This is a genomic window from Capnocytophaga sp. oral taxon 902 (genome assembly GCF_013394735.1).
Lineage (GTDB): Bacteria > Bacteroidota > Bacteroidia > Flavobacteriales > Flavobacteriaceae > Capnocytophaga > Capnocytophaga ochracea.
In genome coordinates this window covers 57672-115342 of the sequence record NZ_CP058261.1, presented here as the reverse complement: position 1 = coordinate 115342, position 57671 = coordinate 57672, and the positions used below count along the sequence as shown (strand labels likewise).

General features: G+C 38.3%; 43 protein-coding genes, 1 tRNA gene and 1 pseudogene (1 of these 45 only partly in view). 11 read left to right on the top strand and 34 right to left on the bottom strand.

Annotation, left to right across the window (positions count from 1 at the left end; genetic code table 11):
• Nucleotides 1-219 carry the final stretch of a glucosaminidase domain-containing protein gene (locus HW278_RS00445; protein WP_034554454.1) on the top strand. 816 nt of this gene lie to the left of the window's left edge, so the window shows 219 of its 1035 coding nt (coding positions 817-1035); its start codon lies beyond the left edge, outside the window; the stop codon is at nucleotides 217-219.
• Nucleotides 219-1064, top strand: coding sequence for a peptide chain release factor N(5)-glutamine methyltransferase (prmC, locus tag HW278_RS00440; RefSeq protein ID WP_009418378.1), 846 nt, complete (start codon nucleotides 219-221; stop codon nucleotides 1062-1064). The genes HW278_RS00445 and prmC overlap by 1 nt, the downstream gene beginning before the upstream one ends.
• A 101-nt stretch (nucleotides 1065-1165) precedes the next feature.
• Here the strand turns inward: prmC and HW278_RS00435 are convergent, their stop codons facing one another.
• From HW278_RS00435 to ffh, 5 genes are read right to left on the bottom strand one after another with little or no spacing between them, the layout of a single operon-like run.
• Nucleotides 1166-2254, bottom strand: coding sequence for a CapA family protein (locus tag HW278_RS00435; RefSeq protein WP_015782830.1), 1089 nt, complete (start codon nucleotides 2252-2254; stop codon nucleotides 1166-1168).
• The gene (locus HW278_RS00430; RefSeq protein ID WP_009418397.1) at nucleotides 2255-3394 is read right to left on the bottom strand and encodes an AAA family ATPase; all 1140 of its coding nucleotides are present in this window, start codon (nucleotides 3392-3394) and stop codon (nucleotides 2255-2257) included.
• A complete protein-coding gene (folD, locus tag HW278_RS00425; RefSeq protein WP_178976592.1) occupies nucleotides 3391-4266 on the bottom strand; it encodes a bifunctional methylenetetrahydrofolate dehydrogenase/methenyltetrahydrofolate cyclohydrolase FolD in 876 nt (291 codons plus the stop codon). The genes HW278_RS00430 and folD overlap by 4 nt, the downstream gene beginning before the upstream one ends.
• Before the next feature lie 21 nt (nucleotides 4267-4287).
• A complete protein-coding gene (locus tag HW278_RS00420; protein WP_048747129.1) occupies nucleotides 4288-4743 on the bottom strand; it encodes a DUF2750 domain-containing protein in 456 nt (151 codons plus the stop codon).
• 29 nt (nucleotides 4744-4772) lie between these two features.
• Nucleotides 4773-6104 (bottom strand): signal recognition particle protein, encoded by a 1332-nt coding sequence (ffh, locus tag HW278_RS00415; protein ID WP_178976591.1) that lies wholly within the window; start codon nucleotides 6102-6104, stop codon nucleotides 4773-4775.
• A gap of 631 nt (nucleotides 6105-6735) precedes the next feature.
• On the opposite strand from ffh, the gene HW278_RS00410 reads away from it, so the two are divergent.
• Complete coding sequence (locus tag HW278_RS00410) at nucleotides 6736-8451, top strand: murein L,D-transpeptidase (RefSeq protein WP_178976590.1); 1716 nt, start codon at nucleotides 6736-6738, stop codon at nucleotides 8449-8451.
• 43 nt (nucleotides 8452-8494) lie between these two features.
• Here the strand turns inward: HW278_RS00410 and dapA are convergent, their stop codons facing one another.
• Together dapA and HW278_RS00400 are read right to left on the bottom strand one after the other, a co-directional pair.
• On the bottom strand, nucleotides 8495-9367 hold the full coding sequence (gene dapA / locus HW278_RS00405; protein WP_178976589.1) for a 4-hydroxy-tetrahydrodipicolinate synthase: 873 nt from the start codon (nucleotides 9365-9367) through the stop codon (nucleotides 8495-8497).
• Nucleotides 9368-9374: 7 nt separating this feature from the next.
• Nucleotides 9375-9893: a DUF6913 domain-containing protein gene (locus HW278_RS00400; protein ID WP_002675764.1), complete on the bottom strand. Its 519-nt coding sequence runs from the start codon at nucleotides 9891-9893 to the stop codon at nucleotides 9375-9377.
• 64 nt (nucleotides 9894-9957) lie between these two features.
• Here HW278_RS00400 and HW278_RS00395 point away from each other — a divergent pair, with 64 nt between their 5' ends.
• From HW278_RS00395 to HW278_RS00385, 3 genes are all read left to right on the top strand, one after another.
• The gene (locus tag HW278_RS00395; RefSeq protein WP_178976588.1) at nucleotides 9958-10743 is read left to right on the top strand and encodes a 5'-nucleotidase C-terminal domain-containing protein; all 786 of its coding nucleotides are present in this window, start codon (nucleotides 9958-9960) and stop codon (nucleotides 10741-10743) included.
• A 7-nt stretch (nucleotides 10744-10750) separates the two neighbouring features.
• A complete protein-coding gene (locus HW278_RS00390; protein WP_015782835.1) occupies nucleotides 10751-11659 on the top strand; it encodes a bifunctional metallophosphatase/5'-nucleotidase in 909 nt (302 codons plus the stop codon).
• An 87-nt stretch (nucleotides 11660-11746) separates the two neighbouring features.
• Nucleotides 11747-11826: transfer RNA gene (locus tag HW278_RS00385), tRNA-Leu, on the top strand.
• Nucleotides 11827-11954: 128 nt separating this feature from the next.
• Here the strand turns inward: HW278_RS00385 and HW278_RS00380 are convergent.
• The 12 genes and pseudogenes from HW278_RS00380 to HW278_RS00325 form a co-directional block, all read right to left on the bottom strand.
• Entirely contained in the window at nucleotides 11955-12713 is a 759-nt protein-coding gene (locus HW278_RS00380) for a hypothetical protein (RefSeq protein WP_178976587.1), read from the bottom strand.
• Nucleotides 12710-15097: a YfhO family protein gene (locus HW278_RS00375; RefSeq protein ID WP_178976586.1), complete on the bottom strand. Its 2388-nt coding sequence runs from the start codon at nucleotides 15095-15097 to the stop codon at nucleotides 12710-12712. Before HW278_RS00375 ends, HW278_RS00380 begins: the two co-directional genes overlap by 4 nt.
• 34 nt (nucleotides 15098-15131) lie before the next feature.
• Nucleotides 15132-15440: a DUF4834 family protein gene (locus HW278_RS00370; protein ID WP_009411402.1), complete on the bottom strand. Its 309-nt coding sequence runs from the start codon at nucleotides 15438-15440 to the stop codon at nucleotides 15132-15134.
• A gap of 483 nt (nucleotides 15441-15923) precedes the next feature.
• Nucleotides 15924-17866: pseudogene (locus HW278_RS00365) on the bottom strand (TonB-dependent receptor plug domain-containing protein).
• 75 nt (nucleotides 17867-17941) lie between these two features.
• Nucleotides 17942-18574, bottom strand: a complete 633-nt coding sequence (locus HW278_RS00360; protein WP_009418443.1) for an HmuY family protein — start codon at nucleotides 18572-18574, stop codon at nucleotides 17942-17944.
• Nucleotides 18575-18582: 8 nt separating this feature from the next.
• The gene (locus HW278_RS00355; RefSeq protein ID WP_178976585.1) at nucleotides 18583-19782 is read right to left on the bottom strand and encodes an HmuY family protein; all 1200 of its coding nucleotides are present in this window, start codon (nucleotides 19780-19782) and stop codon (nucleotides 18583-18585) included.
• 122 nt (nucleotides 19783-19904) lie between these two features.
• Nucleotides 19905-20492, bottom strand: a complete 588-nt coding sequence (locus HW278_RS00350) for a 5-formyltetrahydrofolate cyclo-ligase (RefSeq protein ID WP_178976584.1) — start codon at nucleotides 20490-20492, stop codon at nucleotides 19905-19907.
• A gap of 1 nt (nucleotide 20493) precedes the next feature.
• Nucleotides 20494-21354 carry a glycoside hydrolase family 25 protein gene (locus HW278_RS00345; protein WP_178976583.1) on the bottom strand — a complete coding sequence of 287 codons (861 nt, stop codon included), beginning with the start codon at nucleotides 21352-21354 and terminating at the stop codon, nucleotides 20494-20496.
• Between the two features lie 464 nt (nucleotides 21355-21818).
• Nucleotides 21819-22400, bottom strand: a complete 582-nt coding sequence (locus HW278_RS00340) for a hypothetical protein (RefSeq protein ID WP_178976582.1) — start codon at nucleotides 22398-22400, stop codon at nucleotides 21819-21821.
• On the bottom strand, nucleotides 22384-23484 hold the full coding sequence (locus HW278_RS00335; protein WP_178976581.1) for a methylmalonyl-CoA mutase family protein: 1101 nt from the start codon (nucleotides 23482-23484) through the stop codon (nucleotides 22384-22386). Before HW278_RS00335 ends, HW278_RS00340 begins: the two co-directional genes overlap by 17 nt.
• A gap of 152 nt (nucleotides 23485-23636) precedes the next feature.
• Nucleotides 23637-24911, bottom strand: a complete 1275-nt coding sequence (locus tag HW278_RS00330; protein ID WP_178976580.1) for an NAD(P)/FAD-dependent oxidoreductase — start codon at nucleotides 24909-24911, stop codon at nucleotides 23637-23639.
• Between the two features lie 59 nt (nucleotides 24912-24970).
• Nucleotides 24971-27385 (bottom strand): efflux RND transporter permease subunit, encoded by a 2415-nt coding sequence (locus tag HW278_RS00325; protein WP_009421129.1) that lies wholly within the window; start codon nucleotides 27383-27385, stop codon nucleotides 24971-24973.
• Nucleotides 27386-28108: 723 nt separating this feature from the next.
• Between HW278_RS00325 and HW278_RS00320 the strand changes: the two genes are divergently transcribed.
• Nucleotides 28109-30847 (top strand): sialidase family protein, encoded by a 2739-nt coding sequence (locus tag HW278_RS00320; RefSeq protein WP_178976579.1) that lies wholly within the window; start codon nucleotides 28109-28111, stop codon nucleotides 30845-30847.
• A gap of 92 nt (nucleotides 30848-30939) precedes the next feature.
• Here the strand turns inward: HW278_RS00320 and HW278_RS00315 are convergent, their stop codons facing one another.
• The 7 genes from HW278_RS00315 to HW278_RS00285 form a co-directional block, all read right to left on the bottom strand.
• Nucleotides 30940-34047 (bottom strand): glycoside hydrolase family 2 TIM barrel-domain containing protein, encoded by a 3108-nt coding sequence (locus HW278_RS00315; RefSeq protein WP_178976578.1) that lies wholly within the window; start codon nucleotides 34045-34047, stop codon nucleotides 30940-30942.
• 46 nt (nucleotides 34048-34093) lie between these two features.
• Nucleotides 34094-35629 (bottom strand): sulfatase, encoded by a 1536-nt coding sequence (locus tag HW278_RS00310; protein WP_178976577.1) that lies wholly within the window; start codon nucleotides 35627-35629, stop codon nucleotides 34094-34096.
• Between the two features lie 519 nt (nucleotides 35630-36148).
• On the bottom strand, nucleotides 36149-36772 hold the full coding sequence (locus tag HW278_RS00305) for a WbqC family protein (protein WP_178976576.1): 624 nt from the start codon (nucleotides 36770-36772) through the stop codon (nucleotides 36149-36151).
• A 1-nt stretch (nucleotide 36773) separates the two neighbouring features.
• Nucleotides 36774-38327, bottom strand: coding sequence for a signal peptidase I (gene lepB, locus HW278_RS00300; protein ID WP_178976575.1), 1554 nt, complete (start codon nucleotides 38325-38327; stop codon nucleotides 36774-36776).
• Between the two features lie 19 nt (nucleotides 38328-38346).
• Nucleotides 38347-39177, bottom strand: a complete 831-nt coding sequence (locus HW278_RS00295) for an HAD family hydrolase (protein WP_178976574.1) — start codon at nucleotides 39175-39177, stop codon at nucleotides 38347-38349.
• A gap of 99 nt (nucleotides 39178-39276) precedes the next feature.
• Entirely contained in the window at nucleotides 39277-39978 is a 702-nt protein-coding gene (gene dapB / locus HW278_RS00290; RefSeq protein ID WP_178976573.1) for a 4-hydroxy-tetrahydrodipicolinate reductase, read from the bottom strand.
• A 271-nt stretch (nucleotides 39979-40249) separates the two neighbouring features.
• Nucleotides 40250-41026 carry a C40 family peptidase gene (locus HW278_RS00285; protein ID WP_178976572.1) on the bottom strand — a complete coding sequence of 259 codons (777 nt, stop codon included), beginning with the start codon at nucleotides 41024-41026 and terminating at the stop codon, nucleotides 40250-40252.
• A 109-nt stretch (nucleotides 41027-41135) separates the two neighbouring features.
• Here HW278_RS00285 and HW278_RS00280 point away from each other — a divergent pair, with 109 nt between their 5' ends.
• A complete protein-coding gene (locus tag HW278_RS00280) occupies nucleotides 41136-42050 on the top strand; it encodes an NTF2 fold immunity protein (protein ID WP_178976571.1) in 915 nt (304 codons plus the stop codon).
• Nucleotides 42051-42071: 21 nt separating this feature from the next.
• Entirely contained in the window at nucleotides 42072-42815 is a 744-nt protein-coding gene (locus HW278_RS00275; RefSeq protein ID WP_178976570.1) for a class I SAM-dependent methyltransferase, read from the top strand.
• 103 nt (nucleotides 42816-42918) lie between these two features.
• Here the strand turns inward: HW278_RS00275 and HW278_RS00270 are convergent, their stop codons facing one another.
• From HW278_RS00270 to HW278_RS00250, 5 genes are all read right to left on the bottom strand, one after another.
• A complete protein-coding gene (locus HW278_RS00270) occupies nucleotides 42919-43518 on the bottom strand; it encodes a 50S ribosomal protein L25/general stress protein Ctc (protein WP_009418740.1) in 600 nt (199 codons plus the stop codon).
• Nucleotides 43519-43615: 97 nt separating this feature from the next.
• On the bottom strand, nucleotides 43616-44560 hold the full coding sequence (locus HW278_RS00265; protein WP_015782855.1) for a ribose-phosphate pyrophosphokinase: 945 nt from the start codon (nucleotides 44558-44560) through the stop codon (nucleotides 43616-43618).
• Nucleotides 44561-45199: 639 nt separating this feature from the next.
• Nucleotides 45200-46708 (bottom strand): DUF6850 family outer membrane beta-barrel protein, encoded by a 1509-nt coding sequence (locus HW278_RS00260; RefSeq protein ID WP_255493656.1) that lies wholly within the window; start codon nucleotides 46706-46708, stop codon nucleotides 45200-45202.
• Between the two features lie 101 nt (nucleotides 46709-46809).
• Complete coding sequence (locus HW278_RS00255; protein ID WP_178976569.1) at nucleotides 46810-48018, bottom strand: DUF4876 domain-containing protein; 1209 nt, start codon at nucleotides 48016-48018, stop codon at nucleotides 46810-46812.
• A 22-nt stretch (nucleotides 48019-48040) separates the two neighbouring features.
• Nucleotides 48041-50674 carry a TonB-dependent receptor plug domain-containing protein gene (locus HW278_RS00250; protein ID WP_178976568.1) on the bottom strand — a complete coding sequence of 878 codons (2634 nt, stop codon included), beginning with the start codon at nucleotides 50672-50674 and terminating at the stop codon, nucleotides 48041-48043.
• Nucleotides 50675-51500: 826 nt separating this feature from the next.
• Here HW278_RS00250 and HW278_RS00245 point away from each other — a divergent pair.
• A complete protein-coding gene (locus HW278_RS00245; RefSeq protein ID WP_009420883.1) occupies nucleotides 51501-52343 on the top strand; it encodes a serine O-acetyltransferase in 843 nt (280 codons plus the stop codon).
• A gap of 85 nt (nucleotides 52344-52428) precedes the next feature.
• The gene (gene cysK / locus HW278_RS00240; protein WP_178976567.1) at nucleotides 52429-53337 is read left to right on the top strand and encodes a cysteine synthase A; all 909 of its coding nucleotides are present in this window, start codon (nucleotides 52429-52431) and stop codon (nucleotides 53335-53337) included.
• 47 nt (nucleotides 53338-53384) lie between these two features.
• Here the strand turns inward: cysK and HW278_RS00235 are convergent, their stop codons facing one another.
• The 3 genes from HW278_RS00235 to HW278_RS00225 form a co-directional block, all read right to left on the bottom strand.
• Nucleotides 53385-55286: a S9 family peptidase gene (locus tag HW278_RS00235; protein WP_178976566.1), complete on the bottom strand. Its 1902-nt coding sequence runs from the start codon at nucleotides 55284-55286 to the stop codon at nucleotides 53385-53387.
• Nucleotides 55283-56422: a heparan-alpha-glucosaminide N-acetyltransferase domain-containing protein gene (locus HW278_RS00230; RefSeq protein ID WP_048746723.1), complete on the bottom strand. Its 1140-nt coding sequence runs from the start codon at nucleotides 56420-56422 to the stop codon at nucleotides 55283-55285. The genes HW278_RS00235 and HW278_RS00230 overlap by 4 nt, the downstream gene beginning before the upstream one ends.
• 422 nt (nucleotides 56423-56844) lie before the next feature.
• Nucleotides 56845-57396, bottom strand: coding sequence for a DUF4199 domain-containing protein (locus tag HW278_RS00225; protein WP_002671731.1), 552 nt, complete (start codon nucleotides 57394-57396; stop codon nucleotides 56845-56847).
• Between the last annotated feature and the right edge of the window lie 275 nt (nucleotides 57397-57671).

The following is a 57671-nucleotide window of genomic DNA, read 5'->3' as shown; positions in this document are numbered from 1 at the left end:
GTAACAAAAACAATCGTTAAACCTACTAATACTATTGATACCACTACCATTGAAAAAGAGGCTATTGCTGAAGTCTATTATCAAGTACAAACAGGTGACACTCTTTATAAAATAGCACGGGAGCAACAAGTACCTGTACAACAATTGATGAAGCTTAATAATTTTGATGATGTGACTAGTAGTAACCTAAAAGTAGGACAACAAATTCGTGTGAACTAATGACTTTTAGTGAGCTAAGAGAGTATGTACATCATAAATTAGAAATACTTTATCCTAAGAGTGAAATAAATGCGTTTTACTTTATTCTTTTAGAGCATTATGGGAAGTACAGTAAAGCTACAATATTAGCAAATTCTGATACTTTACTTACTGAAGATATAGCACAACCTATTTTGCAAGCGATTAGAGAATTACAAACAGCGAAACCCATACAGTATATTTTGGGTGAAACTGAGTTCTTCTCTAATCGTTTTTTCGTAAATGAAAATGTATTGATACCTCGACCAGAAACAGAAGAGCTAGTGGATTGGGTACTTCAAGAATATCCTGACAAAAGCGAGAAAATCAAAATATTAGATGTAGGGACAGGCAGTGGCTGTATTGCTATTTCACTTGCTAAAGCTCTTCCTAATGCCGTAGTAACAGCTATAGATGTCTCGGAAGAAGCTTTGAAAGTAGCTAAGCGTAATGCTGAATTAAACAGTGTAGTTACTCATTTTTTACAACAAGATATCTTGCGAATAGAAACTCTTTCTGATAAATATGATATCATTATCTCTAATCCGCCCTACGTACGTGAGTTAGAAAAAAAAGAGATACACCATAATGTTTTAGAATATGAGCCTCATTTAGCACTCTTTGTCCCTGATAATAATCCATTATTATTTTACGATAAAATAGCTACTCTTGCTCAGCAGAGTTTAAATCCTAATGGGAGTCTTTTCTTTGAAATTAATCAGTATTTAGGGCAAGAAATGCAAACATTATTAGAACAAAAGCATTTTACTGAGATAACTTTACGTCAAGACCTTTTTGGAAATGATCGTATGATAAAAGCTAAGTAGCTATAAAAGTAATATAGAAGAAAAGGCTATCTAAATAATGATCATTAGAAAGTCTTTATTTATTTTCTAAAGCTGATACATAAAAGAAATGTTGTAATAAGCTATAGTTTCTCTTTAACTAAAATATTAGATTTGAATAACTTTCGGGAGTTGTTTATGAAGATACTCATACTATCCTTAACGCTCTCAGTAAGGTCTTTGTAGTGAGTAGTTTCGTATTCTTTGCAAGGTAATATTTCAAAAAGATATTTCTTATTAGTTTTTGGAGTGCGATTTACCCAAACTAAATAATATCCTTTATCAAGGATACGAGTGCCATAAGCATCTTTGAAGAGAGTCAGCTCTACCATCGCACCTCCGTCTGTTGAGCTTTTGCGCTGGTTAGATACAAAATTACCCAGTGAATAAACTACCATCTGTTCCTTATGAAGTCCCGTTTGCGGATAGTAATACATAGGTTGTAAGACGTGTGGGTGACCTCCTATAATAATGTCTACTCCGTTGTCAAAAAGAAATTGTGCTACTTCTTCCTGTTTTTTGTTTTGCTTTTGCTGGTATTCTATCCCCCAGTGTATCACTACTATCAGTTTATCGAGATTTACTTTTTTAGCTTTCTCAATATCCTGCTTCATTAGGTTGAGATTTATTTTATTTACGATGGTAGGTTCAGGCACAGGTAAACCATTAGTACCATAAGTATAGTTGAGTATTCCCACTGAAATCCCATTTTTGGAAAGCACCAATAAATTATGTTTCTCAAAGTCTGCTTTGTTGCGAAAGGTTCCTGTATGAGCTATTTTTAAAGAGTCGAGTACGTCTAAAGTACGAATAATTCCCTTTTTGCCTCTATCGCAAGTGTGATTATTGGCAGTTACCAATACATCTATTCCGCTATCTCTACAAGCAACTGCTAAAGCATCAGGCGACGAAAACTGGGGGTAACCTGTATAAGGTTCTCCTGCCAAAGTTACTTCCAAATTAGCAATAGCAAAATCTACCTGCGCAAACTTATGTTTGATTTTGTCAAATACAGGCATATAATTGTATTGCTTCGTCTCAATATCGTAAGCTCCTTCTATTTGTGGCACGTGCCCCATTATATCCCCCATAAAAAGCAATGACATTCGGTTACCTGTTTCTTGGGCAAAAGTTATCGAGACGAAGAGAAAAGTCAGAAATATACGTATCATTTATTTGAAACCTATTTTAGTTTGCTTGTCTTGTTCTTTGAGTTCCTTTATGTCTATATTGGTCAGTTCTGCTAATGAGTAAGGCTTATCTACTCTAAAATCTCTATCGGTAGATTGCAAATACTTATTGCACTTCTCAACAGTTAGCTCTTTAAACTTATACTCGGCTATCAATCTGCCTTTGCGCAATAATGCCGAGTCTATCTTAGAAATATCGGAGTTAAACGTGCATATCAGCTGGCATTCTAATACATCAGAAAGCATACCGTCAGCTATATTGAGGATAGACGATACCACATCGGTATTACTGTTGAAGGCAGTGCGTTCAGCTATATAGTTCTCACAATCTTCGAGTACCAATACAGAGTTCTTATTGCCTATGAGCAGACTAATAAAAGCAGGATCGGTGAGCGACCCTATCATTGTAGTAGGTACAAAGATAAATTTTTTATTCGGGATTTGACTCGTAAGCCATTTGATGTAGTTTGTCTTCCCCGAACCAGCAATCCCGTGAAATAGTACCACGCCCTTGTTGTCATTCGTTAACGCATTTTTCACTCGAGTATGTACTTCGAAGAAATCATTGTTGTACATCGTTTCAAAATCTATGCGGTAAGGCTTGATGCTATGAGTTTTGATTTCTAATCCTATTTGCGTTTTTAGTAGTATAGAAACCTTAGATTCTTTAGAGATATACTTTTCTATATATTCTGAAAACAAGGTGTTGAGGTGTTCCTTAGCCTTTGGATTGTCGTTTTGGTAGTATACTGAGTTTACTTTGTATAATCCGTCTTCAAAAATCTGGTTATCGTACTCGTTGGAGAGATTTTTGTCTATTACCAAAAAGATTTCGAGCTCTGGGTGAAAATAGCATTCTTCCGATTCGTATAGCTCATTTTGTTTGGAGGCGTATTCTATGGTGTAATAGTCAGTACATTTCACAAAGTGTTTCAGTTTGTCTCGTTGGATAACCAAATCCTCTCCTCCTATATAAATTCTTGCCATCAAGTCGTCTAACAAACAACGGTACGGGTTGCTGAAAGTCAGAAGTTTGTATTTATCGTACACCTCTACGTGGTCATCGGAGTCTATCTGCAAGAGGTTTACAGGGTGATAATATTTAGATTCTTTTATTTTCATCGATACCATTTATAAGCTAATAACGTATTTTTCAAGAGCATTGCTATGGTCATAGGACCTACGCCCCCTGGTACAGGGGTAATGTAACTCGCTTTTTCTTTTACTTCATCGAAAGCTACATCGCCTACAATGCGATAACCTTTATGGGTACTATCGTCTTTTAGGCGTGTAATTCCTACGTCTATCACGGTTACGCCTTCTTTTACCATATCGCCTTTTAGAAATTCTGGAATACCTAATGCCATTACCACAATATCTGCCTGACGCGTAAGCTCAGCGAGGTTAGGGGTATGACTGTGAGTAAGTGTAACGGTAGCATTGCCTTGTGCTCCCTTTTGGCTGAGCAATATGCTGATGGGGCGACCTACGATGTGTGAACGTCCTACTACTACCACGTGTTTGCCTTTGGTAGGCACTTCGTAGCGTTTCAGCAACTCCATAATACCGAAAGGTGTAGCAGGAATAAAAGCCTCCATATCCAGTGCCATTCTACCGAAGTTAGCAGGGTGAAAGCCGTCTACATCTTTTGTAGGGTCTATGGCTAAAAGTATTTTCTGCTCGTCGATGTGTTTAGGTAGTGGTAATTGTACTATATAGCCGTCAATTTCAGAATTAGCGTTTAACTTTTCAATTTCTCGCAGTAACGCCTCTTCACTGATGTTAGTAGGGAGTTTTACTAAAGTAGACTCAAAACCTACTTGTTCGCAAGCTTTCACCTTACTCCCCACGTAGGTAAGACTTGCCCCATCGTCGCCTACCAATACGGCAGCCAAATGTGGTACTTTCTTTCCCTCAGCTTTTAGTTGCTTTACTTCCTCAGCAATTTCTTGTTTGAGGGCTTCTGAAGTCTTTTTTCCGTCTAAGATAGTCATTACTGATTGTGTTTTTAGTGGTTAAAGAGCTTTTTCATCGGTGATGTCAAGCTCTATTTGGTTCAAAAGTTGTTTTACTTGGGCTAATGATTCGAACGAGTCACTAAAAGTAACCGCAGTTTTCGTTCTGTCAATTTCTTTTATCAATGCTTTTATCAAATCAACAGGTACGAGTTCTTCTCCTCCTGATAAATCAGCGTTGAACCCAATACCCACTGCCATTGTTTCTACTTGCATTCCAAAGCATATCTCAATAAACTCTTCTAAGGTAGCCGATTTTACAATTCCCTTAGCCCATTCGTCCGCTTTACAAGCTACTGCTTTCTCTTCGTCTTCCCAAAAGAGGGCTACAGGAATAGCTTCTTTGGTTTCCTCAATGTAGAAGGCTTGCGAACCACACATAGCAAACGATTCGTCTACTTCTAGGTAAAACACTTCTTTGTTCTTTACTACAGTTTCAATGAATTCTTGTAACATATTTGTATTCTTTACCTTTTACCTTTTATCTAACCTCTCATTCCCTGCATCATCTGCATCATCTTTCTGCTACCGCCACCTTGCATCATTTTCATCATCTTACTCATTTGCTCAAACTGTTTCATTAGTTGGTTTACCTCTTGAATATCTCGACCGCTACCTTTGGCAATTCGTTTTTTTCGGTTTAAATCTATGATAGCAGGCGTATTGCGCTCTTTTGGAGTCATCGAATGGATAATTGCTTCGATATGCTTGAAAGCGTCGTCTTTGATATCGAGGTCTTTCACTGCTTTGCCCACACCGGGAAGCATACCAAGGAGGTCTTTCATACTACCCATACGCTTAATTTGCTGTATTTGTTCAAGAAAGTCGTCAAACCCAAATTGGTTTTTTGCAATTTTCTTTTGCAATTTGCGCGCTTGCTCTTCGTCAAACTGCTCTTGAGCGCGTTCTACTAATGATACCACGTCCCCCATACCGAGGATACGGTCAGCCATACGGTCGGGATAAAACACATCAATAGCGTCCATTTTCTCGCCCGTACCTACGAATTTGATAGGTTTATTCACTACCGATTTAATAGTGATAGCCGCCCCACCGCGGGTGTCCCCGTCGAGTTTGGTAAGGATAACCCCATCGAAGTTGAGCACATCGTTGAAGGCTTTAGCCGTGTTTACAGCATCTTGCCCCGTCATCGCATCTACTACAAAAAGGGTTTCTTGTGGGTTCAGTGCTTTGTGGATATTCGATATTTCGGTCATCATTTGCTCGTCTACTGCCAACCGACCTGCGGTATCCACAATCACCACGTTCAAGTGGTTTTCTTTGGCGTATTGCACCCCTTTTTTGGCAATATCCACAGGGTTATTGTTCCCTTTATCCGAAAAAACAGGTACCCCCACCTGTTCTCCTACAATATGTAATTGGTCTATCGCAGCAGGACGATACACGTCACACGCTACGAGCAATGGTTTTTTATTTCTTTTATTTTTGAGGTAGTTAGCCAATTTTCCTGAGAAAGTAGTCTTACCAGAACCTTGTAACCCCGACATCAATATAATAGTAGGATTCCCCGATAGGTTCACTCCAGCAGCATCACCTCCCATTAGCTGGGTGAGCTCATCTTTTACAATCTTCACCATTAACTGCCCTGGTTGTAGGGTAGTGAGCACTTGTTGTCCTAAGGCTTTTTCTTTTACGTTATTGGTAAAATCTTTGGCTATCTTATAATTTACGTCGGCATCAAGCAAAGCGCGACGCACTTCTTTCAGTGTTTCAGCTACGTTTATTTCGGTAATTTTACCGTGTCCCTTTAAGTTATGTAGGGCTTTCTCTAATTTATCACTTAAATTATCAAACATTTTTGTCTATTTTAAAAAGTTGTGCAAAGGTACTGAAAAAAAGTGGAAACTAAAAACTAAACAGCTAAAAAAGTGTATTGATACGGTTAATAAGGTGTTTTTCTATAATATAACTTCTTATTTTATAGAAGTTTAAAAGGCTGTTCTATAATAATCGTACAAGATTCCGTACAAGATTCCTATAAGCTAAGCATATTTTTCCTTCGAGTTTTTTAGAGTTCCTCCATATTTCTCTAATACCTCACCTTACCTTTTCTTTCGCCTCGTAACCCCGTTTTTAGCATTTTTTGCGTTGTTGTATCGTATTATTAATCAATCACTTATATACCCTTTCTATACCAATCGTCCAAGATTCGTATAAGCTTCCTATAAGCTTCCTATAAGCTAAGCATACCCTCCTAAGAGCCTTTTCTCTTCAAAATTACTCTCAGTGTACTTCTGATATTTTTCGTTTCCTTCCGAAAGTGCCACCTCCCTCCGACTAATCAAATAACTATTTTAATCTCTCCCCATCATTTCCTAATTTCCAAATGTGCTAATCTGCTAATTTTCACATTTACTAATTTCCTAATTTCCACATTTGCTAATTCCCTAATTATCCTTATCTTTGCACCCAAAATATGTCTTTAATATGATTCATATTGATTTAAAGATAAAAATTGTAGTTTTAATAGCTATTTTTATCACCTTACAAAGCTGTAGAAAAACTACTCCCACTACTTCTCACCCCAATTCTTCATTAAATGAGGCTGGTAAAGAGGTTTATACTGAGGCTCTTACTATTGCAGTAGATACCTCTGTAACTTCATTTGAAAATCTTACAGTTCTTGATGCTACTTATAAAAAAGGAATACAGTCCGAAACCCATAGTTATTATACAGAAAATGGTGGGAAAACTCGTTGGCTCTTCGAAGATATCCCTTCTCGCATCTTTTCACAATATATAGAAGCTTTAAAATGTATTGAAGAAGATGGTCTAAACCCCGAAACTTATAGGCGTTCTGCTTTGAAAAAAGTGGTAGATAGTGCCTATAAATATAAACTCCCTAATGATTATAAGGCTTATTTAGATAAACAAATTACCGCCTCTTTTTTGCTTTTTACCAAGCACCTTACCTCTGGTCGCTTTTCTAAAAGAGCCTATGGAAAACATACGTGGATAAAGCCAAAGTATAAGTATCGGAATATTGATATGCTCTTACATTTGGGAGATAACGATGATTTAGAAGCAAAATTAGCAAGTCTTTATCCCAAAGGAGAACAGTATAGACGAATGAAATATAAGTATATACAACTCAAAAATCAGCCACTTGACACTATCCGTATCATTAAATTTTCAGACCCTAAAAACTTTGTTTACGGATATACCGATCCTGAGGTTGAGAGCTTGCGCAATGCCTTAGCTAAAAAAGGCTTTGGGTCAGTTCCCAAAATCGACCCTCAGGAAGTAGATAGTACCCTTATATGGGCATTGAAAAGATTTCAGCGCAGTAATGGGCTTACTCCCGATGGTTCCTTAGGTATCCAAACACTCAATCGTCTGAATATGAATAAAGCACGCCAGCGCGATTTACTTAGGCTCAATATGGAGCGTATGCGTGTTTTCAATAATGATTTAGGTGATGATTATATAATAGTGAATATTCCTGATTATAAACTTTTTTTATATCATAAAGACTCATTAATATATCAAACCAAAGTAGTGGTGGGGCGAGCTCAAAGCTCAACTCCCATTTTCACCGATTCTATTCGTTCAATAGAATTTCGTCCTACGTGGTCTGTGCCTCAAAGTATTATCAGAAAAGAAATGATTCCTCAAATGCTATTGCAAGAAGACCCCGAAAGATACAAAAATAGAGGTTATACTATGTATGAAAATGGCAAGGTGATAGACCCCTCAGAGGTAGATTGGACGAATCCTTTGGTGCATAAACGTGCTTTTTATTTTGTAGAAGCTCCCTCCGAGCGCAATTCATTGGGCTTAGTGAAGTTCCTGCTCAATAATAATATGAGTATATATTTGCACGATACACCATCGAAGTACTTGTTCGAACGTGAGCAACGTGCACTTAGTCACGGCTGTGTACGCGTGCAAAATCCTTCGCAATTAGCCTATCATTTACTGAAGAATGAAGGTGATGGAAAGTCTTGGACAGAAGAGAAAGTCAAGGACTTTATGAACAATAATAAGCGCAATCAGTATCGTGTAAAACTCAATACAAAATATATGATTAATATTCTGTACTACACCATATCGGTAGATAAGAAAGGCGAAGCAACTATAAAGAATGATATCTACGATCTTGATAATGAACAGTTGAAAGATATAAAGCGGTTTGAAAGCTAACTTTCAAACCGCTTTTTTTATTTGTCACTTATTTTAATGCCCTTTATTTTAAAGCTTTTCTTATTTCTTCTTTTAAACTATCCGAAGCCTCTACCAAAGGCAAACGTACATAGGGCTCACATAAGCCTTGAGCAGCTAAAATAGCTTTAATTCCTGTGGGGTTTCCTTCTTTAAAAGCTAAGCCCATCATAGGTAACAATTCGTATTGCAAAGCATTGGCTTTAGAAGTATTACCGTTTAACCCTAACCGTACCATCTCAGAAAATTCCTTAGGGAAAGCAATCCCAATCACCGAAATCGCTCCACTACCACCCATATATACTGACGGAAGAGTTGTAGTATCATCTCCTGATAAAAAAGTGAAATGTTTAGGCATATCTTTTAAGATATTCATATCTAACACTAAATTGCCAGAAGCTTCTTTTACAGCTATAATATTCTTAAAGTCATTAGCCAAACGTAATACGGTTTCAGTGGTCATACATACCCCTGTCCGCCCAGGTACATTATATAAAATAATAGGTAAAGGACTCTCTTTGGCTATCGCTGCAAAGTGTGCATATAAACCATTTTGCGAAGGTTTATTGTAATAAGGCGTTACAGATAGAATCGCATCAAAAGGGGCTAAATCCGTACTCTTGATTTCCTCAATAACGCTTTGGGTATTATTGCCCCCAATACCTAATACTAAGGGCAAATGCTTTTTATTAGCCTTGATAATAGTTTCTCGCACAAGAGCCTTTTCTTCCTTACTGAGAGTAGGAGCTTCGCTAGTAGTTCCCAAAACTACAATGAAATCTACTCCACCATCAGTTACATATTCTACTATACGGGTAAGAGCCTTAGTATCCACCCGCTTCTCAGCTGTGAAGGGTGTGATAAGAGCCACACCAGTTCCTCTTAGTTGTTTTGTCATAAATTTTTTATTTGCGAATAATGGTTTCTAATATTTTTTTTAATTCATTAGCAAAAACCTTTTCATCAGCAGGAGAACAAGCTATCACAATATCGTTGTACTGTAGCCCTATTCCTTCAAAACCAGCTCTTAATTTAGCTTTGATAGACGAAGACAATAGTAACAATGGCAACTTAGGCTCACTAAAATAATTAATGAGCAAGTCATACTCTTGTTCAGCTAATCTATCGGCGTGGTAATTCCTAATCTTTCCTTGCCAATTAATTTCCTTATCAATCAGAAAAGGAGTTCCATTAGCGTGAGTTTCTTCTGATTCACGCTTATATCCTAAGACAATATAGTTCTCAGGGCGAATGGAATAGTATTTTATAAGCTCCAATAAGGGGTCTACATTCTTCACTACATCCATATCCACAATGCAACCAACTTTTGCTAAGTTGTTGTCTAACCTTTTGTTATAACTTTCTAAGGCTTTAAAATTCTTCCGAATTTTATTTTTTATGTTATAATTTTTTACGATGTCCAAAATATATTGTAATTTTGCGTGTGATTGCAAAGGTAAAAATAATTTTTAAAATAGAAATATATTTATGAAAAAGTTTGATGTAATGAAGCATTATTTTTTTGTATTGCTTGTAACAATAGGATTTTTAGCCTCTTGTTCTTCGTCTAAAACGCAGCTTACAAGAGTAAAAGCTATAAACATTCCTATTACCGATACTATTTCACAAAAAGCTGAAATAGAAAACTTTATCACACCATATCGCGAACACATATCCTCTGAGATGTCTACCGTCTTAGCTCAAAACCCAGCCGATTTGGTGAAAGATAGAAACGAAAAAGCATTAAATACCGCTATTGGTAATTTTATGGCTGATGCTACCTTCGAAATTGTAAATCCTCTTTACAAAAAACGTACAGGTAAGGATATCGACTTTGTAATGCTCAACTGGGGAGGTATTCGTTCCGATTTGCCCAAAGGTGATGTTACAGTAGGTTCAGTTTATGATATAATGCCTTTTGAGAATAAAGTAGTAGTACTTACAATGTCAGGAGAGAAAGTACAAGAGCTTCTTAACTATCTGATTAAAGAGCGAAAACCTCACCCTCTGTCAAAGCAAATAGATTTGCAAATCACCAAAGATGGTAAGGTGGTTCACTTCAATATCAATGGGAAACCTTTCGATTCTAAAGCTACTTATATAGTTGCTACTTCCGATTATTTAATGAATGGGGGAGATGCAATGTACTTCTTCGAAAATTCTTTAAAAGTAGATGAAACAGATTATAAACTTCGCAATGTACTGATTGATTATTTCAAAAAAATAGACGTATTAGACGCTAAAAAAGATAACCGATTTGAATATAAATTATAATACGATTATGAAAAGACGTACTTTTATTAAAAACATAGGAGCTTCATCTTTGCTAATGGGGGTAGGAGGTCTATCACTATCAATGAAGCCAAGCAATGCAAAACAAATTACTATTTTGCATACGAACGACGTACACAGTCACATCGACCCTTTTCCTATTACTGACCCTCATAACCCTAATAAAGGAGGAATAGCACGTAGGGCATATCTCATCGACCAAGTACGTAAAGAAAATCCTCATACCTTGCTTTTCGATGCAGGAGATATTTTTCAAGGCACTCCTTATTTTAATTTCTATGGAGGTGAGTTAGAGTTTAAGCTAATGTCAATGCTTAAATACGACGCTGCTACCTTAGGGAATCACGATTTTGACAATGGGGTAGAGGGGCTTTTTGCACAGCTTCCTCACGCCAAGTTTGATTTTATTATTTCTAATTACGATGTAAGTAAAACGCTCCTCAATGGGTACACAAACCCCTATAAAATTTATATGGTAGATGGTATTAAAATAGGAGTTTTTGGTCTGGGCGTTGAATTGGAAGGTTTGGTAAATAAAAAACAATACGGCGAAACAGTTTATCTGAACCCTATAGAGATAGCACAAGATATGGAACGCAAACTCTATAATGAAGAACATTGTGACTTAATTCTCTGTCTGTCTCACTTAGGATATGATTACAAAAATAGCCCTAAGGTCTCCGATTTAAAAGTAGCTGCTCAAACCTCTTATATCGATTTAATTATAGGAGGTCATACACATACTTTTTTACCTCATCCTACTTTGGTTACAAATAAAAGAGGAAAAACTACTTTGGTAAATCAAGTAGGTTGTTATGGTATTAATTTGGGAAGAGTAGACTTCTTTTTTGAGGAAGGTAGCTTTGTAAAAAACAAAGCAGTGACTATTGAAGTTTAGGTTGTTATAAATTATTTTGTAAAAAAGTACTCGTTTTTTTTGTATATTTAAAAAACTTATGTACTTTTGCAACCGAATTAAAAAGGAGCCTGAGTGGCGGAATTGGTAGACGCGCACGACTCAAACTCGTGTTCTTCGGAGTGAGGGTTCGATTCCCTCCTCAGGTACAATAAAAGGAGCTACATTATTGTGGCTCCTTTTTGTTTTTTTAATATAAAGTAGTTTTGAGAACTATTTATTTTTTAGGTTTTGCTTCTTCTATTAGATACCTCTTTTGTCTTTTCTCCTTTCTTATTTATTGTTGCTTTTTCAATTCTTTAGCACGTTGTTTTAAGTCTTTTTCAGTAAAGTAGTAAACAGTAACTTTATTGCTAAAATATTCCTCTCGTAGGTAGTAATAGGTATTAGTTTTAAGGTCTTTTACAAGGTAATGAGTACTATGGTTATCAGGGAAGCCTTTGAGGATTTCATAAGTAGTGAGATGGAATAGTTTGCGTACGAATTTGCCAATGCGCTCGTCTTTAGGAATATCACTTTTCAGTTGGAAAGAAGGATTAGGCGATTTGCCTCGTATATCATAAATTTTAATAAAGCACAGTAAAGTGGCTACGTCATTTAGTCTCTGTTTGTCGGCAACAAAATTACCAGTACTTTTAATGAGGTAGTATTCATCGTTGGAGATTTTGTGGAGATAATAACTACCGAGATCAAGATTGAGCTCTATAGGAATACTATCACATTCCACCCCTCGTTTTTCCATTTTCTCTACCTGAATAGATAAATACTTACCTACCGCTTGATAAGTTCCCATAGTAGGAGAAGAGCAGGTATTACCACATTCGGTTACTAACCAGGAAGAGAAAGTACCATCTGAATTGAAGAGAATACGGTCGCCAAAAGTATATTTACTCTCGGGTGTTTTTATGAAATACACATCGGTCACGTCAGGGAACTCTCCTAAAAAATTATCAATGCGCCATTCTTTGCCTATAAAATCTTGAGCGTGAATAACACTGATTAGCAGTAGTCCAATAGTAGTAAAAAGTGTTTTCATTTTTTAAATTGTACAAAAATACCTCCCGCAAGCCATAAAAGTAATAAAATACACCCTACAAGACTTAATCTACTACCTGTTTTCACTACTTCGGGTTCAAAAGCAAATCGTATCTCGTGTTTTCCTGCGGGTACAGACATTCCTCGTAAAGTGTAATCTACACGGTAGATAGGCGTCTCTTTGCCATCGATAGTCGCTTTCCATCCGTGAGGGTAGAACATCTCCGAGAAAACCGCAAAGCCTTCGTGAGAATTGTTACTTTCGTAAGTTAATTCATCAGGACGCATATGTTTTAGTGCAATCGTAGCCGTGCTATCCACAGTGTATTGTGATGGAAGGTTTGTTTTCAAATCTTTGAGCGTTGCTAAAGCCTCTTCGGAAGGGTGAAACTCTTTTAAAGCTTTCATTACCTCATTATCGCTGTTTTTTAAGCTAAGTTGCTTTACAAACCACGCATTACCTAAGGCATCTTCGTTGTGCATTGGTTGTATTTCTCCCTCTTGGTTGCGCAAAAGTATATATTTCACGTTCAGCATATTGAGCACTTCCATATTTCCTTTGGCTATTTGGTAATCGAAGAGTTCTTGCAACCGCTTGGGTTTCGCTGCGTGATAGCCTCCAATCGAATGGTGAAAAAACGAAGTACGTGCACTGTTGATACCCACTTGAGGTTCGTATACGCGATAATAGCTTTTGTCTTGAAGAATCGCCATATCGGCAGGAGTTGCCTCAAAAGGATTTTCTATTAGGTATTTATCTACAAAATTGTCTTTGTTTACATAGCGTTTGGCTACTCCTCCCAAATCAAAGAAAAGCAATGCTAAGAGTGCTATTTGCATTCCCCTAAGAGGAATTTTTTTGTACTGATAAAGCACCAAAGCCAAAGCCGTGAGCAGTATAAGTACGGTGCTTCTCAGCAAATCAGCAGTGTAAATACTTTTGCGGTCTTCCACTATCATTTGCACAATCTCTCTGTTGCCGTAATACACATCGTTTGCGCTTTGGAAATCAAAGAATCCTTTCCCTAAGAAAAGCAATAACATTACCCCTAAACAAATATAAAGACTGTAAAGCAAGTATTTTTTGCGCTCCTCTTCAGGTGTTTTTAAGAACTGTTGTAACCCTACTATCGCCAAGATAGGTACGCAGAGTTCTAAAATTACTTGTATAGACGATACCGCTCTAAACTTATTGTATAACGGAAAGTAGTCTATCATAAAATCAGTGAGCAGTCCGAAGTTCTTGCCCCACGAAAGTACGAGTGCCATTACTGAGCCCGTTAAGAGCCACCATTTAATTCTTCCTTTTACTACAAAAAGTGCCAAGATAAATAGGAAGAACACCACAGCTCCTATATAGGCAGGAGCAGCCACGATAGGCTGGTCGCCCCAGTAAGTGGGTAAATGTTGTGTTTCTTGTAATGCCTGCATAGGGGGTACCCCCAATTGTACCAAATACTGATACGTCTTAGAGTTTTCTCCTAAGTTTTCGTGGTTAGAACCTCCAAAAAGACGAGGCACGATAAGGTTTAGTGATTCACTGATGCCATAACTATATTCGGTGATATATTCTTTTGGTAGACCGCTGTTCTGCTCTTTCGGAGTTCCATCAGGAGTAATAGTAAGTGTCGATTTACTACGGGTGCTCCAATCGGCGTATTCGTGAGTCGTGAGCAGTAAAGTAGCATTTGCCAGTACACTCACTACTACAGCCCCAAGTAGTACCGCCATAGCTTTTGCAAAATCTTTGAGTTGTTTCTCTTTGATAGCTTTATAAAGGAAGCCTACGCCTAAGAGCAACACCAATAAAAGCAGGTAATACGTCATCTGGAAGTGATTAGCGCAGATTTCTAACGCCAACGCTACTGCTGTGAGTAATCCTCCCCAAAGGTATTTCCGCTGAAATACCAATAAGATACCCGCTAATAAAGGAGCAAAATAAGCAATGGCGTGTGCTTTGGCATTATGCCCTGCCCCTAAAATAATAATCAAGTAAGTAGAAAGACCAAAGGCAATAGCCCCCAAGAAAGCATTCTTGTAATCCACTTTTAACACCAAAAGTAGGACGTAAAAGCCTATAAAGTACAAGAAGAGATAATCGGCAGGACGAGGTAAAAAGCGCAACGTTCTATCTAGCTGCTTTACAAAATCATTAGGATATTGTGCCCCTAACTGATAGGTAGGCATACCACCAAAAGCGCTGTTTGTCCAATATGTCTCTTTGTTTTCTGTTTGACGGTAATCATTCCGCTCCTTCGCCATACCGGTATACTGAACAATATCACTTTGGAAGATACCTTTCCCCTGTAATACAGGGTAAAAGAAAGCAAGTGCTATTACAGCAAATAGCGCTATTACTACAACGTGAGGGATTATCTTTTTCATTTGGTTATTTTTTACCTTTTATCTCTTACTTAAATCAAACTTCCTCGTAATCTATATATTCACCCACTTGCTTGGTAGCTTCAGGGTTTTTAGAATGAGAATTCTTATTTATAATAGTTTGTTTGCCTTCCTTCTCTTCTGAGCGATTTTGCCCATAAGCATTTTGTTGGTACTGATTTTGGGTACGCTCGAATTCTTTTTGCATTCTTTCACTTACCTTGTTTATGAAAAAACGCATCATATAAGGAGCCAATATTCTCAGGAGGATTCTCAGTCCCCAAAACACTAATATGATAATAAGGATAGTCTGTATAAATCCTGAAAAAGAAGCTTCTGACATCATTTCATTTTTAGTTTTGGTGCAAAGGTATAAAATAATTATGAACTAACAAATTTGTAAAATTTACTAATCTACTCCACTCTTACCTTATTTTTGCCCTTACCTTTGCATCGCTACGCCCCCTCTCCTTAGGAGAGTTTCTCAATAACTGCCGAGTAAGTGAGTGTTAATAGGAATTCACCTTTCTCTTCCTTTCGCCTCGTAACCCTGTTTTTAGCATTTTTGACCTTGTTGTATTATAGTATGAATCAACTACTTATATACCCTTTCTATACCAATCTTCCAAGATTCGTATAAGCTTCCTATAAGCTTCCTATAAGCTAATCATACCCACTTTACCTCTTATCTTTTACTCTTCACCTAATTTCCTTCTTCCGAATTCTTCTGATATGTTTTGAAAAAAAGATGGAGTTATTTTGAGTGGAAAAACAAAGCAGAATGAAATTTGTACGAACTCTTACTTCTAACCCAACTTATTTTTGAAAATCAATAGGTCCACTTCAATCCTATCAGATAAGTTCTCCCCGGAGAAATGCTGGAGTAGAAACTCGTGGTTTTAGTTACATAATCGAAAAGATTGTCAATACCTGCTGTGAAGGTGAGGTGGTAGGGAAGTTTAGAGAATAGTTGCAAATGCCATATACTATAAGGTTCATAATAGGTATAGAGCTCATTGTTATTACTATCGGTATCGTGAATGCGAGTAGCACTTACGTATTTGCCACTTAACACAACGTTAGGAATATAGAGGGCATCACGCTTAGGAATGTATTCAGCTTTTACTGTGAAGGTATGCGGGCGGTTTTCTCCCGTACTATTGCTAATGTAGTAGTAAGCATACGAACCTTTAAAGCGGAAAGCTTTTGTAGGGTGATAAGTCGCCGATATCTCAGAGCTTACAATCTCAGTATTGCCATTAAAATTTACATAACGAATAGTATCGCTGGCAGCTGTCCAGCGAAAGGCTATTTTATCTCTTACCGACGAGAGTTGCGTCATCGCTGTAATATTCACCTTCTGGCTGTCGAAATCTACTGAAAGGTTAAGGTTATTACTGGTTTCGGGTTTAAGGTCTTTGTTACCCATTATTTGGAAGCCACCCCCCAAGGGTGAAACCAATTAGTGTAGAGTTCTTTCAAGGTAGGCGACCGGAAACCTGTGGAAAAACCTCCTCTAAAAGTAAACTGCTCTACCTTAAACATCCCTGACAAACGATAGGTAAAGTGTTCTTTAAAAAGTGAATGATAATCTATACGTGCCCCAGTTACCAAGGTGAAAGCAGAAGAAAGTGCCCATTCTTGTTGGGTGAAAGCAGTGTAGTTTTGTGCGTTTTCTTTGGCTTCAGTACCTGTATTATCAAAACGGAAACTGAGTAGTTCATCTGAAAATATTTCTGCTCCTGCTACTAACGAATGTTTTTCCCATAGCGATTGGTTGTATTGCATTCCTGCACGCCATATGGTGTTTTCATAGTTCTTTTCTTTTTCTTTTAATAACGGAAAGTAGTTAAACTTGTCGTAACGGTCAAAAGCCCCCGATAGACTTAATTTTTTGCTCTCAGTGAGTGCAATGTTAGATTTAGCCGATAAAGTGTAGTTATAATATCTATCACGTAGTTTTCTTGAAGATTCTGTCCCTTGATTGCGTTCGCTGAAGTAGTAGTTAGGCGTAAGGGCAAGGTCTATTTTAGGTGATAAGTTGAAAGTAAGTTTAGGGGTAACCCCATAAGTAGTAAACCCTGCAATATTGAGTTCTCCTTTTTCAGAGGTAACAGCTGTACCATTCTTATAAACAGTTAATGGTTCGCTATCTTCCAAAACATAAGGTTCGCGGAAATTGTAAAAAGATGTCAGGCGGATACTACCCCATTTTTGCTTGCTCCCCACGCCTACATTCGCTTTATGACTTTTGATACTCTCGTACTGATAACTCGCGCTACCTTCAAAAGGTTTCTTAGCATTTTTGGTAATAATATTAATCACCCCTCCCAGCGCATTCGAGCCATAAAGAGAGGAAGAAGCCCCTTTGATAATTTCAATACGTTCAATATTATCCAAGTCAATACGATTATAGTCGATATTGTCAAAAGTTTCTCCTGCCATACGCTCGCCGTCCATTAAAAAGAGCACATACTTACCTCCAAATCCCATCATATTAATGTTAGGCATACCTCCATCGTAAGTAAAGTTGATACCTGCAAATTCCGTTTCTAAAAACGATTGAAAGTCGGTAGCTTGCGATTTACGAATATCTTCAGCGGTAACTACTTGCACAGTGATAGGTACGTTTTTTAAGTTCTTTTGAACGCGTGTAGCTGTTACAATTATTTCATTGAGTTTTATAGGTTCATCTTCCTTCTTGTCGTTTTGAGCAAGAGTAGATAGCGAGTAGAATAATGAAATAAAAGCAGTGATAAAAATCTTTCGCATATTGATAATTTAATTTATAAGAAAGAGGCTGCTCGCTTATAGCTGAACAACCTCTTGAAGCTATTTTAAATATTATTAAAAATTACTATCCTCACTTAACTGATATTGGAAAGTAAGGTATACAGCTTTTGCTTTGTCATTATAACAATCGGTTAGTTGGAATTTTACAAATTTACCATTGGCTCTTTTGAGAATATATACCCATTTAGTAGGGCGGTATACGCTAGGGTATTTATCAGCCCCCATATTTTCAGGAGCAATGTGTATAATTCCTTCGGTAACTCCAAAACCTCCTGTCATAGGTTTAGAAAGAGAGCAGGTAACTGTTTGTGTATTTGGATACCCTATTAACACTTGCATAACATTATCAGCAGAGTATCCTTCTACAGGAGCTTTACTGATAGAAAAGAAATCTTGACTATGAGTATTTAAAGCTGCAGCTTGTCCACTTCCTGATTCGCCTCCATTAAGTTTTACCAAAAAACTATTAAAAGCTATATCCCAGTCTAAACTAGTAGTGGTAGGGGTAGCTGTAGTAGCTGTAGCTACCCCTGTTTCAAAAGAAAATGTAACCCATTTATTATTTACATCTAAGTTAGTTACCTTTTTTACATTAGGAGGTAATTGAGGTGAGTTATCATTGTCCTTACTGCAAGAAGCAAAAGTAAGGGCTATAGCTAAAACTGATAGTAATAATCTAACTTTCATAATCTTTATTATTTGCTTTGAGTATCACTCAATTGATATTTTAGTTTCGGGTAATTAGGTGCTTTTTTGCTGTTTACTTCCTTATAAAAATCAGTTACTTGCACTTTAGCGTATTTACCATCAGCTGTTTTGATAATGTATACCCATTCATTAGGAGCGTAAACATCTCCCCATTTGTTTATATTGCTAGGACTGATGTTTATAGTACCTGTTGTAGAACCAAAGCCTCCTGTAAGTACTGGTGAAACGTTTACTTTAGTAGAGCTGTTTCTACCAGTAAAAGTTACTTCTTTGTCTTTTTCAAAACCTACTACTACAGTTTCTTTTACAGCATCAAAATCTTTTGATTCTGTTTTAAGAGCTTCTCCTTTTCCTTTACCATTCACACCACCATTGAGCTTTACATAATAACTTTTGAAAGCTATATCCCAAGTAGTATCAGTTTCTGGAGTGGTAACGCTTACTACAGCTCCTGTTGCCAATGAAAAGTATTGCCAATCGCCAGTAGCATCTAATTGTACTTCTGCAACTGCTTTGGTAAAAGTAAGGCTTACTTTTTCTATAGGAGCTTGTGAAGTAAGAGTATCATATTTAAAAGTAAGATAACCTAATTCACCCTTAGCGTTAGTATACTCAGTAATTTGCAATTTTACATACTGCCCTTTTACTGTTTTTACTACATATACATATTTGGTAAGTGTAATATTAGGAGTATTGCTTCCTGGTGTAGGAGGATTATAGTTATAGAAGCCTTTAGGGTCAGGGCTTTGTACTGTACCTGTAATGGCAGGATTAACTGAGATAGTTGTAGTAGTAGGAGTTGTTTGTCCTGGTTGTGGACGCCCATAAGAAGTTACTAATATGTCTTTCTCATATCCTATGCCAGGGTATTGAGTAACAGTAGCAAAATCTTTACTTCCTGTATTGGCTACTTCCACGCCTCCAATACCTGAAGTGCCACCATTAGTTTTTACGTTATAACGATTGAAAGCGATATCCCAATTATCACTTGTGCGAGGATTGGTTACCTCTACTTGTTTCCCTTCTGAAAAAGAAAAATACACCCACTCTGTTTGTGAAGAAACATTTAATTCTTTAACTTCTTTAGCAGTAGAAGGTATAGGGGTCGGATTGTCGTCTTTACTACAAGAAGTAGTAAGCACCATCATTCCTGCGATAAGCGCAGGAGCTAAAAATTTTAATCTCATAATATTGTTTGTATTTTGATTTGACGGTGCAAAGATACTACTTATTTAGAATTATACAAAACAATATGGTATTTTATTTTGAAAAGTTCAATATAAGCAAACTTTTCCTCAATAAAAACTTGTCAATATTCTCTTTTTGTGAGTGTGTAATTTGCAGAAGGAGTGATAGCATAATCTAAAAAAACATCAGTAGCATTTCTCAAAGCATAAAAGTTATTTTCAGGAGGGAAGTAGGAGAGTCCTATTTTGAGTGTATCACCTCTGCATTCACTCAAAAAACGGTCGTAATAACCACCGCCATAGCCTATCCGATTGCCATATTTGTCATAGGCAAGAAGAGGAACGAATACTACATCTATGGTTTCGGGAGTTATAATAACACCTTGTTTAGGTTCGGGAATTCCCCAAGCGTTATTAATAAGCTGAGTATCTTTGGTGAGAAGAATAGAGGACAGCGTGCGAGTATTACTATCCATTTTAGGGACTACGATTTGCTTATTCTTATCACGTAGTATGTTCAATATATAATTTGTGTTTATTTCGGCTAATCGTTCTATGGGGAGGAATATATGGTAAGTGTGATGCTCCCATAAAGAATTAGGAAAAAGAAGTAACCTTTCAGCTATTTGTTGGCTGAGGAGGTCTCGCTCCTCAGCTGATAGGGCATTGCGTTTTTGCTTATAGAGTGTCCTGAGTTCTTTTTTTGTCATACTACAATAAGAGTTTGTTCAGTTCGCTACTATCACCATTGAAAATATTAAAATCTATTTTGACTTTTGCTCCCGCAGTAATACCATTTTCAGTGAATTGCCATAACTGCCAAGAAAAAACAGAGGTAGGGACTGACACATTATTATAATTGGCTATCCATAATGGGTATTGCTTGAAAGTGGGATACAAATAATCTTCGTAAAAACTAATGTAAGTATAGACAATAGGTTTGCGTTTGTAGTGTTTTTCAACAATATCTAACCACGTTTGTACATCTTTAATAAACTGTTCTTTGGATTTCTTTTTAGGCAATTGTTCTATATCTAAAATGGGTAAGAAATCTCCTTTTTCCAACTGAGCATTCTTCAGGTAGGAGTTTGCTTGTAGCTTAGGGTCTTCGTCTGGACGATAGTAATGGTAAGCTCCTCTGATAAGTAGGTGTTTTTTAGCTTCTGAAAAAAAGTGTGCAAAGTTCTTATCGGTTCCATCGTTCCCCATTGTTGCTCTAAAAATGGCAAATTGGATAGGGTATTTTGCAGTTTTATTTCGGATGTAGAGGCTATCCCATTCTATTTCTTCGCGTTCTTGATAGTGCGAAAGGTCGATGCCGAAGACTTTATCATAGTAGAGGCTTACGATATGTTCAATACGATTGCTTTCGTAGGTAGAGTTTATTTTACGGGCTGTAATTTTGTTTAGTATTTTTTGGTAAATGGCAGGATAATAGGTTCTGATATAGAAAACGCTACCTACTCCCAACAACAAAATACATAGGAGGCTTACAGTAAAAAAGTTCCCAAATAGAGATTTCTTTTTTGCAGATATACGAGACTTACTTCTTTGTAGCTTTTTCTTTTTCATTTTGCAAATATACATTAAAAATCTGAATTACGTATAAATCTTTAAAATATTAATTAGCAAATTAGCCGATTAGCAGATGTGAAAATTAGCAAATGATGAGTAGGAATAAAAATAGTTATTTGATTGGTTGGAGGGAGGTGGAGCTTTCGGAAGAAAATGAAAAACATCATAAGCAGACTGAGACTAATTTGAAGAGAAAAGGCTTTGAGGAGGGAGAAAGCCTTGTTTAATGATTAATGATTAATGGTTAATGGTTAATTTGGGAGAAGCTTATAGGAAGCTTATAAGAAAGACGAACAAAAGACGAAGGAAAGACGAACGATGAACGAACAAAAGACGAAGAAAAGACGAAGAAAAGACGAAGGAAAGACGAACAATGAACGAAGAAATAGTGCTCTCAAAGTGAAGGTAAAGTGGAGCTAATGAAATGCTGTTTTGAACGTTTTGCCTAATAAAAGTGAGGCTTAGGGGAAGAATGGGTCGATAGTTTTGGTAACTAAACTATTTTCTATTAGGAATTGGTTTTCAGGTGAAGCCAACTCTTTGTTTTTAATATCACATATCAAATCGTCGGATTGGGCGATGAGGGCGTATAGATAATCGGTGATAGAATGTACTAAGCAGGTGATAGGCAGTTGGGCAAGAGCGCGCAAACTACGGAGCATTGCAATGATTTCAAAACCATTGTGAGCACTATCTACTAAAATACGCAGTTTGTCGTTGGGAGTAAGAATGTGGATAAAAGTTTCTCTAATGGTGTTTTCTAAAAGAAGAGATGCAGGTATATAGAGGTATTGAGCTTCTTTTACCGATAAGGCTTGGGGCAAAGTATCAATAGCAGTTATCACCAATGATTTGCAAGATGCTTTGCTTTGTGTAAAATTCTCGATGTTCTGATAAAGTATTTCAGTGGGTTCGTTAGGCGAAATGCTTTCTTCTTCCGTAGCCACGATGCGCAAAGAGGGCATTCCTTCTAAATACCCCATTGCGCGATAACCGCGTTCATAAGGCGGCAAACCAGCCATAGTTTCATTGTTTTTGCTCATACATTTCTTGTTTTATTCTTTTTTCAAAGGGTTCCCAGAGGCGTTTAGGTGTTAATGAGTCGGCGGAGTGATTTTTGGTAAAAGGATAGAAATCCCATTCTTTACGTGGATAAACTTCAACGGTACTATTTTCAGGAAAGAAAGTAGTACACTGTGTATTAAAAAACTGTTGTTCTTGCGATGCTTTAGTTCTTATTTGTTTTTGCAGGCTGTGGCTTTTTAGCATAACCGACAATCCTCCTTGTTTATGAACTTGCTGGTATAGCACAAGAGCTTTCTTGTACATTTCGTAGCTGATAGCCTCAATTGCATACATTCCATTGAGCCGTGTTGCGTTGCGGGTAGCAGTGAGTTGCTGAATGGTAGCTACATTTGCTTTTTCGGTATTTACGCTGTTCTTCTTAAAGAAAAGGGAATTTTTAGGCAATAAATAATCAGCACCACCTAATACAGCAGCCTCGTAAGCTAACTGTACATAGTTTTGGTTATGCGACGATTTCAGAAGAGATAAGCCTCTATGAGATACTTCGGCTATCAAATGGAAGGGTAGGGTAGGGTAGAGCTCGCTAAATAAGCGACGAAAAGCACGCAGTTTGGCAATTTCTAACAGAAAGCTACCTCCCACCGCTATTTTCACAAAAGCAGTGGTTACTTTTGAAGTAGTCAGTATTTCCTGCATTTGGGCTACTCCGAAAGCGATTTGTTGCACCATTGAAGCTCCTGTGTTTTGGTAGGTTGAGGTATCTACAGTGAGGGCATTGGTGAACAAGTAGTGTAAATCAGTAGGTAACCATTGTTGTACTTCGTCTTGAATAAGCTCAGTGTGCAGGTTGAGCAAAAAAAAGTGAACTGATTGGCTTTGCCAAAAAGCAATGCGTTTGAGGGTCTGTTCTTTATCGGATACAAAAAGAGGAACAGCTACTTGTGTTTGGATATCAACTGCATAAGGGCTTTTTACGTTCTCGGAAGTGTAAAAAGGTAAGATAGGAACGTCCTCTGCTGAAGTGTATATAAGCGACTCGTAGTCCCTTCCTTTCAGCAGGTATTGCAGTTGTTGCTTCCATTGTTTAGCAGTGTTCTCCATTCTTCGCTTTTTAGTGAAAGAAGTCTCCGTTACGGGGGAGGAATTGAATAAAAATTCTTTAAAAATTAAAACAAAATTATGTTTTTGTAATTACGTAGGTTTAACTTTGCCAATGTTTCAAACATTGGCAAAGTATATAGGGTAACCAGATTTTATCCTTTAGCTTTTTCGGTAGGGCGTAATACCATACGATACGACTGGTCTTTGCTGATATAATAACCTATCCAGTTGTACAAAGCTTTTAGTTTGTTGCGGAAGTTTACCAGCGACATTATGTGTATAAATGCCCAAATAGCCCACGCTACGAAGCCTTTGAGGAAAATGTGTTTAGGCAAATCGGCGACGGCTTGGTTACGACCAATGATTGCCATAGAACCTTTATCGACATAACTGAAAGGAGTAGGGTTTACAAAATCTTTATTGAAGTTTTTTCCTAAGTTATTGGCTTGTTGTATGGCTACTTGTGCGAGCTGAGGGTGCCCTTGAGGGAAGTGAGGGTCGGCAGTCATAATAGACGAATCGCCGATTGCATAGATGTTCTCGAAGCCTTCCATTTTGTTATAAGCATCGGTTTTCATACGTCGTCCACGACCCAAGTATTGCTTGTCGTCAATACCTTTAAAGGTTTTAGCCGAAATCCCCGCTGCCCATATTAGGTTACGAGCATCAAGTATGGTACCGTCCGAAAGGTATACTTCGTCATTCAGAAAATCGGTTACCTGTACTCCTAATTTGAGTTTTACACCTTTTTTAAGCAAGATTTTTTCGGTATATGCTTGGGCTTTTTTACTCATAGGAGCAAGTACGGTGTTTTGTCCGTCGATGAGATAAATATCACCTAAATCATCATAAGTAAGCTCAGGGTAATCCTTGCGCATAATGTTCTGTTTCATTTCAGCAAAGATACCTGATAGCTCTACCCCAGTAGGACCTGCTCCTGCAATAGCAAAAGAGAGTAACTTACGGCGCAATTCTTTATCCTCAGTACGGGTAGCGCGCTCCAAACGGGTGTATACTAAGTTGCGAAGCATAAGGGCGTCGCCTACGGTTTTCATAGGCATTGCTTTTTCTTCTACATCTTTGTTACCAAAGAAGTTTGATTCAGCTCCCGTAGCCATTACCAATACGTCATAATGCAGTTCACCATTGCTCAAGATGAGTTTGTTTTCCGATGGAACGACTTCTCGCAAGGTAGCCATTCTGAAACGTGCATTTTTATACTTGCGAAATAGACGGCGGAATGGGTAGGAGATAGATGAAGGCTCCATAAAGCCCGCAGCCAACTGATATAGCAGAGGTGGAAAGAAATTGTAGTTATTCATATCCACCAAGGTAATTTTATATTTACCAGAGCGGTTCAACACTTTTACTAGCTCTAAGCCAGCAAAGCCACCGCCCACAATTACGATATGTTTTTTGTTTTCCATAATGATTATTTTAATTAGCTAATTAACAAATTTGTCAATCAGCTGATAACAATGTGTAATTATAATGTTTTATTTTCTTTTTCAGTGTTTTCTTCTTCCTCGTCCTTAGGGAATATCTCAATCTTAGGTTCTTTGATAGTTTCTTTGTTGGACAGACTGCGTTCTAAGAAAAGCAACAGACTAGGCAAGAGTAGTAAGTTCGTCATCATTGCAAAAAGCAAAGTAGCTGATATGAGTCCGCCGAGTGCTTTGGTACCTCCGAAGCTGGAGAGCAAGAATACCGAGAAACCACAGAGTAGTACGATAGAAGTATAGAACATACTTACTCCTGTTTCGCGTAAAGCTGCATATACCGATTTGCTTATCTTCCAATTACGCGCTACTAACTCTAAGCGATATTTAGCCAAGAAGTGAATGGTATCGTCTACCGAAATACCAAAGGCAATACTAAACACAAGGATAGTAGAAGGCTTGAGCGGAATGCCAAAATAGCCCATCAGTCCTGCGGTGATGAGTAGCGGTAAGAGGTTAGGAATGAGTGAGACAACTATCATCTTGAACGAACGGAACATATACGCCATAATGAGCGCAATGAGCAAAATAGCTAAGGCTAATGACCAAATGAGGTTGGTAGCTAAATAATTAGTACCTTTGGTAAACAAATAGGCTTTACCGGTAATCTTCACTTCATACCTATTACTTGGGAAAAGCTTTTGAGCTTTGGTGTAAATATTGTCCTCGATTTGTTGCATCTTCTCAGTACCAATATCCTTCATAAAAGTAGTGATGCGTGCCGTTTGCCCCAATGAATCTACATAAGCGGAGAGCATATTAGCATTACCTTTAGAGTTTTTGACGTATGAAAGGATAAAGTTTTGCTCTTGGGTAGTGGGCAGGCTATAATATTTAGGGTTGCCGTTGTAATAGGCTTGTTTGGCGTATTTTACCAAGTTTACCAACGAAAGCGGTTTGGATATTTCGGGAATTTCCTCGATATGAGTGCAGAGTTCGTCAATGCGTTTGAGATTCACTAACCGAGTAACACCGTTCTTCTGCTTTGTATTAATAGTGATTTCCAAAGGCATAATTCCGCCATAATTCTTCTCGAAGAAAGTGATATCGTCGAAAAAATCAGCTGACTTAGGCATATCTTCGATGAGACTACCCGAAATCTTTATTTTGTAAATACCAATAATACTGAGGATAAGCAGAGCGATAGCCGTAGTGAATACTGCAATACGGTGATGCTTTACTGTATTCTCAATGAACTTGATAAGTCCACCTATCCAGTTGCGATGCAAATGCCTTAGGTGTTTTTCCTGAGGTATGTGCATATAACTGTAAATAATTGGGATTAGCAATAGAGAGATAAAGAAGATAGATACTACATTGATAGAAGCAATGACCCCAAACTGTTTGAGCAAAGAACTTTCGGTAAAGATAAAGGTAGCAAAACCGATAGCCGTAGTGAGGTTGGTGAGCAGGGTTACATTGCCTACATTGCGGATTACCCTAATAAGCGACTTAGCTTGATTGCCGTGCTTACTGATTTCTTGTTGGTATTTATTGATGAGGAATACACAGTTCGGGATACCAATTACAATGACCAAAGGCGGAATAAGTCCTGTGAGAATGGTGATTTCGTAGCCGAAAAGCCCTAAAAAGCCAAATACCCACATTACTGCAATCGATACCACGCCCATAGAGATAAACATCGCCCTAAATGAACGGAAAAAGAAAAAGAAGATGGCTGAAGTAGAGAGTAGGGCAGCCAAGATGAATAACCCTATCTCGTCCATTATATTTTGAGCGCTGAGGGTACGAATATAAGGCATACCCGAAGTGTGCACTTTGAGTCCGGTTTGCGCTTCGAACTTCTCGACTATGGGAATAAAATCGTTGAGGATAAAATCCTTGCGGGCTTGTGTATTGACAATCTTTTTGTTCATATACACGGCTGTTTGCAAGGTATTCGTTTTCTTGTTGTAGATGAGACCTTCGTAGAAAGGCAGTTTCTCGGAAAGTACTTTTTTGAGACTATCAGCTTCAGTTTGGTTTTTTACTTTTCCTTCGATAAACTTATGGGTAACAAAGCGTTGCTGTGCAGTGTCTTTCACTAAGATAGGCAAATTGTCGATAGAGATAACAGCGTCTATCTGTTTGAACTTTTTTAGTTCGTTACTAAGAGCAATCCATTTGTTGAGTACCTCAGGTGTATAGATTTTTTTGTCGTCTAACGCCATTAATATCAAGTTACCTTCTTCGCCGAACTTATCGAGGAAGTGCTTGTACTCCATATTCACAGGGTGATCATCGGGGAGCATATTTGCTTCGGTAAAAGTAAAGCGCACGTTCTTCCACTGTGTAGCTAAGCCCCCAGTGATAGCAGCTATGAGTAGTAAAAAAGCAATTCGGTTGCGCAATATTAAGCCCGCAATGGTACCCCAGAAGCTGGCTTTTATCCATCTAAACATCTTGATATCTCTTTATTTTCTGAGGGCGCAAAAGTACAAAATAATATACAATTACAAAAATAAATATCAATGATTAATGGTTAGTGGTTAATGATTAATAATGATTTTATGAATTGACAGGGAGTTTGACGTAAGAGATAGATGGCGTAACTTAATTAGCAAATGAGGAAATGAGGAAATGAGAAAATGAGGAAATGAGAAAATGTGGGAATTAGTTGGAGAATATCGGAGGGGCTTGGACTTCGAAGGAAAACGAAAAATATCAGAAGTGTACTGAGAGGGATTTTAGCGAAAAAAGGCTATTAGGAGGGTGGGATTAGCTTATAGAGAGCTTATAGGAAGCTTATACGAATCTTGGACGATTGGTATAGAAAGGGTATATAAACAATTGATTAATAATATAATACAACAAGGCTAAAAATGTTAAAAAAGAGGTTTCGAGACGAAAGAAAAAGGAAGAGGTGCTAGGCCATAGGCCATAGGCAATAGGGGGGAATGTGACGAAAAATTAAAAGAAACCTCCCCCTTACACATACCCAGCTTTCGCTGGCTTCCTCGGAGAGGGGGAATGTGGAGACGGAAAAAAGAAGAAATGACGAGGGACGAATGAGGAATGACAAGGGCAATTGGGATAAATATTCTTAGAATATTAGCTCATTTCAATAAATTGTTGTACTTTTGCACCCTAAAAACAACAACTTAAAGAGAATTCTGCAAATAAATATGAAAAATAAAATCTTTACTTTTGTATTTTCTTTATTAATCATCACAACAACTCTTACTGCCCAAGAACTGCTACCGCTTCCTTTGCGTCAGAAAGAGGAGCTCAAAGCGCGTTCGTGGGTGCGCGAAACGCCTTTTGAGCAAGTGACAGTAAAAGAGATAGGCAATCGCATCAGTGCGCTGAGTGTAAACCCTAAAAATAGCAGTGAGTTTATAGTTGCTCCAGAAAACGGAGGTGTATGGCTTACCCAAAATGGCGGGGAAACCTACCAAGTACTATGCTCAACCCTCCCTACACAAAGTATTACAGCACTGGCGGTAGATTGGCAATCGGGGACTTTGGCGGTTGCGACCCCTTATGGCGTTTTTATCTCTACCGATAAAGGCAAAACAACTGACTTTAAGGGATTGGGAGGAATGCAACGCATTAGTAGTTTGTATATCAACCCTACTAACCCCCAAGAACTTGTGGCAGGAGTATTGGGTAACCCTTATAAAGCCGATGAAAAACGCGGTATCTTCAAAACTACCGATGGCGGAAAAACGTGGCAACAAAAACTATTTGTAAGCACTCGTGCGGGTATTACGCAAATTACTGCTTCGCCCGATGGGGCAATGCTTTTGGCTGTATCGTGGGAAGTGAATAACAGTCAGTGGGACAGTGCTCCTTATGGCAGTAATAGTGCTATTTACAAGAGTGCTGATAAAGGCAATACGTGGACGAAAATCACGGTGAACAACGGATTTCTCAAAGGGAATAACATTGGCAAGATAGGGGTGAGTTGCTTTAACAGTCAGACTTATTATGCGATAGTAGATAATCGCAACGCCAAAAAGAAAGAGAATATTAACACTGTACAGAAAGTAGTGCGCATTCATCTCTCCGCTCAAGATTTTGATGTGATGAGCAAAGCCGATTTCCTCGCGTTAGATAACAACCGTTTAAATGTGTTTTTGCACAATATAGGTCAGGACGAGAAATATACAGCTCAGAATCTCAAAGATATGATAGCAGCAGAGGTAACCTCTCCTGCTAAACTACTGAGTTATTTGGGTGTAAGTACCCAAGAGGTTATAGGTGCGGAAGTGTACGTAACCGAAGATGGGGGTAATTCTTGGCAAAAGACGAATGTTCAGCCTCTGAATGATGTGTATTACCAAAACGGAGAGCGTTTTGGGGGCATCAGCGTAGACCTTAGTAATAAAAAACACTTATTTATAGGAGGATATCCCTTATTGGAATCTACCGATGGAGGCAAGACGTGGAAAAGCAAACAACCGATTTCGTTGAACAACAGCTATGAACAACTTTACTTACAACAGGGTACTCTATTTTGTACAACTCGCAGTGGATTACAGGTCTCTTACGACAACGGAAAAAGTTTTGCCTTTAAGAATGTACCACAAGCAATGGCTTTTACCCAGCTGAGTTACGACAAAGCTAACAAAACACCTTACTATGTGAGTGACCAGGTGGTATTGGCACAAAATAACAGTCATTGGAATACGTTCAGAAAAGCTATTCATTTGCTATCGTTTGGCAATGATAGCTATGCCGCAGAACCTTATGGCAAGTTCTTTACTTTTTTGCCTGATAGAGACCAGCTTTTTCCGTTAGGAAGTGCTTATTACGGTGAAAACAAGGAACCGTTGCGTTTTGGCAAGAATGCACCGCTACTTATTTCGCCACAAAACAAAGATATTATTTACATAGGAAGTGACAAATTGCACATTTCTATGGACAAAGGTCGGAATTGGCGGACTATTTCGGACGATGTAACCAATGGTAACAAGCAGGGCAACAAGGCATATGGTACAATTTCGGCTATAGCTGAATCGCCTTTTATGTTTGGTTTGCTTTATACGGGTAGTGACGATGGTATGATTTACACCAGCGACAACGGAGGGGTATCGTGGAAACAGATATACAACGCTTTCCCTCGTCCGCTAAAAGTGAACAACCTTATTGCCTCTAAACACCAGCGTAACCGCGTATTGGCAACCCTTATTAGTACTGATGATTCCAATATCGATCCTATTATTTTTATGAGTAATGACAATGGCAAGAGTTGGACAGATATTCATTCTAACCTGCCCGATAGCAAAGTAAATGTACTCAAAGAAGACCCTAAAAACAGTCAGATTCTTTATGCAGGAACTGATAATGGGGTGTATATTTCGTTTAACTTAGGTGAAAGTTGGCAACCATTCAGCAAAGGATTACCCGAAACAGGTGTTTACGATATTTATATAGACGAAACAAATGGCGAAATGACAGTTGCGACATTGGGACGAGGTATTTTTCGCACTTCGGTGAAGATGATGCAAGAGCTAAGAGTAGCGATTACCTCGCAAGATTTTTATCCACTTGAAACGCCTATTACGCTTCCTTATTCTGCGAATTGGGGAAATGCCAATAACGAATGGGAAGAACCTGTAAAGCCTAATGTGTATTTCTATGCTTTTGCTTCAAAGGAAAATTTATCAATACCTATAAAAGTGATGAAAGGACGTGTTACCTTGCAAACATTTACTTATAAGACAAATGTTGGGTTTAATTATATACCTTATGACTTGACGATGTCTTATGCGGGTAAGACAGCCTATGAGAAGAGTCTTCAAAAGATATTTTTACCTATTGCTACTGATGGTAAAGTATATCTACCCAAAGGACGCTACACTATTATATTTACGCTTCCTGACGGCTTTGAAGAAGAAAGAACACTTGATATATATTAGAAGGAAAGAATTTTATAAGGGGTTTAACAAAAAAGCACAGACGACTTGAGTTTATCAAGAAGTCTGTGCTTTGCTTATATAAGAATATGCCATTAAAAAGCTTCTATTCTGTAACTATAGCTGTAAGGCTGATACAGATACAGTAAGTATTGTTCCATTGGTAAGTTGCCCCAGCTGTTATCACCTCCCAAACCTAATTGTTGCAAATCGATGTCTAAGTGAGTATACTTATCAGGGGTGAGTTCACCTGCGTGTGTTTGTCCTTTTTCTATACCAGGGAATAACTGTGCAGGACTATAAGGCAGGGCATTTATATTTAGTAGAGAACCTGTACTATAAATGGCAATGTTTACTCCTTTTTTCTTACTGAGCTTTGCCCAACGTACATCAGTTTTATTACCATTCTCTTGCGGACGCACATAAGGGTAATACTGGCTAGCAATAGCACCTTCGTACAAGCCTACCATAGCGGATGTTTTCCTATCCCAATAACTTTCCCAAGGTCCTCTACCATACCACTGAATGCGCTGAAAAGGCAGAAGTGTAAGATGATTGCCTATCTTAAAAGTAAGCGTTTTGTCGTTCTTTAGAGGTTTGAAGTGATTGCTCACCGTTACGGAAGGCTTGCCATCAAAAAGCAACTCTTGAGTATAATCAATTGTACCTTCTACCAATCGTTTGCGTAGGGTTATCTTCACTTGACCAGAGTTTAGTTTCTCTACCGATATACGGATACTATCAGCTTTTTTCTCTGCCTCTTGAAGCTGTTGTAGTTTTTTAGGTAAACCTGCCCCAAAATCGTTATCAGTGCCAGCCCGCCATAAATTTACCTCTAAGCCTTCGGGAGCAAAGAGTTCTTCATTCTTCACTTGAAATGATACCCATTTGCCTGTTTGTTTATCTATTTTAGCTGTATAATGCTTATTATGCAATAGAATGTGGCTGGTTGTTTCTTCTACCTCTAAAAGTGTTGTATCAGCAATAGCTTTTTGAGGAGTGTAGGAGGTGAGAGGAAACTCGGCAAAAGCAAGTTCTGTACCTTTCTTTAAAATTCCTTCGTCTTGTTTGAGACGGGCGGTACATTGCAAGATATATTCTGCTTTATCGTCTGTTTTAAGAGGAGGTAGTAAAAAAGTAGCCTCGCTTTGTGGTAATACTATTAAGTTGGTAATATTACCACTTTGAACAGGCACACCTTCTTTGAGCAGTTGCCAATGTATTTCGTAGTTTGATAAATCTTTAAAGAAATGCTTGTTGCGCAACATCAGTTGGTTATTTTGATATTGAAAGCCTATTTCTTGTTGCACTTTGCGTACTTCATAAGCGTGAGGATGCCAACTTCTGTCGGAAGCTATTACTCCATTGATAAGAAAATTATTATCGCTGGGAGTATTTTTATCACCGTAATCACCCCCGTAGGTTACTAATTTCTTGCCATTAGGTAAGGTCTTATAAAGCCCTTGATCGATGAAATCCCAAATAAAACCACCTTGTAGTTTAGGATAATGCTCATACACGTCCCAATATTCTTGAAAGTTACCTACACTGTTACCCATTGCGTGAGCGTATTCACATTGCAAGAAGGGTTTAGTGTGATTGCTGAGCGCATAGTCGATAAGGAAAGGAATACGACGGTACATACGCGACTCGATATCTGTATTCCAATCGTAGTGAGCTAATTCATAGTGAATAGGGCGTGAGGGGTCTATGCCTTTTATGTGTTGATAGCCTTTGTAGAAGTTCCAACCGTTACCTGATTCGTTGCCCATACTCCAAAACAGAACCGATGGGTGGTTTTTATCGCGTTTTACCATACGTTCCATACGTAGCAAATGAGCATATTCCCACACGGGGTCATTGCCGATAGTCTTATCCATTTCATAATGCATACCGTGGCTTTCTATATTAGCCTCGTCCATTACGTAAAGACCATATTTATCGCAAAGGTCATAGAAATAAGGGTCGTTAGGGTAATGAGAAGTGCGTACAGCATTAAAGTTGAGGGCTTTCATCTGCTTTACATCGTTCTCCATCTGTTCTTGACTCACTACTTGTCCCGTATGCGGGTCGGTTTCGTGGCGATTCACCCCTTTGAAGAGTATGCGTTTGCCGTTTACCAAAATGTTAGCTCCTTCTATCTCAATCGTTCTAAAGCCTATGGGACGATTTACTACTTCTTTCACCTTTCCTTGAGCGTCGTACAGCACCATTTGTAAACGGTACAGATAAGGCGTTTCGGCACTCCACGCTCTCACTTGTGGCAATTGTGCTTCGAATTGCAATTCGGTTTTACCAAAGACTTTTTTGAGTCCGATAGTTTCTTTTTGTTCTTGGTAGAGCAGTTGTTCTTTGTCGAACAGACTTACTTCCACTTGGTATTTAGAGGCATCGCTTGGAGTTTCGTTCCATACTTCTACCAAAGTGGTGAGTTTGCCATTGGTGTAGTTTTTATCTAAACCAGCGCTGATGCTAAGGTCGTATAAATGCACTTTAGGTCGCATATAGAGGTAGCAATCACGAGAAATCCCGGAAAAGCGCCACATATCTTGGCATTCGAGGTAGCTTGCGTCCGTCCATCGACGCACTTCCATTGCAATGAGGTTTTTGCCCTTAGAGATATAAGGAGTAATGTCAAATTCAGAAGCCAACTTGCTGTCTTTACCCATACCCACAAACTTACCGTTTATATACAGTTTAAATGCCGATTTCACTGCTCCTAAATGTAGGTATACCTTTTCTCCTTGCCAAGAAGTGGGTAAATCAAAAGTTTTGCGATACAGACCAGCGTTTTGTTGAAGACTATCAGGAATATCGGGAGGAGTAGGGTTCTTTTGATTAAATTCGTAAGAAGCGTTCACGTAAATTGGAACGCCATATCCCTGTACTTCCCAATTAGAAGGTACAGGAATTTTCTTCCACTGAATTTCGTTAAAATTGGTTTTGTAGAAGTCTTTTGGCAACTGACGGTAGTCTTCCTTCCAGAGAAATGACCACAAGCCATTGAGATTTAGGAAACGTGCTGATTGCTCTATCGTACCATTTTTTGCTTTAGCTATATTCTCAAACGGAAAGTAGGAGGCACGCATTGACATTCGATTGATTTCTTGCAGTGCTGGATTTTCGAAAATGGAATCCAAGTGTTGGGCATAAGAGACTATAGTTAGAAAAAATGATATGACAATGTATAGGTAGTTTTTCATATAATAATATGTTACAAATTTTGGCAAAGTTGAATCGTTATAAAATTTATTTCACAGGAAACTCTTTATTGAAAAATACCTTCTCAGCCAAATCGTCTTGCTTGTCTCGAATTTCTTTTAAAAGTAAAGCTTCTAACTGTTTAGTAATTTTCAGATATTCTTTTTTGCCATAGACGTTGTTGAGTTCTTTAGGATCGGTTTTGAGGTCAAATAGCTCCCAAGTATTCACGCGTTTGTAGTAACGAATGAGTTTATAACGATCAGTGCGAACACCAAAATGAGGTGATACTGCGTGCTCCCCGTTTTCGTAGTAGTGATAGAATATCTGATTGCGTATAGGTTTGGCTTTTTTAGCAAACAACTGTAAGAACGATTTGCCTTGTATGTCAGCAGGGATAGGCAAGCCGGCTAATTCTAAGAAAGTAGGTGCCAAGTCGATGTTCAACACAAAATCATCGTTGGTTGTGCCTTTAGGAAAGAGCTTAGGGTAAGAGACAATCATTGGGGTACGGAAAGATTCTTCGTACATCCAACGTTTGTCAAACCAACCGTGCTCGCCCATATAAAAACCTTGGTCGGACATATAGATAATCACAGTATTGTCTTTCAATTTGTGCTTTTCTAAGTAATCGAGCATACGCTGAATGTTCTTATCCATCGATCTTACGGTAGATAGATAATCACGCATATAGCGTTGGAACTTCCATTGTGCTAATTCTTTACCACTGAGATTGGCGTTGAAATACTGTTGACGTATAGGGTTATAAAAATCGTTGTAATGTGCTAATTGAATAGCGGTCATACGAGAGAAGTTTGCATCTTGCACTTCTTCTTTTTCATTTTTGAACATCTTCAAATCGTAACCCATCATCATATCCTTACCAATGGACATTTCTTGCAAACTTGCGGGCTTGCGAGTTGCATAATCGTCAAAGAAAGTATCGGGCAATGGGAAGTTTACCTGTTCATAAGCTCCTAATTCAGGTAAATCGGGCATCCAAGTACGATGCACCGCTTTATGCCCCACAACCAAGCAGAAAGGTTTATTAGGGTCACGACGATCGAGCCATTTTTCGGCTTCATCTTCAATGATATTGCTTACATAACCTTGCTCGTTTACACGTTTTTTACCTTCAATGATAAAGTCGGGGTTAAAATAACGACCTTGGTCAACTAAGATTTTGAAGAAGTCAAAGCCCTTGGGGTCATCACCTAAGTGGTATTTTCCCACCCAAGCAGTTTGGTAGCCTCCTTGTTGCAAGAGATTCACAAACTGTTGTTGTGAAGAATTATAGTGTGATGTCTCATTGTCCATAAAGCCATTCTTATGGCTATACTTACCCGTGAGAATACAAGCCCTACTAGGACCACAAATGGAGTTGGTAACAAAAGCTTTGTTGAATCTTACCCCCTCATTAGCAAGTTTATCAATTGCAGGAGTTGCATTAGTAGCCCCATTGTTATAAGCCCCAATCGTTTGATACGAATGGTCGTCTGAAATAATAAGTATAATGTTAGGTTTGCTTTGTGCAAAAACTGTTGTGGCATATAAAAGCCCAAAGAAGAATACGAATTTTTTCATAAATGAATTGGTGTTAAAATGAACCACAAAAGTACAGCAACTTTTTTTAAGTACCAAATTAATTAAGAAAAAATATTTAATTATGACTATTTTATAAAAAGAAGTTAGTAATAGCATTCTAAATATAAAAAAAGCTCCCTAATTTCTTAGAGAGCCTTTTTCACAATGCATATAAATACTACTACTAACTCCAAAAATGAAGAAAATTTTTCAGTTTTAGAATCTCTATTACTGTCTGTTCTCAGTAATAAAGTTTTTTACATAAGATTTTGTTTTAAGTTTGATAGTTTTAATGAAAATGTTTTTTCTAATTTTTGTTTTAACAATGTTTCTTTTAGCAATCTTCTGTTTACTATATTGAAAACTCTGTGCCAAAAAAACATTCCTTTATATTACATTTTGTAAATTACTGATTATAAGAGAGTATGTTTTGATAATAAAGAAGTAATTACTTTTTGCAACCTTCTTTTTGTTTGTGTAATTACACGTTTTTGATGTCTATTTACACACTTTATAGCACTACACTTTTACCTTAGTTAAAAACTCTTGTGTATTAGGTCCCTCGTGGAAAAGCAAATCTAAAATAGATAAGTTAGGAATAAAACCATATTTATCTGAGAATATTTGGTGATAAGAGGGCATTGTTACAGAGTATTTTTTTTTAGCACTACTCAAAAAACGATAGTCTTTCACTCCTTGTGGCTCGGCTTCATACGTTTTTGTCTTGTCAAAGTTAATATGTACTAACAAACAGGCTAAAACAGTCTCAATTGTGTCGATATTTACATCGAGTAGGTAAGTATATTGCTTTTCAAAAATACGCACCAAATCGTCTTCATAATACTCAAAATAAGGAGATGTGCGATAGGCTGTCTCTAAACTTTTCCAGTGCAGACGTTGCCATAGGAAATTATTCTCTACTTTCACATCTTTGAACAACTGTCGCCCGGTATTACCTCCTACGTGCTTAATAGGTAAGTTTAAGGATTGCTTGCCATTGGCACCGTAAATATATGTACGATTACGCAAGGTTTGTTTCTGATAGTTGTCAGAGACTTCTAAAACGCAAGGTTTGTTCAACATCAAGTGAAATTGAGCAATGGAAGGAAAATAAGTAGGGTGTAATAATACTTGTTCTACCATATTATTCTTTTACTTTTTTCTTTTTAACCAAACTATATAGCAGCCACAAACCAAGTAACCCAAATACAATATATCGGTAGGACACAGGTTCACCTTCACCATTTACGGTAGTGAACAAACGCTGCCAACGTATTTTCTTAAATCCTGAGGCATTTTTGTCTAAACTCATCCAGATGAGTACGGGTTTACCAAGCACGTGATCTTCAGGTACAAAACCCCAAAAACGACTGTCTTCTGAATTGTGACGGTTATCTCCCATCATCCAGTAGTAATCTTGTTGGAAGGTATAAGAGGAAGCTTTCTGCCCATTAATGTAAATATCATCACCCTTTGTTTCTAATTTATTGTGTTCATACTCACTAATAATGCGTTTATACAACGGCAAATTCTCTTTAGTAAGTGTTACGTTTTTTCCTTTGGCAGGAATGGTAATAGGTCCGTAATTATCCTCATTCCAAGCAAAAGTAGGACTGTGAGGGAAGATTGCAGGATTGTAGACCCCAGCCTTATTTACATTACGAGTAACTGACACAATACTTGTATTAGCTTCCAATGCCTTAGCTACGTCATCTGTAAGGGAAGTAAAAATATAAGTGTCGTTGTTGATGGGATAAGCGGGATCGGTAACACCGTACTGTTGGTACATCACTACTCTAAACTCATCGGGATGACTGAATAAATTGGGTTGTGTAACCACTATATAAGAAGTTTGTAACTTGGCACGTACAGGATAGATTTCCTTTTTGCCATTTATCCATACATCGCCGTTTTTGATTTCTAATACATCGTTAGGGATAGCTACTGTGCGTTTTACATAGTTAGACTTCTTATCTATGGGCTTATCTACGTGAATGCCCGAATTGTCTCGGAAGTACCTTACTGTATCAGTAGGCCAGTTGAAAACCGTAATATCATTTCGCTGTACTTTCTGCAAAGCAGGTAAACGCAAATAAGGTAACTGAGGCGTTTTGATATACGATCTTGTGCCTATTACGGGAATTGAATCGTGTACCATAGGTAATGATAGTGGAGTCATAGGCACACGCACACCGTAGTGAAACTTACTTACAAAAAGAAAATCGCCTACCAAGAGGGTTTTTTCTAAAGAAGAAGTAGGTATCATATAAGGCTGTATAAAGTAGGTGTGAATAGCTGAAGCTGCTACTACCGCAAAGATAGTAGCACTCACCCAAGAGGAAACATTCTTTTTGATGACTTCTACATCTTTACCTACGTAGTGTGTAGAAGGTAAATAGGTTATGTAGGCAGCAAAAAGTCCCAAAGTAATTATTGATAGCAGAGTGTAACGCTTCTTGCGATAGTTAAATACGTGTAACCATTCGTAAGTCATCACAATTACCATAATATTACCTATTACAGGCAAATACAGCAGGAATACCCACCACCAAGGGCGAGAGATGATACGTAAAAAAATAACGGTATTGTAGAAGGGAACAAAGGCTTGCCACGCTTTGTAACCTGCTTTTTCATATCCTTTCCAAAAAAATAGCCCATTGATGAGCTGTGCAATGATTAAAATATATAAATATATCATAATGATGAATGATTAACGTTTAAAGGTTCATTACTTTTTGTTCTCTTAACTGTTTTAAGAATGTTGCCACACCGTCTTTGGAGTGGTGAAGTGTTATGTGTTTGGCTACTGCTTTTACTTCGTCGCGAGCATTAGCAACTGCTACCCCATAACCTACGCCTTTGAGCATCTCCAAATCGTTATAGTTATCGCCAAAAGCTATTGCTTCGCTCAAAGGCAAGTGATAAATCTCGTCTGATACTATTTTCACTCCTGTGAGTTTAGAAACACTGATATCTGATAGTTCTATATAAGTTTCTCTACCGCGATAGATTTGCATTACCTCTGTATATCTCTCGTTTAGTAGCTTGAACATTCGCTCTATAAGAGTTTCTTCTCCCATTAACATTAGCTTGTGAGCGCCGTGTCCTGCTTGTTTCCAGTCAGTAAGTACTTCGCGATTGGGTCGCACGGTAGGAGTTACTTTGGTAATTGTTTCTTCACGTTGTGCCCATTCATCGTTAGCGGGTACATACCACTCGTCGTTATAATAAAAACTAATGTGTATCTGAGCATTGAACTCTTGTTCGTTGAGGGTGACTACTTCTTCGAGAATAGGGTAGGGGATAGTAGTAGAGTGTAGTACCTTTTCGCCATTGAGCACTAATCCGCCATTATAAGCGATAAGTGGTAATCCTGCGATGCCTAAGTCTTTTTGTATGTGATACATTTGCTCAGGCATACGTGAAGATACTAAAATGAAAGGTATTTTGTCTTTCAGTTGTTTTACTTCGTGAATGGTGTTCTGCGTAAGGGTTCGCGAACCACTTAATAGAGTGCCATCAATATCAGAAAAGATAATTTTATACATTCTTTTAGTTAAGAGTCCTAAGTTGAAAAATATGAATTATTAGAGTGCAAAGATAATGCCTTTTTTTAAGATAAGTAGTTTTTTGATTAAAAAATACGCTTAATGAAGATTGAGTACATCGTTCATCGTAAATACTCCTTGCTTACCTACAATCCATTCGGCTGCCATAACAGCACCGAGAGCAAAGCCTTTGCGATTGTGAGCAGTATGCTTGATTTCTATGGTGTCTACCTCACTGGTATAGGTGATGATATGAGTGCCTGGGACGCTATCTATGCGCTTGGCTACGATAGGGATTTCGTTCTCGGTAGCTGTGTTTAAATGCCAACCTATTTTATCAGTTTCAGCAATAATACTTTCTGCCAAAGTAATCGCAGTACCGCTGGGGGCATCAAGCTTTTGAGTGTGGTGAATTTCTTCGATAGCTACCTCATAGTCTTTGAGTTTAGCCATCAGTTTGGCTAAGGTCTTGTTCAGTGCGAAAAATACATTTACCCCTATACTGAAATTAGAGGCGTAGAGAAAAGCGGTTTGGTGCTTTTGGCACAAAGCTACTGCCTCATTGTATTGGGCTAACCAACCGGTAGTACCTGCAATCACGGGTACTTTGTGTGTGAGACAGTTGCTAATATTAGCAAAGGCACTGCTGGGGGTGCTGAATTCTATAGCCACATCGGCTATTGTAATGTCGTAAGAAGTTTCGGCATTATCTATTTTTAACACGATTTCGTGTCCGTGAGCGATGGCTATTTGTTCAATGGTTTTACCCATTTTGCCATATCCGAGTAAAGCTATTTTCATAATTGACTATTATAATTTAAATATTTTATTTCTTCTTTTCTTTTAAAGTGCAAAGTCGTAGCACGACAGGCATATAATGAAAAGACGAACAAAGAACGAACAAAAGACGAACAAAGAACGAACAAAAGACGAACAAAGAACGAACAAAAGACGAACAAAAGACGGTGCGAGCCGCACGGGCAGATAAAGAAAAGATGAACAAAAGACGGTACGAGCTGCACGAGCAGATGAACGATAAACAAGACTAAGATGTAGGAATCTTGAATTTATACTACTTTTCAGTCGTTGAGATTCTTCGCAAGAGTCGTAGTTGGTGAGTGTAATTGCGCAGTTCACTATTAAAAATACCGATATGGTCTAACCGGTCGATGCGCACTTTGCCAAAAGAGTGAATAATCCTGTTGTCGCCTAAGAGAATGCCCACGTGAATGATATTGCCTTCTTCGTCGTCAAAAAAAGCTAAATCACCTGCTTGGCATTCTTCTATAAAACTAAGAGAAACACCACAAGTAGCCTGTTTTTTAGCCGTACGAGGCAGGTGTATGCCGTTGAGTTTGAAAACCATTTGCACCAGTCCGGCGGAATCTATCCCAAAGGGAGTTTTTCCTCCTGTTAAGAAAGGCACGTTTAAATATTCCAAAGCAGTGGGGATAATACCCTGATGCGGTATTCTTTGGGTAGATTGTGAAGTTTGTAATAGATGATTGTGAGAAAAGGTAGCCCCTTTGGGTATGTGCAGAAAGAGGTTGTCTCCGGTTTTCAAACGGAGCTTTGTAAGCCATCGGTGAGCGTATTTTTCTTTCTTTTTTAGAGATTTTTTGTAGTCTTTATCCGAAATTTCCGTAAACTGACTGTTAGCTACCCAGCCTTCAATATTGTCGAACAGCAAGCGCACATAGCTCCAATGCTCTTCTTTATCAATTACTTGCAACAATTCTCCGAAGAGTAATTGCGTAATCATCTCAGCCCCCTCAAAGGGCTCTAAACGTACGGGAACAACGCTCAAATGGCATATTCCATAAGGTGTTTCTAATATCTTCATATTCATCACGCCCGCAAAGATAGCAAATAATTAAGTATTAGCAAGAAACTATTCATATTTTTTTGTTTTTAAATGCTATTTTGTCTACTTTTGCACTCATAACAATCACATTACTATGGCAGCTTACAAACACCCTATTACCTTAGAAGCCGCTTTAAAAGAAGTAACCGAAGAGCGCTTCTGCAAAGGGCATCATTATAAAGATGTTGCCCTCACCGATGCGATGGTAGAGCAGATAGTACAAGTAAAATCCTTAGTAAATATGGGTTTTATCAATACTGATATTACTGATGAAGCCCTCAAATACTTGGCTACTTTGCCCAAACTAAAACTCCTTTTCTTAGAAGACAATAAGCAACTCACAGGCGAAGGCTTCAAATACTTTACCTCGAAACCTGTTGACCACGTTTCGTTGGACGGTTGCCCCGTAACCGATGAAACCTTGAAAATTGTTTTGCAAGTGCCTCGCTTGAAGTCTATTTCATTGCGCCGTACCCGCATCACTTTCGAAGGGCTAATGGCTGTGGCGCATTATAGCAGAATAAAGTTCTATCTCGATAAGTTTTTCACCGAGGAACAAATAAAAACCTTTGAACAAGCCCAGCGCACGGCAGGAAAGAAGAAACCTACTACTACCAATGCTGATGATTTGCAAGTAGTTAAACAATTGCTCTTAAACTTTTTCTCGGCGATGACCCAGTGGGAAGAATTCGCTACAAAAAATGATGAAACAGAAGAGGATGACCTTTTGATAGAAGAAAAATGTAAAACGATTTTTAAAAAATATTGCACCGACAAACGCCGCATAGGCTATCGTCCTGAGTGGATTAGCTTTTCTATGACAAAAGGTGGTACCTATGGCAATCATCAAATTATAGATAGTGAAACTCTTACCAAGAATAAGATATATATTTATACCCAAGACGAGTTAAACTTTCAGTATCGCTTCCTGATTATCCGAAAAGACGGTATTTGGAAGATTGACGAGTGCCAATGGCGTGACGGAGGCTGGAAAAAATACGGATTATAAAACTCATTTAAATAATTAAGTATGATGACAGATATATCTCAAAAGCTAAAATCTGATATAAAAGTAGAAGATTTGAAACAAGAAAATGGTATTTTGTGCTATATGAATGACTATTTCATTAGTGGAGATAACCAAAAGTATATGAAAATGTACGATTGGATGTCTTTTTTCTATGATTTTGGAGAGAAATGGATAGGAAGAATCAAGTATGGACACGCTATTGACCATCTACGTACCGAGTTGATGAGCCGTTTGGAATGGAAGAACAATATTTCGGTGCTTTATGTTTCCATAGGTACGGGGGCTGACTTGCATTACCTGCCACAAGGGATTGATTTGAAAACGATAGACCTTGTAGGAGCAGATATCTCAATGGGAATGCTCAAAAAGTGCAAGAAAAAAATGCAAAAGAAAACTAATTTAACGCTTGTACAATGCCCCGCTGAAGATCTTCCTTTTGCTGATAATACCTTTGATATTGTTTTTCACATTGGGGGCATTAACTTTTTTAACGACAAAACTCGTGCAATGAGTGAAATGCTTAGAGTTGCCAAAACAGGAAGCAAATTGCTTATTGCAGATGAAACAGCCGACTTTGTGGAGACCCAATACAAGAAAAGTGTCTTCTCCAAATCTTATTTTGAAGACAAAACAGTCGATTTGAATGCCATAGAACAATGTATTCCTATTTCAGTGGCTGAAAAGAAAACAGAGTTGTTTTGGGATAATAAATTTTATGGCATTACTTTTAGAAAAAGTAACTAAATGAATGCTAAGAGAAAAAGAGAAGTTGCTAAACTGCAATATAAAAGCCATAACAAACAATTATTTGTTATGGCTTTTTTGTAGAAAGTCTATTTGTTAAAAGTTATTTCTTAGTGGCAGCTTTTTCAGCTTTTGCAGCATCTTGTGCGGCTTTCATTGCAGCACGAGATACTCTCACCTGGCAAACCACAGTATTATCTGGGTGCATAATCTTGTATTTATCTTGTGCTAATTTAGTAACGTATAGCTTGTTACCCATTTCTAAGCCCGAAATATCTACAGGAACAAAATCAGGTAAATTGTCAGGAAGAGCTTTTACTTTTAGTTTGCGATTCACAATACGCAAAGTACCCCCTGCCATAATACCTGGTGAAGTTCCCTCAATTTGAATTGGCACTTCAATAGTAATTTCTTTGTCTTTGTGAAGCTGATAAAAATCGATGTGGATAATTTTATCAGATACAGGGTCAAACTGAATGTCTTGCAGAATGGCGTTATAGGTTTTACCATTCAATTCAATCGCAGCGGTGTATACGTTAGGAGTGTACACGATGTTTTTGAATGCTAATTCAGGTGCTGAAAAATGCAGAACATTGTCTCCCCCGTATAGTACGCAAGGAACCTGTCCAGCATTACGTAAGGCTTTGCTTGCAGCTTTGCCCACGCTTTCTCTTTGAGATCCTTTGATTGTAATTGATTTCATTTATTTATAAATAATTATTAAGTTACTTGTTCTTAGGTGTTAGGTTTTGTTAGAATTAAACATCAATTCTTACCTTTTCTTTTAACCTTTTGCCTTGCTACATTATAAATTTAGAACTGATAGGCTCGTTGTGATGTACGCGATGCATTACATCAGCAAAAAGATCAGCACAGCTCAGTACTTTTATTTTGCTCGAAGGCTGCTTTAGTGGAATCGAATCAGTCACGATAAGCTCTTCTAAAGCCGAATTCTCTATGCGCTCATATGCGTTCCCACTCAGTATAGGGTGAGTAGCTACTGCTCTTACACTTATAGCTCCTCTGTCCTTCATCAGTTGGGCAGCTTTCACCAAAGTACCTGCCGTGTCTACCATATCGTCTACCAATACTACGTTTTTACCTTCTACTTCACCTATGAGCTCCATTGTTTCAATCACATTGGCTTGTTTGCGCTGTTTATAGCAAATCACCACATCACATTTCAAGAACTTAGAATAAGCATAAGCCCTTTTAGAGCCTCCCATATCGGGCGAAGCAATACACAAATTGTCTAAGTGCAACCCCTGTAAATAAGGTAAGAAAATGCTCGAAGCAAAAAGATGGTCTACAGGGCGCTCAAAGAATCCTTGAATTTGGTCGGCGTGCAAGTCCATCGTCATAATACGAGTAGCACCTGCCGCTTGCAAAAGATTAGCCACCAATTTTGCCCCTATTGGCACTCTGGGTTTATCTTTCCTATCTTGGCGAGCCCACCCAAAGTAAGGCATTACTGCTGTGATGTGCCTTGCCGAAGCGCGTTTGGCAGCGTCTATCATTAGTAAAAGCTCCATCAAGTTATCCGAATTAGGGAAAGTAGAGCATATTAAGAAAACGCGTGCCCCCCTAATCGATTCTTCATAAGAGGGCTGAAATTCACCATCACTATAATAAGAAAGTTTAACTTCACCGAGCTGAGTACCGTATTTTTGCGCAATTTTCTCAGCCAGCTCTATGCTTTTAGAGCAAGCAAAGATTTTTGAATTAGGGGTGGTTTCACTAAACATTTTTATCAGTAAATGTATTAAGGTATAAAAACTTCTAACTTTTCAGGGTGCAAAGGTACGAATATTAATCGTAATTGCAAGTATCTTGATGTGTTTTTTTATTTTATGAGCCAAAACATACCTCGCTTTACCTTTTTGTTTATCTCTTTGTTGCACCAATTACACTCTCCCACTACTTTTGTCATTTCTCATTTGTCATTCGTCATCTCTTCTTTTTTCCGTCATACTCCCTCCTAGTGCCTATGGCCTAAGGTCTATCAAATATTTCTCTTTCTTTCGCCTCGAAACCTCTTTTTTAACATTTTTAGCGTTGTTGTATTACACTATTAATCAATTATTTGTATACCCTTTCTATACCAATCTTCCAAGATTCGTATAAGCTTCCTATAAGCTCTCTATAAGCTAACCACACCCTCCTAATACCCTTTTTCCTTCAAAATCCCTCTCAGTCCACTTCTGATATTTTTCGTTTTCCTCCGAAGTCTAAACCCCTTCTCTGAGTCTTTCCGAAATTCTCCAACTAATTCCCACATTTCCTAATTTTCTCATTTTCTCATTTTCACATTTCCTCATTTCCTCATTTCCACATTTCCTAATTAATAACCCACATCTCGCATAGTACTCCCCCTTATATCAAACTCAGAAAGTAAGCCCTAAACTAAATTGATGAAAAGTATTCACTTTTTGACTCGTAAATACTCCTATTTCACTGTTAAACCCTACAAAATAGCTTAATGAAGGCGAAAGTTTGTGATGGTATTGCAAACTCACCTCAAAACGCTGTCTATCCGAGGCAAGAAAGCGAGCATTGTGCAAAAGCATTGCGCTGAGCTCAGCTTCATTGCGGTCATTGCGCAATAGATAATTCTCGTGTAATACTTTCCGATACCGATACTGCACGCCTGTTACCCCTATACTCTTCTCCCCTAAGGGTGCTACAACACTTATCGTCATTCCAACATTCATATAATCAAAATGCTGAAAACTCCTCACCAAAGTATAATCCTCACGATAGGTTTTATAACTCACATAAGGCATTATACGATACTGTACAGCATTGTCGAAACCAAAAAGCGCACCTAACTGATATTGCTCGCATTTAAGGGTATAGTTTTTGTTCTTCGCAATAACCTCCGTCCAATTGTTATTCCGCCCCGAGAGGATAGGCTCTACGCCCTTTTTACTTTGCTGATAATACCCTAATTTAAATCCGTAGTGATAGTGAGCACGACGGAACAATTTGGTAAGTTCTGTATTGAGTACCCTATTGGTCAGGGTTACTGCAACAATCCCATTGTCATCAGTCATATACTTCTCAATCGTCAGTTGATGGTAATCCCCTGTGAGAAAAAAGTCGTCCGCCCTGCTGATAGCCATTCCCCCACCATAACCATAACCTTCGTAAAAAGCCCTCAGTTTATTGCCTTTCAGCAAATGGTTGTAATACCCCAAGCCATTGAGGTGATACACCGTAGGCCCCCCTAATTCGTTAAAGAACCTCAGTTCGTTTGATTGGGTATATTTCACAAAAGTGCCATAAACACCCATCTTCCACTGCATTACCTTCCACATAAAACCCGATTGCAATTGCAATTGCGAAGTAATATCCTTAGGACGCGGGTCTTTATCCCTACTTGCTAATTCAGCTTGGTAATTCAAGGAGATGCCCCAATGCAGGCGTTGCCATTGTTTGGCAAAACCACCCGTAAAGGCGTATTGTTCGCTGTGCAAATCTCCCCCTATGGCATCAGCAGTGAAGTAAGGATACAGCAACTCACCATCTACCGACTCGTTCCAGCGAATGTGCTTTAGGGTTCGATTTATATACGACGCATTACCCCAAAGCGTACGCGTGCTGTCATAAGGAAAATAAGAGCTCGCTTTTACTGAGAAAGCAGTATGACCTTCAGGATACTGCTGGGCATACGCCTGCTTATCGCTTCCCTCGTAAGTTGTTTGCACCGACGAAAAGCGATATTTTCCCCAATCTGTCATTGTTGCCGGATTCTGAAAGTAAGCTCTATAAATGCGTTGAATACTTTGTTGCTCTTTCAGTTTCAGCAGAAGGGTATCGATGGTATCTTGCCCCCAAGCAATCATCTCGCAGAGAAAAAATAAAAATAATATGTTGAGTGGACGATGTATCAATTCTAATTCATTGATTTGTCAATAAAAAACGCTACAAACTTTGCCAAAGTTTAACTTTGGCAAAGTTAAATCTGCAAAAGCAATATTTCACTCTTCACTTTTCACTTTTTAAGTGTAGGTGTAGTGAGGATTTCGAAATCTTCAGTAGAGTTGTTAGTATCTTTAAAGATAGGCTTACCATTGTTTTCAGAAAGAACCTTACGGCGTACAGATTTGCCATAACGAGTTTTGTCTTCCTCATCTTTAGTTACATAAGTATAGCCTGAATCCAAAGAAGTATCGGTCACCAACCATTCGAAACCTTTTTCAGTACTTAGATTTACGGCATCTACTATCCACTCATTAGGAATTTTCAACGTACTTCCTGTCTTTTTAACTATTTTGCCTTTAACATTAACTTCATATTCATAGTCATATCTAAGAGTAGAAGTAGCAGTACCTTCTGGAAAACGCGCTATCACATAGCTTCTATTACCTCGATTATTGAATATGAGAATACCATACAAATTGATGTTATTGGTAACAGTAGGGCTATCTATATCTTTTACTCTTGGAGGATAATAATTTTCAAAGTTAGCTTTGCTCAAATCTAAAGAATTAGGATTGTTTTCTTTATGGTTAATTCCTTGTTCAGCAATAACAATAGAAGCACCTGGTTGCACGGGATATTGAGTGCCTGTACCAGGTATTTGCACCATACCTTCTACTGCAAAGGCTTCTTTCATTATATTGGGAGTGTAATCTCTTTTGGTTACCGTTAAAAACTTAGAATCTGCTAATACCAAACCATCGGCGTAAAGCACCTTATCGGTATTGTTATAAAGTTTGATATACTGGTCACCAAAGTATTGTTTTCCTTCAGGAGTTAAAGTGCCAACAAAAAAGATTTCTTCTATAATAAAGTCATTACCTTTAGCTTTGATAGATAAAGGTACTTTAAAAGAGCTATCGCTAAGCACATCTATTTTGCTAACGAAAGCACTAAGTTCACCTGCTACGGTCTTGCCATCAAGGGTATAAGTAGCAGTGGTGGCAATGCGCAGTTCATAGCTCCCCATCAAAAGAGGAAGGGTTAATTCATTTTGAGAAATATTGGTAAAAATACGTTCTACTTTCTCATTCTTGTTGAGTTCTGTAAGAGTAAGGGTGAGCGTACCATACCGAACATTGGTTACCTTATCAGGATTTTGTAGCTGAAGGGTAAGATTGCGTGTAGTAACAAAGGTGTTGATATTATCATCATCCTTCTTACAAGCGTTTAAGAGCACTAAAGTAAGTACTAAAGCTAAAAATTGTTTTAAATGTCTCATAATATGTTAATTTATTAATTTGCTAATTTACTAATTTACTCTTCCCTAAAGAAATGTTCATCTCCATTCCAAAATAGGGGTTGATAAGTCCGCGACGGTTGATGTATTGTCTGTTCACACGGTAGTCCTCGTAAAAGTTGAACAGATTGTTTACATATATCGAAAGGGTAAAGTATTTATAAAATTCTTTTGATATTTTTAGATGTATGTTCACTGATAGTGGAGTTCTATCACTGAGACTTATAGTTGTAGGGCGTATGAGCCATTGCAATACGGGGTCACTCGCTTCTGTCGCTGTATATGGGTGACGCACACCATCTTCACTGATGTAGTGAGTGGGCACACGACTAAGAGATGGACTGCTGTTGATAACATACCAAGTGAGGTCGCAACGCACAGAGGTGATGAGATGCAGTTCAGGGAGGTAAGTATCGGCTACGAGACTGGTTTGTAACTGTTCACAGTCGTACTTCTCCATTTCAGGATATACTCCCAGATTGTAATATTTGCGGTTGTTAATGATATCTTTATCGGCAGGACGATATACAGGCAATGAGTTGTAATACAAGCTGTGAAACCACGCACCACTAAGGGTAAAGCGAGTGTTAAGCAATTGTAGGCGCTTGCTACTGTACTGAAATTCCACCCCTTTTTTATCGATAGCTGAGCCATTGCTCTCCATATCTGAGAGTATCAGGGCGTCTTGCAAAGTATAGGGCAGGTTTTCTACCAAAGGAGGGGCAGTAATCGCATTGTGATTGAGCCCTGTAGCATCGTATTTTTTATAGAATACCTTGTGATAATCGCTCATCTTTCGGAAACCCGATTGCATACGCTCGTCGAAATAGGTGATAAACAGCGAATGATGGTCGTATTCCAAGCCAAGGCGCACTTCGGCTTTGCTGTTTACGGCGGGCATAATGCTGTAGTTCACTTGCGGAAAAATATATGTTTTATAGTGCAATTGGCGGTATGCCCTTTGACTGTGATAGTAATTTAGCTGAACAAAATCTTCGTATTTTTCTTGAGGGTAGAGCATCTCTTGAGTAGGGAGTTTGCTATGCTTGCCCCAACCACCTGTAAGACTGATACTGAGAGCTTTTTGGTTAGCAAATTCAATTTTAGGGAAAGTAACTTTCATATTCACACGTGGGTCGAAACACATCTTGTTATGCAATGCGTAGCGTGAATCAAGTCCTAAAAGGGTGTTGGCACGCAAACCGGCACGCAAGAAGAAATCGGTATGCCAAAAGGTTTTTTCTAACTGTTCTTCAACATAAAAAGACATATCCTGCATCGCGGGAATACTCTTGAAAGCACGCGGACGTGTAGTCATTTCGGGTGAAGGTGGGTGCGCCAAATCGTATACCTGACCCAGACCGTTGTTTTTGTTGTAGTTGTAAGTAAGCCCTATAAGAAACTCGTTAAGGAATCCTGCAAAACGTTTATAACCTCCTGCTGCAAAGTCGGTATAAAGGTGTAGCGGTTTGCCATCTACGAGCAAGTGCGACACATAGTTAGGGTCGGAAAATGCGCCATAAAATTCACCAGCTTCTGTGTTTGTGAAAACGGGGCGCGCATTGGTGATTTGCACCCATTTGTCTTGTTCAATACGGTCGAAACTCTGCGAGTAACTAGTCTTAAGTACCAATGTTTTGAAGAATGTTTTGTGGAGTTCCCAACTCAGCCCATTGGCGATACGGATATTGTTGTAAGTAGATTGATAAGCATCATAGCGATCAAGACCTACATCGGGGTCGCGTTTTTCCTTGTCGATAGTACCCGTATAGTCGATGCTGAAATTCCACGTAAGCGGATTTTTGGTATTAAAGTGTTTTTCGGCACGAGCCGAAGCAGTGTAACGTTTGTAGTTTTCAAAGCTGTTACGCGGGTCGGGTTGGGAATCTAAATAATCTAAACTAAAGTTGAGTTTGAGACGATTTTCATTAAGTTCAAAGCCTTTGCCTATATAGAAAAGTTTGCTAAAACCATCGGCTTTGGCGCGCGCCCTAAGGGGAGTATAGCCTTTTTGGCGGTGAATTGTTACTACTCCACTGCTGATGTCACCAAATTTCACCGATGGAATACCGCGTATAATCTCCACTGTTTCAATATCATCGGTAGCAATGGTGCGCATATCTACCCCCGAGCGAGTAGTGTTGCGCTTCTCATCGGCGTAATTCGATTGAGGGGTGATAATCATTCCGGTACCTACCGTAGATTGCATATTGTTATTCACATCTAAGGGAACACCATCAATATTGAAGCCTATGCCTAAAGAGGAAATACTATAACCGTCCATAGGCGTTCCTGTCTGCCTGAGAGTGAGCGTATTGGCATAATTCAATGAGGGAGTAGTAACTTGTCGACCAGGAAGTAAACTCACCAAATCGGCAAAGCTGGACGGCTGGAGATGTCGCATAGCCTTTCGGTCGATAAGCGAAGTAGAAGTAGGTGCAGGAAGTTCTTTAGCAGTTACCACTACTTCCTCTAACTGAATAGGCTGTGTAGTATCAGAAATAGTAGTAGGAGAAACAGTAGTGAGAGTTGCAGTTTGAGCGTAAAGAGCTGAGCAAAAAATAGGAAAAGCAATGAGTACCAAAGAGATGAACCTTTGGTATCGTAATGATTGTGTATATTTCTTTTTACTTTTCATTCTTCACTAAATAGGACTGCAAAGGTAGTACTTTTTTTGAATTATATAAAACAAATCTAAATAATATTAATATTAAACTTATAAAAATGCTTAATTTAACATCTGTTAAATATAACAGAATACTATTTTTTCAATCGCTTTTGCATCACTATATTACCTCTCGTCGAATACATTTAACCCCTGCACCTCTTACTATCCTCTTCCTTCCATATCTTTTAAAGTTTTCCCGAAACCTCCAATAAGTCACTTTTGCATTTATTAAATTCCAAATTTCCTAACTTTCAAATTGACTAATTCTCTAATTTATCCTTCTCTTTCTTTCGCCTCGAAACCTCATTTTTAACATTTTTAGCCTTGTTGTATTATATTATTAATCAATCATTTATATACCTTTTCTATACCAATCGTCCAAGATTCGTATAAGCTTCCTATAAGCTTCCTATAAGCTAAGCATACCCATTTTACCTCTTATCTTTTATCTTTTCCCTGAATTACCTCTTCCGTTCCTCTTCGTTATCTTTCTGCTTCCTCATCTCTTTTTTAAGACAATCCTAGAACTCCGATTATATCTTTTTGTATAACAAAAAAAATAAAAATATTTCAGTTTTTCTTTGGTAGTTAGAAAAATATTCTTACCTTTGCCCCGATTAATAGAATAGTACTGTATGAAACTGTATGCTTTTCAAATAATGATGATGTGTTGTACCTTCCCTGTGAGCGGTGCAAGGCTCGTTATTTCTTGAAAGTATCAGTATATATATTTTAGTAAACGAAATAACAACACCCCACTGCTCATAATAGGTAGTGGGGCTATTTTTTTATAATAATGACAAAAGTAAATTGCACCGAGAGTTTCATTATCGAACTCTATCAAGAAAGTAAAAATATCAAACATCACGTAAGCAAACAGCGTATTAACGCCTTTGTAGAAGAACTCTTTCAGTTCTTATTTCTCATAGATGAGCGTACTTGTCTCTCTAAATCGAATATAGAAGCACGCTATGAGGAATTGCGTTATGATTTTATCAGTATTGTAGATGATTTTCTGCAAAACGAACCTCAGAAAGAGCAACTGACTGATTATTACGATTGTATTTTGCCCACTATTTATGCTCAATTAAAACAAGATGCTCAGTATTTTATTGATAGCGACCCAGCAGCTACCTCTCTCAGAGAAGTACAAGTTACCTATCCTGGTTTCTTTGCTATTATGGTATATCGTATCGCTCACGAACTATGGACGCGCGAAGTACCACTCTTGCCCCGTATACTCACCGAATACGCCCATAGCAAAACAGGTATCGACATTCACCCAGGAGCAACCATTGGCGTCCCTTTTATGATAGACCACGGTACGGCTATCGTTATTGGTGAAACTACGGTTATAGGTAACCACGTAAAAGTATACCAAGGGGTTACCTTAGGGGCACTCTCAGTATCGGTAGATAAGGCTCATACCAAGCGTCATCCCACTATTCAAGACAATGTGGTAATTTACTCAGGTGCCACAATCTTAGGGGGTGAAACCGTAATAGGTCACGATAGCGTTATTGGCGGGAACGTATGGCTTACCCATAGTATAGAACCTTTTACCAAAGTTTTCCACAAGAGTCAAATTATAGTAAAAGACAACGAAGTGTATGAAGAACCTATTAATTTTGTAATTTAGTCTTTAAACATTAGTCCCTAATACCAATTCACTAATCATTAACCACTAACTATTAACAAATACGTAACTAATAAATAATTATATAATGTTGTACAAAAATGTTTTAGAACTTATCGGGCGTACTCCCGAAGTGAAAATTAATCGATTGTTTGGTAAAGATGCCAACGTATTTATCAAGTTAGAACGCTTGAACCCAGGCGGTAGTATTAAAGACCGTATCGCACTCGCAATGATTGAAGATGCTGAAAACAAAGGTATCCTCAATAAAAATACTGTGATTGTAGAGCCTACCTCAGGTAATACGGGGGTTGGGCTTGCCTTAGTAGCTGCTGTAAAAGGTTATAAGCTCATTGTGGTAATGCCTGAATCTATGAGTATAGAGCGCCGTAAATTGGTGTCGGCTTATGGGGCTGAGGTTGTATTAACTCCAAAGGAAAAAGGAACAGGAGGTGCCATTGCTAAAGCCCTCGAAATAGCCGAAGGTAAACCTAACTATTGGGTGCCTCAACAGTTCGAAAACCCTGCTAACCCTGAGGTACACGAGCGCACCACTGCTCAAGAAATCTTGCAATCCTTCCCCGATGGCTTTGATTATTTTGTAACAGGAGTCGGTACTGGCGGACATATTTCTGGGGTATCCAAAGTGCTTAAACAACACTTCCCTCATCTTAAAGCCATAGCCGTAGAACCTGAACTATCACCCGTACTCAGTGGAGGGGCAGCTGGTCCTCACCCTCTACAAGGGATAGGTGCTGGTTTTGTGCCAAAGAATTATGATGCGAAGCTTGTAGATGATATTCTATTAATAAGTAAAGATGAGGCTTTTGAATATGCCCGCAAGTTAGCGAAAGAAGAAGGTATTTTAGCTGGTATTTCTACGGGAGCTTCTTTGGCAGCCGTAGCCAAAGTACTCAAAAAAGACCCTAAGGCACGTGTCCTTACCGTAAACTATGATACAGGCGAACGCTATTGGTCAGTAGAAGGACTCTTCTAATATATAGAAAAAAGAGGCTACCCGATTAGGATAGCCTCTTTTTAGTTTTATAATGTTTCTTTTAGCCATTTGAAGAATGTTCTCTGCCATAAGAGTCCATTCTGAGGTTGTAATACCCAGTGGTTCTCATCAGGAAAATAAAGTAACTCACTTTTGATGCCTCTCAGTTGAGCTGCTGTAAAAGCTTGGAATCCCTGTTCTTCGGGTACTCGGTAGTCTTTCCCTCCGTGAATGATGAGAATAGGGGTGTCCCATTCTGTAATCTTCTCTATAGGATTAAACTCTTTATACGATTTTTGCGCTACAGCGTTCTTTTTATCCCAATAAGCACCTCCTATTTCGTTGTTATTAAAGAAGAGCTCTTCGGTAGTGCCATACATACTTTGTAAGTTGAATACTCCGCAATGGGCAATAAAGCTCTTAAAGCGTTTTTGGTGAATACCTGCTAAGTAGTAGATTGAATATCCTCCGTAGCTGGCACCTATAGCTCCCAATCGTTCTTTGTCTACATAAGGTTCCTTAGCAATATCATCAATAGCCGATAGGTAATCACGCATCGGCTGTCCGCCCCAATCTCCGCTAATTTCCGCATTCCATTTTACTCCAAAGCCTGGTAATCCTCTGCGGTTGGGAGCTATCACTATATAACCTTGCGAAGCCATTACTTGGAAGTTCCAACGGAAACTGTAAAACTGGCTCACAACAGATTGTGGTCCTCCTTGGCAGTAGAGTAGGGTAGGGTACTTCTTGTTAGGGTCAAAGTTCGGTGGGTAAATTACCCAAGCGTGCATTCTCTTGCCGTCAGTAGTTTTGATGATACGCTCCTTAATAGGACATTCAGCAATCCCTTTGTATAGCTCATCGTTAAAATGTGAAAGCTGTGATAGTGTTATGCGTCCTTTTTTCTCTTTTAAATTGATAGTATACAGTTCAGCTGCGTGGTTCATATCCGTGCGCATCACAACCAATTGGTCTCCTGCTTGTCCTACTATACTATTCACATCAAATACGCCTTGTGTGAGTTGTCTTGGAGAAGTATCTTTACTAAAAGGAGCTACTACAAACACTTGCTCTGTTCCTTGGGTAGCCGCAATTAGGTATATTTGCTTCCCATCATTGCTCCATCGGTAACTGAAAACAGTATTATCCCAGTTAGCTGTAAGGTTAATGCGCTTGCCGTCCTTCAATATGTAAAGGTCGTTTTTATCAGCTTCATTACCATCGTGTGCCATACTGAGCCACGCAAGAACGCCTTCTTTGTTATACTGAGGGTTAGTGTCATACCCCATCATTCCTTCGGTGAGGTTTGTTGTTTTTTTTGTGGTGAGGTCGTACTCGTAGATATCAGTATTAGTGCTTAGTACATAATCAGTGCCTACTTTGGCTTTGGTAACATAAAGTACCTTTTTACCGTCGAGACTCCATATATAATCCTCATCACCTCCAAAAGGCAACTGCGGACAGTAATAGGGCAGTCCTTCCATTATATCAGTTTGCTTACCATTACTATCTTCTATCATCACGTGATTGTAACTACCTTCATTCCACGTGTCCCAATGGCGATGGTCTAAGCTACTGTACAGCTTTCCTGATGATTTTTCTAAGTCGGTATAGAAGTCTTTCCCTAAAACCGACTTTAATTTTACTTCCTTATGAGTGAGCTTTAGGCTTTTATCGGTATTGTATTTAGCCGTGAGCTTTTCTACCTCTTCTTTGCTTATAGGAATGGGTACACCTCCTTTTACGGCAAGTTTATAGTATTCTTTGTTAAAAGTATTTTCCTTTATATTTGGAGTACTCACACTCACCAATACGTATTGTTGGTCGGGAGTAATACCTATACCATTCACACGATGTAGTTCCCATAGTTTTTCGGGGGTGAGAGGTTGTTGTGCTTGTATGCTATTAAATGCCATAACCGAAGCTAAAATAATAAGATGTTTTTTCATTCCTTAACAAATAAGGCAACAAGCCTTCCTAATAGTTTTACAATAAATTGGTAACTCTCTACCAAAAACGCTCTGATTTCTTTTAATACAAAAGCAATCCCTGATTTGATAACAGGTTTTACCCGATTGTAAATAAATGATAACCATACGCATACGGCTATAAAGGCAGGCGCTCCTAATACCACTTGATAAGGTTTTAACTGCCCTCCGAAGTGCTGTATAAGCCCGTGTGAGGTAATACTACCATATATGATAAAGCAGTGTATAACGTAAATCGATAGGGTGTTTTGCCCAATAGTTTTAATCAGTTGTGAAGTAATCACATTGCGCATTAGGGCAAAGAAACCAAACACGAGTAACACATTCCCCAAACGCAAATAAGCAAAGTCCTGCATTAGTTGCTCAAAAAATGGCGAATGGTTGATATAGAACAGTTGTTCTATCATAAAGTGAAAACCCCACAACAAGAATGCTCCTACGCTTAGAAATAGCAGAATAGCATTGCGGTATAAGTGAGGGTGATTTTTATATCGCTGAAATAGATATCCCATAAACCCTCCAAACGACACATAGCCAAACCAAGGAAAAATAGGAAAGAAACTACCGTGTGCACGAGTTAGATAATTAGCAATCGGCAAGGGTAGTGAATCAAAGCGCAAATCCTTGTAAAAAGGCTCAAAAGTGAACGCCAGTAGGGTAGTGGTGAGCAATATCGTAGGCATTACCCACGACTTGCGGTTATATGAAAGTAGGTAAGTAGCGATGAGCAACAAAAGCGAAAGCCCAATACAGTGCAGTACATCTACGCTTTGGAAACTCATACGCAAGAAGTAAGCAATACCAATGAGCATCAGTCCACGCCTAATACCTTTCTTCACGCGAGGGTTATTCCAGCCTACTTTTGTAGCATCACTTTCTTTTACCAATAAAAAAGTGAAGATAAACCCCGAAACAGTGAAGAACACAGGAGCGGTAATACCAGTGCAGTAGTGCCATAGCCAGTATATAAAGTTATTTTCGTCGCGGTAGCGGTCAGCAAGTAGTCCATTTATAAAATGCCCTTGTAGCATCATACAGATAGCAAAGGCGCGAATCACATCTATGAAGTCAAGTCTGAATTTCTTTATTTTTTCCATAATCTTAATATCATAAAGAGGGTGCAAAGGTACAAAATAAATAACAATTAGCAAGTAATAGTTAAGAACTAACTAAGGAAAACGCACGAAAATCAATGAGTAAAGAAGTGTGGCTTACGTCATTATGAATTAAACAAAAATTGAGGTTTTATCTTCTGAGAATGGTTTTAGCAAAGTATTTTAGGTAGCTTACTACCGATTTTTTTAAAATTTTGAAACTAATTTGTTTCAATTTCTGTTTCTTCTTTTTAAAAGGAAATTTTATGTGTTTGACTTAATAGCATCAACAAGCAACGAGCAATGTTAGCTCTTTTGTAATAAAAGAACTTTGCCAAAGTTTCAATAGCTTGTTGCGCTACAATCTTTGGCAAAGTTTTATTACTGTTAATCAGTTGTTTTTATCTATTGAAAGGCATTAACTACTAAAGAGGCATTGGGCGTTCTTTCTTCTTCACAGCCCCTACTATAGCCGAGATAATAACCCCTCCAATGGCAGAGCCCAATATCGATGAAAAGAATGTCCATACCACAGAAGGCTTGCTTTGAAGTGTTTTTTCGCGAAGCTCTTCCATTTGCTCTTCACTGAAATTAGAGGTAAAAGCACTCATTTTTTCCATTGTAACCTCTACTACTTTTTCATAATAGTTGGGGTCAATAACAGTAGTGTAGATTACACTGTAAATAGCAGCGATTACCCCTCCCACGAGAGCGGTTACTATCCCCACTTTAATAGCTTCACCTACAGTTAAGAAACCGTCGTTAGCCGTTTTGTACTGCTGAACAGCCATCACGATAAAAACTACACAGATAGCTAAATTCAATAGCCAAGTGATAGCACCTATCAAAAAACTTCCAGTGTACAAAAGGTTTGTTACGTATAGCAATACGCTTAAAACTACACAAGCAACCCCCAATAAAATACCGTTTCTAAGTGCAATACTTAGGAAATTTACATTTTTTGTTTCCATAAACATTGAATATTTAAGTTAATGCCACAAAAGTAGAAAAAATATTAATACATACAATAAAAAAAATAAATTTTTCTTCTTTTTTTCTCACCTTGGAAATCCCCTTGTATAAATCATTTCTTATAAACACCAGTTCTACAACAAATTATCTTCTGCTCTCAATCTTATTTTCGCTTTAGTGGTATGGACTTTGCCAAGATTTAACTTTGGCAAAGTTGAAGACCTCCAATAACCTTCTTTTTATCTCTGTTTTAACGTTAACTTACCTTCGTTTTTTGTTC

Bases quoted from the DNA above. Each gene is read 5' to 3' on its own strand.
- HW278_RS00310 (WP_178976577.1), bottom strand. From the start codon at position 35,629: ATGAAAAAATTCGTATTCTTCTTTGGGCTTTTATATGCCACAACAGTT.
- HW278_RS00265 (WP_015782855.1), bottom strand. From the start codon at position 44,560: ATGTTTAGTGAAACCACCCCTAATTCAAAAATCTTTGCTTGCTCTAAA.
- HW278_RS00295 (WP_178976574.1), bottom strand. From the start codon at position 39,177: ATGTATAAAATTATCTTTTCTGATATTGATGGCACTCTATTAAGTGGT.
- HW278_RS00430 (WP_009418397.1), bottom strand. From the start codon at position 3,394: ATGAAAATAAAAGAATCTAAATATTATCACCCTGTAAACCTCTTGCAG.
- dapA (WP_178976589.1), bottom strand. From the start codon at position 9,367: ATGACAAAACAACTAAGAGGAACTGGTGTGGCTCTTATCACACCCTTC.
- HW278_RS00225 (WP_002671731.1), bottom strand. From the start codon at position 57,396: ATGTTTATGGAAACAAAAAATGTAAATTTCCTAAGTATTGCACTTAGA.
- HW278_RS00320 (WP_178976579.1), top strand. From the start codon at position 28,109: ATGAAAAATAAAATCTTTACTTTTGTATTTTCTTTATTAATCATCACA.
- prmC (WP_009418378.1), top strand. From the start codon at position 219: ATGACTTTTAGTGAGCTAAGAGAGTATGTACATCATAAATTAGAAATA.
- HW278_RS00410 (WP_178976590.1), top strand. From the start codon at position 6,736: ATGATTCATATTGATTTAAAGATAAAAATTGTAGTTTTAATAGCTATT.
- lepB (WP_178976575.1), bottom strand. From the start codon at position 38,327: ATGATATATTTATATATTTTAATCATTGCACAGCTCATCAATGGGCTA.
- HW278_RS00350 (WP_178976584.1), bottom strand. From the start codon at position 20,492: ATGACAAAAAAAGAACTCAGGACACTCTATAAGCAAAAACGCAATGCC.
- HW278_RS00390 (WP_015782835.1), top strand. From the start codon at position 10,751: ATGAAAAGACGTACTTTTATTAAAAACATAGGAGCTTCATCTTTGCTA.
- HW278_RS00345 (WP_178976583.1), bottom strand. From the start codon at position 21,354: ATGAAAAAGAAAAAGCTACAAAGAAGTAAGTCTCGTATATCTGCAAAA.
- HW278_RS00330 (WP_178976580.1), bottom strand. From the start codon at position 24,911: ATGGAAAACAAAAAACATATCGTAATTGTGGGCGGTGGCTTTGCTGGC.
- HW278_RS00305 (WP_178976576.1), bottom strand. From the start codon at position 36,772: ATGGTAGAACAAGTATTATTACACCCTACTTATTTTCCTTCCATTGCT.
- HW278_RS00335 (WP_178976581.1), bottom strand. From the start codon at position 23,484: ATGGAGAACACTGCTAAACAATGGAAGCAACAACTGCAATACCTGCTG.
- HW278_RS00380 (WP_178976587.1), bottom strand. From the start codon at position 12,713: ATGAAAACACTTTTTACTACTATTGGACTACTGCTAATCAGTGTTATT.
- HW278_RS00285 (WP_178976572.1), bottom strand. From the start codon at position 41,026: ATGAATATGAAGATATTAGAAACACCTTATGGAATATGCCATTTGAGC.
- HW278_RS00250 (WP_178976568.1), bottom strand. From the start codon at position 50,674: ATGAAAAGTAAAAAGAAATATACACAATCATTACGATACCAAAGGTTC.
- folD (WP_178976592.1), bottom strand. From the start codon at position 4,266: ATGACTATCTTAGACGGAAAAAAGACTTCAGAAGCCCTCAAACAAGAA.
- HW278_RS00280 (WP_178976571.1), top strand. From the start codon at position 41,136: ATGGCAGCTTACAAACACCCTATTACCTTAGAAGCCGCTTTAAAAGAA.
- dapB (WP_178976573.1), bottom strand. From the start codon at position 39,978: ATGAAAATAGCTTTACTCGGATATGGCAAAATGGGTAAAACCATTGAA.
- HW278_RS00420 (WP_048747129.1), bottom strand. From the start codon at position 4,743: ATGTTACAAGAATTCATTGAAACTGTAGTAAAGAACAAAGAAGTGTTT.
- HW278_RS00230 (WP_048746723.1), bottom strand. From the start codon at position 56,422: ATGGAAAAAATAAAGAAATTCAGACTTGACTTCATAGATGTGATTCGC.
- HW278_RS00340 (WP_178976582.1), bottom strand. From the start codon at position 22,400: ATGAGCAAAAACAATGAAACTATGGCTGGTTTGCCGCCTTATGAACGC.
- HW278_RS00270 (WP_009418740.1), bottom strand. From the start codon at position 43,518: ATGAAATCAATTACAATCAAAGGATCTCAAAGAGAAAGCGTGGGCAAA.
- HW278_RS00370 (WP_009411402.1), bottom strand. From the start codon at position 15,440: ATGATGTCAGAAGCTTCTTTTTCAGGATTTATACAGACTATCCTTATT.
- HW278_RS00245 (WP_009420883.1), top strand. From the start codon at position 51,501: ATGACAAAAGTAAATTGCACCGAGAGTTTCATTATCGAACTCTATCAA.
- HW278_RS00360 (WP_009418443.1), bottom strand. From the start codon at position 18,574: ATGAAAGTTAGATTATTACTATCAGTTTTAGCTATAGCCCTTACTTTT.
- cysK (WP_178976567.1), top strand. From the start codon at position 52,429: ATGTTGTACAAAAATGTTTTAGAACTTATCGGGCGTACTCCCGAAGTG.
- HW278_RS00435 (WP_015782830.1), bottom strand. From the start codon at position 2,254: ATGATACGTATATTTCTGACTTTTCTCTTCGTCTCGATAACTTTTGCC.
- HW278_RS00375 (WP_178976586.1), bottom strand. From the start codon at position 15,097: ATGAAAAAGATAATCCCTCACGTTGTAGTAATAGCGCTATTTGCTGTA.
- HW278_RS00255 (WP_178976569.1), bottom strand. From the start codon at position 48,018: ATGAGACATTTAAAACAATTTTTAGCTTTAGTACTTACTTTAGTGCTC.
- HW278_RS00275 (WP_178976570.1), top strand. From the start codon at position 42,072: ATGATGACAGATATATCTCAAAAGCTAAAATCTGATATAAAAGTAGAA.
- HW278_RS00315 (WP_178976578.1), bottom strand. From the start codon at position 34,047: ATGAAAAACTACCTATACATTGTCATATCATTTTTTCTAACTATAGTC.
- HW278_RS00395 (WP_178976588.1), top strand. From the start codon at position 9,958: ATGAAAAAGTTTGATGTAATGAAGCATTATTTTTTTGTATTGCTTGTA.
- HW278_RS00355 (WP_178976585.1), bottom strand. From the start codon at position 19,782: ATGAGATTAAAATTTTTAGCTCCTGCGCTTATCGCAGGAATGATGGTG.
- HW278_RS00235 (WP_178976566.1), bottom strand. From the start codon at position 55,286: ATGAAAAAACATCTTATTATTTTAGCTTCGGTTATGGCATTTAATAGC.
- HW278_RS00325 (WP_009421129.1), bottom strand. From the start codon at position 27,385: ATGTTTAGATGGATAAAAGCCAGCTTCTGGGGTACCATTGCGGGCTTA.
- ffh (WP_178976591.1), bottom strand. From the start codon at position 6,104: ATGTTTGATAATTTAAGTGATAAATTAGAGAAAGCCCTACATAACTTA.